The sequence below is a fragment of the Pedobacter zeaxanthinifaciens genome, assembly GCF_003313335.1.
Classification (GTDB): domain Bacteria; phylum Bacteroidota; class Bacteroidia; order Sphingobacteriales; family Sphingobacteriaceae; genus Pedobacter; species Pedobacter zeaxanthinifaciens.
Window position 1 is genome coordinate 1 of record NZ_QMHP01000010.1, and the last position, 56,275, is coordinate 56,275.

At 40.2% G+C, this 56,275-nt stretch carries 65 protein-coding genes (1 of these 65 cut by a window edge); 20 read left to right on the forward strand and 45 right to left on the reverse strand.

Going from position 1 to position 56,275, the window contains the following annotated elements:
* On the forward strand, positions 1-774 hold a 774-nt coding region (locus tag DUT68_RS14435), incomplete at its 5' end, for an IS110 family RNA-guided transposase (RefSeq protein ID WP_113638925.1).
* A gap of 212 nt (positions 775-986) precedes the next feature.
* On the opposite strand, the gene DUT68_RS14440 is transcribed toward DUT68_RS14435, so the two are convergent.
* The 3 genes from DUT68_RS14440 to DUT68_RS14450 all read right to left on the reverse strand — a co-directional run bounded on the left by DUT68_RS14440 (position 987) and on the right by DUT68_RS14450 (position 3,519).
* Positions 987-1,490: a hypothetical protein gene (locus DUT68_RS14440; protein WP_113638926.1), complete on the reverse strand. Its 504-nt coding sequence runs from the start codon at positions 1,488-1,490 to the stop codon at positions 987-989.
* On the reverse strand, positions 1,490-1,990 hold the full coding sequence (locus tag DUT68_RS14445) for a hypothetical protein (protein ID WP_113638927.1): 501 nt from the start codon (positions 1,988-1,990) through the stop codon (positions 1,490-1,492). Before DUT68_RS14445 ends, DUT68_RS14440 begins: the two co-directional genes overlap by 1 nt.
* 113 nt (positions 1,991-2,103) lie before the next feature.
* Positions 2,104-3,519 (reverse strand): dicarboxylate/amino acid:cation symporter, encoded by a 1,416-nt coding sequence (locus DUT68_RS14450; protein WP_113638928.1) that lies wholly within the window; start codon positions 3,517-3,519, stop codon positions 2,104-2,106.
* Between the two features lie 206 nt (positions 3,520-3,725).
* Here DUT68_RS14450 and DUT68_RS14455 point away from each other — a divergent pair, with 206 nt between their 5' ends.
* From DUT68_RS14455 to DUT68_RS14465, 3 genes are read left to right on the forward strand one after another with little or no spacing between them, the layout of a single operon-like run.
* Positions 3,726-4,223, forward strand: a complete 498-nt coding sequence (locus tag DUT68_RS14455; protein ID WP_113638929.1) for an RNA polymerase sigma factor — start codon at positions 3,726-3,728, stop codon at positions 4,221-4,223.
* On the forward strand, positions 4,210-4,815 hold the full coding sequence (locus DUT68_RS14460; protein ID WP_113638930.1) for a hypothetical protein: 606 nt from the start codon (positions 4,210-4,212) through the stop codon (positions 4,813-4,815). Before DUT68_RS14455 ends, DUT68_RS14460 begins: the two co-directional genes overlap by 14 nt.
* 31 nt (positions 4,816-4,846) lie before the next feature.
* Complete coding sequence (locus DUT68_RS14465; protein ID WP_113638931.1) at positions 4,847-5,386, forward strand: DUF922 domain-containing protein; 540 nt, start codon at positions 4,847-4,849, stop codon at positions 5,384-5,386.
* Between the two features lie 9 nt (positions 5,387-5,395).
* Here DUT68_RS14465 and DUT68_RS14470 read toward each other — a convergent pair whose 3' ends face one another.
* The 6 genes from DUT68_RS14470 to DUT68_RS14495 form a co-directional block, all read right to left on the reverse strand.
* Positions 5,396-6,001, reverse strand: coding sequence for a hypothetical protein (locus tag DUT68_RS14470; protein WP_113638932.1), 606 nt, complete (start codon positions 5,999-6,001; stop codon positions 5,396-5,398).
* A 160-nt stretch (positions 6,002-6,161) separates the two neighbouring features.
* A complete protein-coding gene (locus DUT68_RS14475) occupies positions 6,162-8,078 on the reverse strand; it encodes a beta-N-acetylhexosaminidase (protein WP_113639094.1) in 1,917 nt (638 codons plus the stop codon).
* Between the two features lie 156 nt (positions 8,079-8,234).
* Positions 8,235-9,191 (reverse strand): thioredoxin-disulfide reductase, encoded by a 957-nt coding sequence (gene trxB, locus DUT68_RS14480; protein ID WP_113638933.1) that lies wholly within the window; start codon positions 9,189-9,191, stop codon positions 8,235-8,237.
* Positions 9,192-9,429: 238 nt separating this feature from the next.
* The gene (locus tag DUT68_RS14485; RefSeq protein WP_113638934.1) at positions 9,430-10,587 is read right to left on the reverse strand and encodes a dipeptidase; all 1,158 of its coding nucleotides are present in this window, start codon (positions 10,585-10,587) and stop codon (positions 9,430-9,432) included.
* A 24-nt stretch (positions 10,588-10,611) separates the two neighbouring features.
* Positions 10,612-11,250, reverse strand: coding sequence for a toxin-antitoxin system YwqK family antitoxin (locus DUT68_RS14490; RefSeq protein WP_113638935.1), 639 nt, complete (start codon positions 11,248-11,250; stop codon positions 10,612-10,614).
* A gap of 34 nt (positions 11,251-11,284) precedes the next feature.
* A complete protein-coding gene (locus DUT68_RS14495; RefSeq protein WP_113638936.1) occupies positions 11,285-12,913 on the reverse strand; it encodes an acyl-CoA carboxylase subunit beta in 1,629 nt (542 codons plus the stop codon).
* 175 nt (positions 12,914-13,088) lie between these two features.
* Here DUT68_RS14495 and DUT68_RS14500 point away from each other — a divergent pair, with 175 nt between their 5' ends.
* Positions 13,089-13,796 carry a hypothetical protein gene (locus DUT68_RS14500; RefSeq protein ID WP_113638937.1) on the forward strand — a complete coding sequence of 236 codons (708 nt, stop codon included), beginning with the start codon at positions 13,089-13,091 and terminating at the stop codon, positions 13,794-13,796.
* A 56-nt stretch (positions 13,797-13,852) separates the two neighbouring features.
* Here DUT68_RS14500 and DUT68_RS14505 read toward each other — a convergent pair whose 3' ends face one another.
* Positions 13,853-15,214: a pyridoxal-phosphate dependent enzyme gene (locus tag DUT68_RS14505; RefSeq protein ID WP_113638938.1), complete on the reverse strand. Its 1,362-nt coding sequence runs from the start codon at positions 15,212-15,214 to the stop codon at positions 13,853-13,855.
* 159 nt (positions 15,215-15,373) lie between these two features.
* Complete coding sequence (dprA, locus tag DUT68_RS14510) at positions 15,374-16,468, reverse strand: DNA-processing protein DprA (protein ID WP_113638939.1); 1,095 nt, start codon at positions 16,466-16,468, stop codon at positions 15,374-15,376.
* A gap of 141 nt (positions 16,469-16,609) precedes the next feature.
* Between dprA and DUT68_RS14515 the strand changes: the two genes are divergently transcribed.
* Together DUT68_RS14515 and DUT68_RS14520 are read left to right on the forward strand one after the other, a co-directional pair.
* A complete protein-coding gene (locus DUT68_RS14515; RefSeq protein WP_370738893.1) occupies positions 16,610-16,945 on the forward strand; it encodes a BlaI/MecI/CopY family transcriptional regulator in 336 nt (111 codons plus the stop codon).
* A complete protein-coding gene (locus tag DUT68_RS14520) occupies positions 16,945-18,897 on the forward strand; it encodes a T9SS type B sorting domain-containing protein (protein ID WP_113638941.1) in 1,953 nt (650 codons plus the stop codon). Before DUT68_RS14515 ends, DUT68_RS14520 begins: the two co-directional genes overlap by 1 nt.
* Here the strand turns inward: DUT68_RS14520 and rsmG are convergent, their stop codons facing one another.
* Complete coding sequence (gene rsmG, locus DUT68_RS14525; protein WP_113638942.1) at positions 18,898-19,527, reverse strand: 16S rRNA (guanine(527)-N(7))-methyltransferase RsmG; 630 nt, start codon at positions 19,525-19,527, stop codon at positions 18,898-18,900.
* A 99-nt stretch (positions 19,528-19,626) separates the two neighbouring features.
* A complete protein-coding gene (locus tag DUT68_RS14530) occupies positions 19,627-20,748 on the reverse strand; it encodes a glycosyltransferase (RefSeq protein WP_237088349.1) in 1,122 nt (373 codons plus the stop codon).
* Positions 20,749-21,190: 442 nt separating this feature from the next.
* On the opposite strand from DUT68_RS14530, the gene tgt reads away from it, so the two are divergent.
* The 5 genes from tgt (at position 21,191) to DUT68_RS14555 (ending at position 27,942) form a co-directional block, all read left to right on the forward strand.
* On the forward strand, positions 21,191-22,321 hold the full coding sequence (gene tgt, locus DUT68_RS14535) for a tRNA guanosine(34) transglycosylase Tgt (RefSeq protein ID WP_113638943.1): 1,131 nt from the start codon (positions 21,191-21,193) through the stop codon (positions 22,319-22,321).
* Complete coding sequence (locus DUT68_RS14540; protein ID WP_113638944.1) at positions 22,322-23,425, forward strand: LptF/LptG family permease; 1,104 nt, start codon at positions 22,322-22,324, stop codon at positions 23,423-23,425.
* 93 nt (positions 23,426-23,518) lie between these two features.
* Positions 23,519-24,010: an SRPBCC family protein gene (locus DUT68_RS14545; RefSeq protein ID WP_113638945.1), complete on the forward strand. Its 492-nt coding sequence runs from the start codon at positions 23,519-23,521 to the stop codon at positions 24,008-24,010.
* A gap of 859 nt (positions 24,011-24,869) precedes the next feature.
* A complete protein-coding gene (locus DUT68_RS14550) occupies positions 24,870-27,644 on the forward strand; it encodes a TolB family protein (RefSeq protein WP_237088350.1) in 2,775 nt (924 codons plus the stop codon).
* 16 nt (positions 27,645-27,660) lie between these two features.
* Complete coding sequence (locus DUT68_RS14555) at positions 27,661-27,942, forward strand: lipopolysaccharide assembly protein LapA domain-containing protein (RefSeq protein WP_113638947.1); 282 nt, start codon at positions 27,661-27,663, stop codon at positions 27,940-27,942.
* Between the two features lie 839 nt (positions 27,943-28,781).
* On the opposite strand, the gene DUT68_RS14560 is transcribed toward DUT68_RS14555, so the two are convergent.
* The 24 genes from DUT68_RS14560 to DUT68_RS14675 all read right to left on the reverse strand — a co-directional run bounded on the left by DUT68_RS14560 (position 28,782) and on the right by DUT68_RS14675 (position 46,566).
* On the reverse strand, positions 28,782-29,537 hold the full coding sequence (locus DUT68_RS14560; RefSeq protein ID WP_113638948.1) for a Mom family adenine methylcarbamoylation protein: 756 nt from the start codon (positions 29,535-29,537) through the stop codon (positions 28,782-28,784).
* 127 nt (positions 29,538-29,664) lie between these two features.
* Complete coding sequence (locus tag DUT68_RS14565; RefSeq protein ID WP_113638949.1) at positions 29,665-29,889, reverse strand: hypothetical protein; 225 nt, start codon at positions 29,887-29,889, stop codon at positions 29,665-29,667.
* A 3-nt stretch (positions 29,890-29,892) separates the two neighbouring features.
* Entirely contained in the window at positions 29,893-31,626 is a 1,734-nt protein-coding gene (locus tag DUT68_RS14570; protein ID WP_113638950.1) for a hypothetical protein, read from the reverse strand.
* Positions 31,627-31,629: 3 nt separating this feature from the next.
* Entirely contained in the window at positions 31,630-32,568 is a 939-nt protein-coding gene (locus tag DUT68_RS14575; RefSeq protein ID WP_113638951.1) for a hypothetical protein, read from the reverse strand.
* Between the two features lies 1 nt (position 32,569).
* A complete protein-coding gene (locus DUT68_RS14580) occupies positions 32,570-33,640 on the reverse strand; it encodes a hypothetical protein (protein WP_113638952.1) in 1,071 nt (356 codons plus the stop codon).
* A 3-nt stretch (positions 33,641-33,643) separates the two neighbouring features.
* Positions 33,644-34,432, reverse strand: a complete 789-nt coding sequence (locus DUT68_RS14585) for a hypothetical protein (protein WP_113638953.1) — start codon at positions 34,430-34,432, stop codon at positions 33,644-33,646.
* Positions 34,429-34,893, reverse strand: coding sequence for a hypothetical protein (locus DUT68_RS14590; RefSeq protein ID WP_198659604.1), 465 nt, complete (start codon positions 34,891-34,893; stop codon positions 34,429-34,431). The genes DUT68_RS14585 and DUT68_RS14590 overlap by 4 nt, the downstream gene beginning before the upstream one ends.
* Positions 34,886-35,713, reverse strand: a complete 828-nt coding sequence (locus DUT68_RS14595) for a nucleotidyltransferase (RefSeq protein WP_113638954.1) — start codon at positions 35,711-35,713, stop codon at positions 34,886-34,888. Before DUT68_RS14595 ends, DUT68_RS14590 begins: the two co-directional genes overlap by 8 nt.
* Position 35,714: 1 nt before the next feature.
* The gene (locus DUT68_RS14600) at positions 35,715-36,209 is read right to left on the reverse strand and encodes a hypothetical protein (RefSeq protein WP_113638955.1); all 495 of its coding nucleotides are present in this window, start codon (positions 36,207-36,209) and stop codon (positions 35,715-35,717) included.
* Complete coding sequence (locus tag DUT68_RS14605) at positions 36,202-36,486, reverse strand: oxidase (protein WP_113638956.1); 285 nt, start codon at positions 36,484-36,486, stop codon at positions 36,202-36,204. The genes DUT68_RS14600 and DUT68_RS14605 overlap by 8 nt, the downstream gene beginning before the upstream one ends.
* Positions 36,486-36,707 carry a hypothetical protein gene (locus tag DUT68_RS14610; RefSeq protein WP_113638957.1) on the reverse strand — a complete coding sequence of 74 codons (222 nt, stop codon included), beginning with the start codon at positions 36,705-36,707 and terminating at the stop codon, positions 36,486-36,488. Before DUT68_RS14610 ends, DUT68_RS14605 begins: the two co-directional genes overlap by 1 nt.
* A gap of 12 nt (positions 36,708-36,719) precedes the next feature.
* Positions 36,720-37,196 (reverse strand): hypothetical protein, encoded by a 477-nt coding sequence (locus tag DUT68_RS14615; RefSeq protein ID WP_113638958.1) that lies wholly within the window; start codon positions 37,194-37,196, stop codon positions 36,720-36,722.
* Positions 37,196-38,173 carry a hypothetical protein gene (locus DUT68_RS14620; protein ID WP_113638959.1) on the reverse strand — a complete coding sequence of 326 codons (978 nt, stop codon included), beginning with the start codon at positions 38,171-38,173 and terminating at the stop codon, positions 37,196-37,198. The genes DUT68_RS14615 and DUT68_RS14620 overlap by 1 nt, the downstream gene beginning before the upstream one ends.
* Positions 38,173-38,832, reverse strand: a complete 660-nt coding sequence (locus DUT68_RS14625; protein ID WP_113638960.1) for a DUF6046 domain-containing protein — start codon at positions 38,830-38,832, stop codon at positions 38,173-38,175. The genes DUT68_RS14620 and DUT68_RS14625 overlap by 1 nt, the downstream gene beginning before the upstream one ends.
* The gene (locus tag DUT68_RS14630) at positions 38,829-40,634 is read right to left on the reverse strand and encodes a tape measure protein (protein WP_113638961.1); all 1,806 of its coding nucleotides are present in this window, start codon (positions 40,632-40,634) and stop codon (positions 38,829-38,831) included. The genes DUT68_RS14625 and DUT68_RS14630 overlap by 4 nt, the downstream gene beginning before the upstream one ends.
* A gap of 166 nt (positions 40,635-40,800) precedes the next feature.
* Positions 40,801-41,100, reverse strand: coding sequence for a hypothetical protein (locus DUT68_RS14635; protein WP_113638962.1), 300 nt, complete (start codon positions 41,098-41,100; stop codon positions 40,801-40,803).
* A gap of 1 nt (position 41,101) precedes the next feature.
* Positions 41,102-41,530, reverse strand: a complete 429-nt coding sequence (locus DUT68_RS14640) for a hypothetical protein (RefSeq protein ID WP_113638963.1) — start codon at positions 41,528-41,530, stop codon at positions 41,102-41,104.
* 11 nt (positions 41,531-41,541) lie between these two features.
* Positions 41,542-42,687, reverse strand: coding sequence for a DUF2586 family protein (locus DUT68_RS14645; RefSeq protein WP_113638964.1), 1,146 nt, complete (start codon positions 42,685-42,687; stop codon positions 41,542-41,544).
* Positions 42,688-42,754: 67 nt separating this feature from the next.
* The gene (locus DUT68_RS14650; RefSeq protein WP_113638965.1) at positions 42,755-43,060 is read right to left on the reverse strand and encodes a hypothetical protein; all 306 of its coding nucleotides are present in this window, start codon (positions 43,058-43,060) and stop codon (positions 42,755-42,757) included.
* Positions 43,035-43,544: a hypothetical protein gene (locus DUT68_RS14655; protein WP_113638966.1), complete on the reverse strand. Its 510-nt coding sequence runs from the start codon at positions 43,542-43,544 to the stop codon at positions 43,035-43,037. Before DUT68_RS14655 ends, DUT68_RS14650 begins: the two co-directional genes overlap by 26 nt.
* A complete protein-coding gene (locus DUT68_RS14660) occupies positions 43,541-43,981 on the reverse strand; it encodes an N-acetylmuramoyl-L-alanine amidase (RefSeq protein WP_113638967.1) in 441 nt (146 codons plus the stop codon). The genes DUT68_RS14655 and DUT68_RS14660 overlap by 4 nt, the downstream gene beginning before the upstream one ends.
* Positions 43,968-44,255: a cell wall anchor protein gene (locus tag DUT68_RS14665; protein WP_113638968.1), complete on the reverse strand. Its 288-nt coding sequence runs from the start codon at positions 44,253-44,255 to the stop codon at positions 43,968-43,970. Before DUT68_RS14665 ends, DUT68_RS14660 begins: the two co-directional genes overlap by 14 nt.
* A 59-nt stretch (positions 44,256-44,314) precedes the next feature.
* A complete protein-coding gene (locus DUT68_RS14670; RefSeq protein ID WP_113638969.1) occupies positions 44,315-45,403 on the reverse strand; it encodes a phage capsid protein in 1,089 nt (362 codons plus the stop codon).
* 59 nt (positions 45,404-45,462) lie between these two features.
* Positions 45,463-46,566, reverse strand: coding sequence for a hypothetical protein (locus DUT68_RS14675; protein WP_113638970.1), 1,104 nt, complete (start codon positions 46,564-46,566; stop codon positions 45,463-45,465).
* 165 nt (positions 46,567-46,731) lie between these two features.
* Between DUT68_RS14675 and DUT68_RS14680 the strand changes: the two genes are divergently transcribed.
* The 7 genes from DUT68_RS14680 (at position 46,732) to DUT68_RS14710 (ending at position 52,933) form a co-directional block, all read left to right on the forward strand.
* A complete protein-coding gene (locus DUT68_RS14680; protein WP_113638971.1) occupies positions 46,732-47,205 on the forward strand; it encodes a transcriptional regulator in 474 nt (157 codons plus the stop codon).
* Between the two features lies 1 nt (position 47,206).
* Positions 47,207-48,724, forward strand: a complete 1,518-nt coding sequence (locus DUT68_RS14685; protein ID WP_113638972.1) for a hypothetical protein — start codon at positions 47,207-47,209, stop codon at positions 48,722-48,724.
* Between the two features lie 3 nt (positions 48,725-48,727).
* Positions 48,728-49,207 carry a hypothetical protein gene (locus DUT68_RS14690; RefSeq protein WP_113638973.1) on the forward strand — a complete coding sequence of 160 codons (480 nt, stop codon included), beginning with the start codon at positions 48,728-48,730 and terminating at the stop codon, positions 49,205-49,207.
* A gap of 2 nt (positions 49,208-49,209) precedes the next feature.
* Positions 49,210-50,541 carry a phage portal protein family protein gene (locus DUT68_RS14695; protein WP_113638974.1) on the forward strand — a complete coding sequence of 444 codons (1,332 nt, stop codon included), beginning with the start codon at positions 49,210-49,212 and terminating at the stop codon, positions 50,539-50,541.
* A 221-nt stretch (positions 50,542-50,762) separates the two neighbouring features.
* On the forward strand, positions 50,763-51,812 hold the full coding sequence (locus DUT68_RS14700) for a phage minor head protein (protein ID WP_113638975.1): 1,050 nt from the start codon (positions 50,763-50,765) through the stop codon (positions 51,810-51,812).
* A 75-nt stretch (positions 51,813-51,887) separates the two neighbouring features.
* The gene (locus DUT68_RS18475) at positions 51,888-52,433 is read left to right on the forward strand and encodes a hypothetical protein (protein WP_198659605.1); all 546 of its coding nucleotides are present in this window, start codon (positions 51,888-51,890) and stop codon (positions 52,431-52,433) included.
* Positions 52,430-52,933: a hypothetical protein gene (locus tag DUT68_RS14710; protein WP_113638976.1), complete on the forward strand. Its 504-nt coding sequence runs from the start codon at positions 52,430-52,432 to the stop codon at positions 52,931-52,933. Before DUT68_RS18475 ends, DUT68_RS14710 begins: the two co-directional genes overlap by 4 nt.
* 37 nt (positions 52,934-52,970) lie before the next feature.
* Here the strand turns inward: DUT68_RS14710 and DUT68_RS14715 are convergent, their stop codons facing one another.
* The gene (locus tag DUT68_RS14715; RefSeq protein WP_157960876.1) at positions 52,971-53,312 is read right to left on the reverse strand and encodes a hypothetical protein; all 342 of its coding nucleotides are present in this window, start codon (positions 53,310-53,312) and stop codon (positions 52,971-52,973) included.
* 59 nt (positions 53,313-53,371) lie between these two features.
* Here DUT68_RS14715 and DUT68_RS14720 point away from each other — a divergent pair, with 59 nt between their 5' ends.
* A complete protein-coding gene (locus DUT68_RS14720; protein ID WP_113638978.1) occupies positions 53,372-53,581 on the forward strand; it encodes a hypothetical protein in 210 nt (69 codons plus the stop codon).
* A gap of 52 nt (positions 53,582-53,633) precedes the next feature.
* Here DUT68_RS14720 and DUT68_RS14725 read toward each other — a convergent pair whose 3' ends face one another.
* The 7 genes from DUT68_RS14725 to DUT68_RS14755 form a co-directional block, all read right to left on the reverse strand.
* Positions 53,634-54,164, reverse strand: a complete 531-nt coding sequence (locus DUT68_RS14725) for a hypothetical protein (RefSeq protein WP_113638979.1) — start codon at positions 54,162-54,164, stop codon at positions 53,634-53,636.
* A gap of 9 nt (positions 54,165-54,173) precedes the next feature.
* A complete protein-coding gene (locus DUT68_RS14730; RefSeq protein ID WP_113638980.1) occupies positions 54,174-54,587 on the reverse strand; it encodes a hypothetical protein in 414 nt (137 codons plus the stop codon).
* A complete protein-coding gene (locus tag DUT68_RS14735; RefSeq protein WP_113638981.1) occupies positions 54,575-54,955 on the reverse strand; it encodes a hypothetical protein in 381 nt (126 codons plus the stop codon). Before DUT68_RS14735 ends, DUT68_RS14730 begins: the two co-directional genes overlap by 13 nt.
* 1 nt (position 54,956) lies before the next feature.
* Positions 54,957-55,571, reverse strand: a complete 615-nt coding sequence (locus DUT68_RS14740; RefSeq protein WP_113638982.1) for a hypothetical protein — start codon at positions 55,569-55,571, stop codon at positions 54,957-54,959.
* A 53-nt stretch (positions 55,572-55,624) separates the two neighbouring features.
* On the reverse strand, positions 55,625-55,903 hold the full coding sequence (locus DUT68_RS14745; protein ID WP_113638983.1) for a hypothetical protein: 279 nt from the start codon (positions 55,901-55,903) through the stop codon (positions 55,625-55,627).
* 27 nt (positions 55,904-55,930) lie between these two features.
* Positions 55,931-56,116, reverse strand: coding sequence for a hypothetical protein (locus DUT68_RS14750; protein WP_113638984.1), 186 nt, complete (start codon positions 56,114-56,116; stop codon positions 55,931-55,933).
* Positions 56,117-56,270: 154 nt separating this feature from the next.
* Positions 56,271-56,275: the end of a hypothetical protein gene (locus DUT68_RS14755; protein WP_157960878.1), read on the reverse strand. 424 nt of this gene lie beyond the right edge of the window; 5 of the gene's 429 nt are visible here — the last part of the coding sequence; its start codon lies beyond the right edge, outside the window — the gene reads right to left on this strand; the stop codon is at positions 56,271-56,273.

Below are 56,275 nucleotides of genomic sequence, written 5' to 3' on the forward strand. Positions count from 1 at the left end.
CTGGCAAGATTTGTGCATGGTTCAGGCATAAGGGTCTCGGTAGTAAACCCCCTGGCTGTACGCAGGTTTGCACAGATGCGGATGTCCCGGACAAAAACGGATAGGAAGGATGCCCTGGTTATAGCAGAGTTTGCACAGATGACCAGTCCCAGGCCGTGGGAGCCGCCAAAGGAGGCAATCCAGCGCATCCGAAACCTGGAAACCTACCTTGGGGGACTAAAACAGCGCAGGCAGATGCTGTCCAACCAGTTGCATGCATTTGAGGCTGCGGGCACAATGGACAAGCTGCTCAACGATGAAATAAGGGGGGAACTGGAAGGCCATGATAAAAGAATTAGGGATATGGAGCTTCAGATAGAAGAACTGATAAAGCAGGACTATGCGGAAATGGCTACCAATATCAGGAGCATACCGGGCATAGGGCCAAGGAGTGTCTCTATGCTCATCACCGCTACAGATGGCTTTAGCATGTTCGAAAACCATAGGCAGGTCATATCCTATTTCGGACTGGCACCAAGGATATATGAATCGGGGGCAAGCGTGAAAGGTAGGGGGCATATCTGCAAAATGGGAATGGGGCAGATAAGAAAAGTTCTATACATGGCCGCTACCTCGGCCATACGCTGCAACAAATCCTGCAAAGATCTTTACGAAAGATTAAGGAGCAGGGGGAAATCATATCGGGTGGCACTGATAGCAGCGGTCAATAAACTTATTAAGCAGGTATTTGCCATAGCTAAATCAGGTGAAGCCTATAAAGCAGAACTTGCCTAATGCTAAATCAAACAGAATATTATTTTAGCAAATTTTAATTTTTATTTGGATTTAAACACAGTTCATGTCGAGGTTACGAGACATCTAATAAATATTAATCGATTCTTCGCTGCGCTCAGAATGACAAAGCGCCAATAGGGAAAGATCCCATAAAGCTATCGATTAGGGTTGCGTCTTACGTTTGAATGACCACAATGCCTAAAAATCCCGCACTACCGTTTAGCAAATCGCTCTTCCGCCTCGGAAACAACTTGCTGCACTACTTTTTGCAACGCACTTGCTTTTGTAGCAACCAACGGATCTTGGTCGTAATTTGTTAAATAGATGATATTTTTGGTAGTGTCATCGTAAACAAACCTAAATTCATAGCGCAATACTTTCGGATCTTTCAAATTTGCTCCCTTATTGGCTATTGTATCCGGAATATTCAACAAATCTTCTTGGTTAATTTTGCTATGGAGAAAAATAACGTTATTAGTCCTTAACTTGAAGTTTTCTTTAATTACACGATCGCTTTGGTCGAGAAAAACAAATGCCCCCGATTTAGAATCGTAGCTATTTTGCAAAGTATCGCCCATGCCCCATTGGTAATTTAAGCTAACAAAAGCAGCCGCACGTTTACCTCCGCTACGTAGCTTAGAAACATAGTAACCTCCAACTATAACAATAAATGCTACTGCCGCTAATTTTAGATACAACTTCTGCTTGCTCGTCATTACTTTGCTTCGTCCTCCTTATCAATCAATGTAAGTTCTATCTCCTTTTGCATTTTACTGGCGGCGCCCTTCATTTTCTCATTGCCATTAAAACTTGGAAAATAAGTTACTTCTTTAGATTTTTTTTGATAGTTGAACTTAATAACGTAGCGCAGCTGATTTGCATTTTTCAAATCATCTTCGCTATTGGCTATCACACTAGGCAAATTCCAAAAACCCTGCACATCAGCAATGCTATCTAGATATTTGATATCACGATCATTTAGCTTGATATTCTTGTTTACTAGCGAATCATTTTTATCTAAGTATTTAAATTCACCAGTAGCAGAATTATAGCTGTTCTCAAGCTTTGCACCACCCCACTTGTATTCTAGCGATACAAAATATTTTTCCTGAAATGGCGCATTTCTGATTATTGGCGCATAATAAACTGCACTATAAATCACAAAAGGAACCACAACACTAAGTATTAAAAATATTTTTTTTGCTCTCGAACTCATTTTTCGGTTATCGTTTTCAGTTGGCAGAATTGTTTAGGCTGCCGATTGTATTCAAAGTTACATCACTCAGTTGTTGCAACCTTAATTAATTACTAGGCAACAAAACTAAACAACTAAAAATCATCAGCAGTCGCATTTTCGTCAAATTCACCTTCCCATTTGGCTATAACTACGGTAGCCAAGCAGTTTCCAATTACATTTACCGATGTACGAGCCATATCCATTAGCTCATCAATTCCTAAAATAGCAGCAATGATGAAAACAGGTAAGCCAAACTGCTCGGCAGTGGCAATTAGCACAATTAATGAGGCTCTTGGAACCGCAGCTACACCTTTAGAAGTAATCATCAACGTAAATGCAATGGCCAATTGCTGGCCAATACTCAAATCCATTCCAGCTGCCTGAGCCACAAAAATAGAAGCTAACGAAAGGTATAAAGAAGTGCCATCTAAATTAAAACTGTAACCAGTTGGAATAACAAACGATACGATTTTACGGGGAACACCAAATTTCTCCATGTTACTCATCGCCTTTGGCAAAGCAGCATCAGAACTTGTGGTAGCAAACGCAATGGACACCGGTTCTTTTACCGCTTGTATAAATTTTTTAACTGGAATTTTTAGGAAAAGCATGATAGGCACAAACACCAACATGATGAAAACAATTAGTGCAATGTATAATGAACCCAATAACATAAACAGGTTCTTTAAAATATCTACCCCTAAATGGCCTACCGTAAAAGCCATGGCAGCTCCAACGCCAATAGGTGCAAAATACATGATTAGGTTAGTGAATTTAAACATCACTTCCGACAATCCTTCGGCAAAATCAACTATCGGCTTACGCTTTTTCTCCTCTACCATAGCAAGGCCAATACCAAACAATACGGAGAAAACCACAATTTGCAGTACCTTATTCTCATACATTGATTTCACGATATTTTCTGGAAACAAATCGTAGAAGAAACTGGTAAACTTGTATACGCCATGCACATTAGCAGGTAATCTTTCTAGCTCCGTGTCTGCTGCCTTAGCCGCCGGAAGCTGCTCCTGAGGCATGTGCTGTACATCTACACCTACACCCGCATGTGTAATATTGATTACCGCTAAGCCGATGAAAATAGCACAAGAAGTAGCACAGAAAAAATACAACATCGACTTCCATGCCATCCTACCCACTTGTTTTAAGTCAGAATGGCCGGCAATACCGTAAACCAAAGTACCAAAAAGTATAGGACCAACAATAGTTTTTACCAACTTGATGAAACCTTTACTTAAAGGATGTAACGCAGCTGCAAAATTCGGAAAATCGACTCCCACAAAAACACCCAGCAGCATACATACCAAAATCCAAGTGGTTAAACTCTTTTTAGACAATGCAAAACAAACTAATACAATAGCTACAATCCATCTCGCCGACATCATCACCATATCAGAGATTTGCACCACATCAAATTCTTTCAATAAAGTAATAATGAGCGCAATAGTGACAGCGATAAGGGTAATTAAACCTATTTTACTTTTTTTCATTTAGTTTGTTTTTGTGTTTTGCCCCGAAGGACATATTTGGTTATTTATATCGCCTAATGCTAGCTAACAAATAGACAATATTGTTATTAGTTGAACAACAAAATTAAATATTTGCGCTTAGCCACCAAACATTTATTATTTTAGCCGATGTTTATGGTGTAACAATTTAATGTTATGCTGTTCTAATAGACATACGATAACGCTAAATGGACCGAGGAGATCAGTTATTTAAGGAAATTTTCGATAAAAACTCAAAGAAGATATTCAACCTGTGTTATGGCTACACGGGCGATGCTGATTCGGCCAATGATTTGTTGCAAGAAACATTTTTGAAGGTTTGGCAAAACCTAGATAAGTTCAGAAACAAGTCGCTAATTTCTACTTGGATTTACCGAATTGCCGTAAATACCTGCCTAACTTACCTGCGTTCGGAAAAAAGACAGGCAAAAGATGAGCTTACCGATAACATTATTGAAAACCGGATAGAGGAATATTCAGAAAAAAACGAACAAATCGCACTGCTCTACAAATCGATCTCTAAACTAGAAGAAAACGACAGGCTAATTATCACCATGGTACTCGACGAGCTTCCTTACAATGAAATCGCCGAAATTTCGGGCATTAGTGAAGGAAATTTGAGGGTTAAAATTCATCGTATCAAACAAAAACTAACTGAAATCTACAATCAACATGCAAGAATTTGATCACATAGAGGCATTATGGGCTAAAGCTAAGCATACGGTTGATGTGAAGATATCTGCCGATGAAATGTTAAGGCAAGCTAAAAAAGATGTAAGTGCCATTCGTACCAAGTCGTTACTAAATATATTGGGCATGGTTTCATCAATTTTTGCTGTGGCAGCAGTTTGGATATTTTTAGATTTCAATTCTATTTTTACCCATCTTGGCATCAGCATTATTGTATTATCTATCGCAGTTTTTACTATCATTTTATACAACAATCACAGGGTAATTTCTCGAACAGATTTTACGGAAAATCCCCACACCTTCTTATTAAATTTAAAACTCTATCAAATACAAAGACATCAGTTATACAACAGGCTATATTGGTTTTATGCTGTGTCGCTTTCCATGGGCATGGCGCTGTATTTTGTGGAGATTTTGACTAATCTTACCCCTTGGCTTCAAGGCTTGATTTTAGGACTTAGCTTCGGCTGGATTGTGCTGTGCTCTACCATTATCAGAAAAGCGGTAATGAAAAGAGATAAGGAACGAATTGCTTTGCTAATTGAAAAATTTGAACGCGTAAGCAAACAGTTTAAAGACACAGAATAATTTGGCATAAATTTCGTTCTTGTATCGTTAAATGATACGTTTAAAGAACATAATTTTAGCTTCACTAGTAGTGCTACTTTGTGCTTTTGCGCCGCACGAACGTATTTTTCCTGAACAATTAGATTGGAATACGCATTTTAGGGCTCAGGCAGATGCAGGTTCGCCATATGCCGCAGTTACCAGCACTATTTGGCAATATGGCTACAACTCAACCATACGTGGCAATAACTTAAAAATCGATTTTAGCTTTTTAGGCGGTGTTGATTCCAATAAATCATGGGTTAAACGAGAGAAAATTAGAGACCGTGCCACCAGCAAAGCCTTGCTCAACCACGAACAAGGACATGTTTACATCAATTTTCTACTATTAAAAAATGGTGAAATCGTTTTACGCAACCAACCTTATACCGTACAAAATTACAAACGCTTAGTGGAACGCAAAGCAAAGGAAATAAGTAATTTTTACAACGATATGCAGGAGCGTTACGATGCGGAAACCAAACACGGCTCAGACTTAGAAGCGCAAAAAAAATGGGATGCCTTCTTTGAAAATGAGCTAAGTAAATTTTGATGCTCCTAACTACTCACTAGGTTTCACTTCCGAAGAAGAAAAGCTATTGCCTGATAAACGATATTTCAAGGTTTTGACTAAGGTGGTAGTTTTGCCGCTGTCGGTTTGTACGATTGGCACAGACCTAAACAGATCTCCATTTTTCACGAAAAACTTATCATCGCCTTTATAGCCTTTCATACTGCTAATGCCCGGAAAGCTAATTTTATTGAAATCACCTCCAAATTCGTACACATTTAAATCTGCTACGTTTTTGCGCACCAAAGTTTGTACGTAAATTTCTGGGTTGCCATCGTTATCCAAATCCATATTCCACGCATCAGTGATGATACCAGTACGCTCAACAGCAACTGACCTGTAATTATTCCTAAGTGAGTCGGACATTAAAATCAAAAAGCCACCGATGCTATCAACGCCCTTGCCCCAACTTACTACCTCAAAATAGTAGCCGGGTTTTATCTCGATACTTTTGTAGAAAGGAAAAGGGTTAGGCTGTTTCACTTCCGTTGGTTTCTGTACCGTTTGAGTAGGTTTTTCAGTATCACCGCAGGCAGTTAAAAACAAACAAATTGCCGCTATGGCAAAGCCAGATTTCAATATGTCTTTCAAAATCATTTGTTATAAGTTTATGGTGACGCCAATTTATGTGTTTTGAACTTTTTATCCAAGAAGTGTGAGCTGTATTAAATTAATAAATAGACCGTATCAGCTACGGCTAGCACAAAGTGAATATGGAACTTTTGCGTTATTGCAAGGCACTTAGCAATGCTAAATCTTATTTCACATCGGCTGCGCCGTTACTAAAAATACTTTGGCTAACTATACTTCGCTTGCCGCTAGGCGTTATCACAATGGTTTTTAAAACTTTTTTCTGACCAGCAGGCACATTGATTTTAATTGGAGCAGTGTATTCCGCCGCATTTTCTGAAGGGCGGTAACCGTCTAAAGTGTAATAGATTTTGGCGCCATTTACAGGTACTTTTAAGTCTACGACGTAGTTTTCACCATTTACAGTGGCATCAGGCTGGCCAAAAGGCACCGGCACCCAAAAGTTGGTAGCGGTTTGATCCAGTTTTGCTAAATGTAGTGGTAAGCGCTCTTCGCTGAAATTTTTAAAATCCTTTTTTTCCAGTGGAGTCCAAGCAATTTCAGCAAGGGCATACACTCGTGGAAATATCATGTATTCCGCTTTTGATGGAGTTTCAATATACTCGGTCCACAAATTGGCTTGTACTCCTTTAATATATTTTTTCTGCTCATCAGTTAACACGGCAGGAACTGGATCGTAGTTATACACTTTACTGTAGTGGGCAAATCCCTTTCCATTTCTGCCAATGGTGAGCGGCTCATCTTCAGCTATCGATTGTTTATGATCGAAATACAAACCGTTAGTGCTAGGTGTCATCAGTACATCGTGGTTTTGCTGTGCCGCCTCAATGCCGCCCTTCTCTCCTCTCCAACTCATTACCGTTGCATTTGGCGCTAATCCACCTTCCAAAATTTCGTCCCAGCCTATAATTGACCTGCCTTTACCATTCAAATATTTTTCAATACGTTGGATAAAATAACTCTGCAACTCGTGTTCATCTTTTAATCCTTTTTCTTTAATTAATTGTTGGCAAAAAGCCGATTCTTTCCAATATTTCTTTGGTGCTTCATCGCCACCAATGTGGATATATTTAGATGGAAAAATAGCTAACACTTCGTCAAGTACATTCTGCAAAAAATTAAAGGTATTTTCAGATGGCACAAAAATATCATCGAAAACGCCCCAAGTTTGCTGCACCTGCTTTCCAGTACGTGAACCCGACCAAGGCGCATTGGCGGCAACGTACGTATCTCTATCAGGAAAGCAACTTAATTCTGGATAAGCTGCAATAGCTGCCGAACTATGCCCTGGAAGTTCAATTTCAGGTATTACGTTAATATACCTTGCAGCGGCATAAGCGACAATTTCTTTGGCTTCCTCTTGCGTGTAGTAGCCTTTGTACACCTCATTATCTGTACCGCCGCTGCCCGGATAGTTACCTATAATAGTTCCGTTTCTACTTCCTCCAACTTCCGTTAGCTTAGGATATTTTTTAATTTCTAATCTCCAACCTTGATCTTCGGTTAAATGCCAGTGGAAGTTATTCAATTTGTAAGATGCCATTACATCAAGGTATTTTTTGATGAACGAAAGCGGAAAGAAATGACGTCCAACATCTAAATGCAAACCACGGTAACTAAAACGTGGATAATCATTAATTTCGACATTTGGAATGCTGTAAGCTGCATTTGTTTTACTTACAGGAAACATTTGCATAAATGATTGCAGGGCATAAAACAAGCCTGCATTTCTACCATCCAAAATAATCCTGTTTGCTTTAATAGAAATTTGATAGCCTTCATTCGGCAACTTTTGGTTTGCATCGTTACGTAAAACGATGGCCTTTTGATTAGCCGTTAATGGCGTTTTAGCCGAAACCAATTTTGCAGTTACGCCTTTTGTAGCCAAAAACTGTTTTAAAGTTGATGCAACTGCTTGACCACTAGGCGTTGCTAAAATAAGCACATTGTTGCCCAAAGTAAAATTACCCGCTGTTTTTGTAATGGAAACCGGAGCCGGAATAATGCCCATGTTTACATCAGTTTGTGCGCTTGCTTTTGAAATTAAAATGGTAGCTAAAAAGGAAAAAAGTAACTTTCTCATTAAAACAAATGGTTGTTGGTTTGATAGTGAAATAAAATCATTTAGTTGCTGTACCAAGATAGCTATTTTTAAGCGGACAAACGAAAATTTTTAAAGCATAAAAAAACCTTTCCAAACATTTTTGGAAAGGTTTTAAAACTTCGTTGTTACCTATGCCTATTTTTCGTCGGCCTTTGCAGCCAAATATCTTTCGGCATCAAGCGCTGCCATACATCCTGACCCAGCGGCTGTAATCGCTTGTCTGTAATAGCTATCCTGAACATCACCACAAGCAAAAACGCCCTCTATATTAGTTTTTGAAGTACCTGGAATAGTTTGTAGGTAACCAGTATCATCCATATCTAACCAACCTTTAAACATATCCGTATTTGGTTTATGTCCAATAGCAACGAAAAAGCCATCAATATCTAATGTAGTTGCTTCCTCAGTTTGGTGATTAAATACTTGCACACCAGTTACATTTTTGCCGTTTCCTAGTATTTCGGTGGTTTGTGTATTGTACAACACTTCAATATTATCTGTATTTAAAACGCGGTGAACCATTGCTTTTGAGGCACGGAATTCATCTCTGCGAACTAGCATATAAACTTTTTTGCAAAGTTTAGCTAAGTAAGTAGCTTCCTCGGCCGCTGTATCTCCAGCACCTACTATGGCTACAGTTTGCCCTTTAAAGAAGAAACCATCACAAACGGCGCAAGCAGATACGCCAAAGCCATTGTACTGCTGTTCGCTAGGTAAGCCCAACCATTTTGCCTTTGCACCGGTAGCAATAATTACCGAATCTGCTAAAATTGTCTTGCTTTCATCTACTGTAACTTTATGAGGTAGCGATGAAAAATCTACTGAACTCACATAACCGAAACGGATTTGTGTACCAAAGCGCTCCGCCTGTTTTTTGAAATCTTCCATCATTTCAGGCCCCATAATTCCATTTGGATAGCCTGGAAAATTATCTACATCTGTAGTTTGGGTAAGCTGGCCGCCCATTTCCATACCGGTATATAAAACAGGTTTCAAATCAGCTCTGGCGGCATAAATAGCGGCTGTATATCCTGCTGGCCCCGATCCAATTATGAGGCACTCTACGTGTTCTAATTCTTCTTGTTGCGACATTGTGTGTAATTTGTGTTGCAAATTTAATCTTTACTGGATAAAGCACAATACTTGTGGAGAAAGATGAAATTGTGGAGATAATTTGTTTTAGGGGTTAGGGGGTCAGGGGTTAGTTGCTAGGAGTTAGGCATTAGAGGTTAGGGATTAGGGGTTAGTTGCAAGCACAATCTTACAGCTAACAATTAAACAGTTAACCAATCCAAACAATTAACCAACCGTACGCTTTCCTACTTCCCAACTAAAGCCCTTTATTTTCTCGAAGCAGCCTCACAAAATTGCCGCCCATAATTTTCTGCACATCAGCGTCGCTGTAACCTCGTTTCAATAGTGCTGCTGTAATTTTCGGGTAGTCAGCCACGCTATCCATACCTTGCGGAAAAGATTCGGCTCCGTCAAAATCAGCACCGATACCCACATGATCCACACCTATTAACTTAACCACATAATCAATATGATCGATGATACGCTCAATTTTAGGCCTACTTTCATCGGCTTCTTCTTTGTGTAAAGCAATCAACGTATCAATCGCTTTTGATCTTCCATATTTATCAGTCAGCTCTTTTAGCTCAGGTTTATGTTTAATTAAGAAATTTTGCTGTTTTGCTGAAAAAGTAGGATCTAAAAAACCACTGTAAAAATTGATAGAAATAACACCGCCGTTTTTACCAACCGCCTTAATCTGAGCATCTTTTAAATTTCTGGGTACGGGATTAATGCCATAAACGCAGCTATGAGAAACCAACACAGGTTTGCTAGAAAGTTGGATGGCATCGTAAAAAGTTTGTTCGCCTACGTGAGATAAATCAACCAGAACACCCAACTCATTTAGTTTACGCACTACCGATTTTCCAAAATCGCTCAAACCGGGCATGGCAACTTCACCTTTGCTTTCCTGCGCTGCCGAACTTGCCCAAGGCGTACTATTGTTCCAAGTGAGTGTGAGGTAAATCATGCCTCTTTTAGCCAGTGCCTCTAACTTACCTAAATCATTTTCTATCATATGACCACCCTCTACGCCAATTAGCGCCGCTAATTTTTGTTGCTTAACGGCATTAGTCAATTGCGAAGCGTTAGTTACCAATTGAATGCGGTCGGGATATCTGTTAATTAAACTATAAAGTGAATCTATTTGACGGTTAGCCATGTTGAAACCGCCTTTTTCATCACACCAAATTGAAAACACCTGCACATCTAAACCACCTTTTTTTGCTCTTGGCAAATCGAAATTACCGGTGGCTTGCAACTTTCCAATATCAATACCCGATTGAATTTGGTTATACAATATATCGCCGTGAGTATCAACCACAATTGACTTAAAGTGGATTTTTTCAGCATCCTGAGCCAATAAGTTTGTGCCAAGCAATGATAAAATAATTAGTGTGAAGGAGATTTTCATCGTATTATTTAGGTAAGGGATAGTTTATTCTATATCTGCAATTTCTGCTTTGGTAAGTTTAGCAGTGCTTACCAGCTGATCATTATTAAAAACCTCTTTCACTTTTCTCTTCAAATCATACCAAGTGCCAGTTTTTAAACCGTCTTTATAATGTCCAAGTAGTAGTCGCCTGCCTCGGTAATTGAAAAACTCTACCTTTCCCTCCAATTTGCCCTTTTCATAAGTTCTGTAGCCCATTACCGTTCCATCAGGAAAATAATCTGTCCACTGACCTTCTTCCATACCATCAACGTACTCACCCTGCTGGGTAATGTACCTATCAGTTTTGGGATTTTTAAAATTGCTAAAGTTTTGGTAATTATAATCAGCGATGCTGCCATAAAATATGAACTTACCGTGTGGTTTTGATAACTGTTCATCCTTGTAGCTACCCGAGAGCATTAAATTATCATACAAATCGTATCGCTTTAACACCCATAAATCCTGACCAGACAGTTTACCGTAAACACCGTAAGAAGTTGCTCTTTCTGCATTGGTGGTGATTCTGTTTCCATCAAAATAAATTGATTTTGGCTGCGCAAATGTTTTAAGGCAAGGCGAGCAAAGCAGTATTACCACTATTATGGGCAAGAATTTAAATGGAGTGCTAATGTTAATTTTCATTTGTGTGTGTTTTAATTGTGCTTGCTGTTAAACCCTAAGTTTGGATTACTCCTACATTAAAGGGCTTTTGTATTGGGTTTTGATTTGCAGCTGCTATTCCCATTGAAATCACTTTTCTTGTTTCAAGTGGGTCGATAACGCCATCTACCCATAAACGCGAAGCGGCATAGTATGGTGTAGTTTGTGCATTATATTTAGCAGTGATATCATCTAACAACTTATTCTTCTTGTCTTCATCTAACGTTTCGCCTTTACCTTTAAGTGCGCCTTCCTGTATTTGTAACAGCACTTTTGCCGCTTGAGGCCCGCCCATTACTGCAATTTTAGCGCTTGGCCAAGCATAAATCAAGCGAGGATCGTATGCTTTGCCGCACATGGCATAATTGCCTGCACCGTAGGAGTTGCCCACAACAATGGTGAATTTTGGCACCACCGAATTAGAAACAGCATTTACCATTTTCGCACCATCTTTAATGATACCGCCATGTTCTGATCTGCTTCCCACCATGAACCCAGTAACATCTTGCAAAAACACCAAAGGAATTTTCTTCTGGTTACAATTCATGATAAACCTCGTAGCCTTATCAGCACTATCAGAATAAATTACTCCGCCAAACTGCATTTCGCCTTTTTTTGACTTCACCACCTTACGCTGGTTTGCCACGATACCAACCGCCCAACCATCAATGCGCCCCAAGCCACAGATAATGCTTTGTCCGTAAAGTTCCTTGTACTCTTCAAATTCCGAATCATCTAGCAAGCGCAAAATAATCTCTCTCATGTCAAACTGCTTTTCGCGGTTATCAGGCAAAATACCGTAAATATCCTGCTCATTTAATTTAGGCAAAGCCGATTTTACCCGATTAAAACCAGCATTTTGTGGAGCGCCCATTTTACTGATGATATTTCTGATACTATCTAAACAAGCTTCATCATTAGGATGTTTGTAATCTGTAACACCTGATATTTCGCAGTGCGTTGTAGCTCCACCCAAAGTTTCGTTGTCAATATCTTCGCCTATGGCTGATTTTACCAAATAAGAGCCGGCCAAAAAAACAGATCCTGTTCCATCAACAATCATGGCCTCGTCGCTCATAATAGGTAAATATGCACCACCAGCTACACATGATCCCATAATTGCCGCAATTTGAACAATGCCTTCCGACGACATGATGGCGTTATTCCTAAAAATCCGACCAAAGTGCTCTTTATCGGGGAAAATTTCATCTTGCATTGGCAAATAAACACCGGCACTATCCACCAAGTAAATAATAGGCAACCTATTTTCCATGGCAATTTCCTGCGCTCTCAAGTTCTTTTTAGCCGTCATAGGAAACCAGGCTCCTGCTTTAACCGTTGCGTCATTAGCAACAACCACACATTGTCGGCCAGCTACATAACCAATTTTCACCACCACACCTGCGCTAGGGCAGCCACCTTCAGCCTCATACATACCATCAGCGGCAAAAGCACCCACTTCAATTTCGGGGCTGTCTTTATCAAGCAAGTAAGCAATTCGTTCCCTAGCTAACAACTTCCCTTTTTCTTTCTGTTTAGCTGCACTTTTCTCCCCTCCCCCTTGGTATATTTTTTTTAATCTTACTTTAAGGTCATAAACCTGTTGCTTATTAAAATCTTCGTTTTTATTAAATGTTAAGTCCATATAGGCTATTTATATTTTGGTTTTTAGCACTTCACTTTCATCATCGTCACCCTGAATTTATTTCAGGGTCGGCTTATTAGCAACAATTAAAAACAGATTCTGAAATAAATTCAGAGACGTAATATTTAGGTTCAACGCAATTATGCTAAAATAGTATTTTAACCGTTGTAGTAGCATGAGATGGCTGATATTTTTTCTGTTACTTTCAGTGTCAAGCACCAGTTTTGCGCAAAAATTTATCTTTCCAAGGCTTACTCAACAGGCAAAATCTGTTGAGCAGCTCATTCCAAAAAATTGGAAACTGATTGATTCGGCCAAGGGCGATTTAAACCAAGACAATAAGGATGATATTGTGCTCGTTTTGGAATTTAATACTGCAGTGGATGAAGATAGAGCTTACGGAAATTATGAAATTGAGCTTATCACCGAAACCCAAAAACCGAGAATGCTGGCCGTTTATTTTAAAAAAGATGAATTGTATCGCCTAGCCATTCAAAACAACGATTTTGTGCTACGCTCTGAAGAAGGCGGTAAAATGGGTGATCCTTTTAAAGGCTTAAGAATAGATAGCAACAAATTTATACTTTCATTTGAAGGCGGCAACGACTGGCGTTGGAAACTGAACTACGAATTTGAATATCAGCAAAAGGAATGGGCCTTAGTTGCTGCAAACAATGTGTATTACCATAAAGACAGCGGCGAGATGGTTGATAAGCAATATGATTTTGTGGATCGTACCATTAAAACAGTAGTTGGCAGTATTTTCAATAGAAATATACTGAACTACAAAGAGGAAGACATTTTATTTTTCGGCTCGAGGCGTACACTTAAGGATTTTAAGAAACCTTGGACTTGGGAAATCACCAAAGATAACTACCTATAAACGCAGAAAGATTGGCAATAAACCAATCTTTTTGCTTTAGACTTTTAACTTAAAAACTATCCTTTTATCGCATTAATGATATCGTATTGGGTAATGATATCAAACTTACCATCTTCCAACTCCACTAACACGGCACTGTTATCTTTATTAATTAATGATGATAACCTATCGATGGAAGTATTCAAATCTACAAACGGGAAAGTTCCGCCCATAATGCTTTCCACTTTAGCTGATTTTACACTTGGATTTTCAAGTAATGCTGCAAGAATATCACTTTCTTCTAATTTACCTACCAACATTCCTTTTTGTGTAACTGGAATTTGAGAGATATTTAAGGTACTCATAGTATTAAATGCTTCTGAAACCGTCTTTTCACAATCAATAGTTACAATTTCAGCAGTATCTTTTTTAGAAAGGATGCTTCTAGCGGTTAACTTTTCATCTTTAAGGAAACCACGTTCACGCAACCAATCTTCGTTGTACATTTTACCCATGTACCTACTACCATGATCATGGAAAATTACCACAACTACATCTTCTGGTTTCAATTGATCTTTCAGCTGCAAAAGGCCAGCCACCGCTGAACCAGCAGAGTTACCTACAAAAATACCTTCCTGACGACAAATCTCTCTAGTCATCAAAGCAGCATCTTTATCGGTTACTTTCTCAAATAAATCAATAATATCGAAGTTAACGTTGGCAGGTAAAAAATCTTCACCAATTCCTTCGGTGATGTATGGATAAATTTCGTTTTTATCAAAAATTCCAGTTTCCTTATACTTTTTGAATACCGATCCGTAAGTATCAATACCCCAAATTTTAATGTTAGGATTCTTCTCTTTTAAATACTTACCTGTTCCAGAAATAGTACCACCTGTACCTACGCCAACTACTAAATGTGTTATTTTACCTTCAGTTTGTTCCCAAATTTCCGGACCGGTTTGCTCATAATGTGCTTGCGAATTACTTAAGTTATCATACTGGTTAGGTTTCCAAGAGTTAGGCACCTCTTTTTCCAAACGGGAAGAAACAGAATAATAAGAACGCGGATCTTCTGGATCAACGTTGGTGGGACAAACAATTACCTCAGCGCCAAAAGCACGCAAAGCATCTACCTTTTCTTTAGATTGTTTATCGGTTGTGGTGAAAATACATTTGTAACCTTTAATGATAGCCGCCATTGCCAAGCCCATACCCGTATTGCCCGATGTTCCCTCAATAATGGTACCTCCAGGTTTCAATTTTCCGCTTTTCTCGGCATCCTCAATCATTTTTAAGGCCATACGGTCTTTAATAGAGTTACCTGGATTAGTTGTTTCAATTTTTGCTAAAACAGTTGCCGGAATATCTTTTACGATGTTGTTCAATTTTACCAATGGCGTGTTACCAATGGTTTCTAATATATTGTTATACCACATGTCACAAAAATACAGAACAACAATAAGTATTTCACACCTTAATATTTATTCAAAACTAAATTTCGATAAAGATGTATAAAAAAAATTTAGTTTCATAAACTACCAAAACAGTATACTAATTATGGTGAAAATTTGGTAAAAGGCAAACCTAGCTATGTGTTAAGCTATTCTAAAAGATTTGCCTGGCAGTGCTACAATCAATCCCTTCATTTCTAAGGTCAACAAAATCATCGCTAACTTGCTTTGTGGCAAGTTCGTTTTTAGAGATAAATCATCAATGCTAAACGTTTGTACTTGCAGCGCTTCGGCCACTATTCGCTCTTCTTTAGTTAAATTTAAAGGCAGCTCAGCCTGTATAGGTTTAATTTGATCAGCAATATTTTTATCCCACCCGAGGTAATAAATCAAATCCTGCGGATGATTAATAAGCCCTGCCCTATTTGTTTTGATGAGAAAATTACAGCCTTCAGAAAACTCATCGTTGATTCTTCCCGGGAAAGCATAAACATCCCTGTTATAAGAATTGGCAATTTCAGCAGTAATTAAAGCTCCACCTTTAATAGATGCCTCTACAACTATCGTAGCATCGGCCATGCCAGCAATAACGCGGTTCCTTTTTGGAAAATTCTCTCGATCAGGATTGGTGCCGGGCAAAAACTCGGTAAGCAGCCCCCCGTTTTTAATCATTTTAGCGGCCAACTCACGATGCGCCGCAGGGTAAATTCTATCTAAGCCATGCCCCATTACGCCAACTGTTGGAATATTCAATGCCAAACATTCTCGGTGCGCAGCGGCATCAATACCATGCGCCAAACCACTGGAAATTAGTACATCATACGGTTTAAGCAATTCTGCAAGTTGCTTACAAAGCATTTTTCCGTAGCTGGTTGCATTTCTTGTACCTACAATACTAATAATCCGCGACTGGTTTAAATTTGCCGTTCCTTTATAGTACAACAATAATGGTGCATCGTAGCAGTTGCGCAAACGTTTAGGGTAGTTCTCATCATCTTGAAACAACACCTGAATATCGTGCTTTTCAATGAATGCTAGCTCCTGCTCTGCCAATACCAATGCATGGGTATTTAAAATAGCTTCAGCGGTTTTTTTTCCGATTCCTTCAAGTTGTGTCAATTGTTTGAAATTGGCACCAAACACTGCTTCAGCACTTCCAAAATGGTGCAATAATTTTTTGGCTATTAACGGACCAACGCCATCAATTAGCGTTAAGGCAATTTGATATTGTTTATTCATAGATAAAATAAAACACTGTAATACAATGCTTTAATAATTTAACTATAAAAATAGTTTGAAAACTATTTTTATAGTTTTAACTTTAGGTAAAACACAAGATAATTTATTATGAGGGAATTAACAAAAGCAGAAGAACAGGTAATGCTAATACTTTGGGAATTAAAAGAAGCAGTAGTGAAGGAGGTAATTGATCAAATGGAACCTCCAAAGCCTGCCTACAATACGGTTTCTACAGTAATTAGAGTACTGGAAGGCAAAGGTTTTATTAACCACAAAGCCATAGGGAACACGCATGTTTATTTTCCAACTATCACCGAAGCGCAGTATAGGCATTTTGCTTTTGATAAAGTAATGAACAACTATTTCGAAAACAGCTACGAAAGTTTGGTGTCATTTCTTGTGAAGGAGAAAAAATTAGACATCTCCCAACTGGATGAAATTATAGCAATTGCAGAACAACTTAAAAACAAAAAGTGATGAATTGGCTCTATTATCTTTTAGAAGCGAACCTTTACTTGGCCGCCTTCTATTTTATGTACAAGTTATTGTTGCAACGCTCCACCTTTTATAGCAACAACAGATACTTTTTGATATGGAGCATTATAGTCGCCTTTGCGATACCTTTGGTACAACTAAATTTCCTGAAACCCCAACTTGTATTGGAAATAGAGGCTGTCCCTTACGAAATTTCATTAGAAGCAACTAAAAACGTTACGGTTGCGCAAACTACTTCATTCACACTACAAGACTATTTATTTTACGCATACATCGCCATTGCCATATTGCTTGGCTTTAAACTCGTCATTTCCATTTCCAAGATCATTGGTATTTTCCGTAATGGCAACAAAATCAAGCTCGATAAGTACACCTTAGTAGAATTAACTTCGGAACACACCGCTTTCTCGTTTTTCAACATTTTATTTATCCACCCGGAGATGGCAAAAAATAATGCCGTGTTAAGACACGAAATGATCCATATCAACCAGAAACATAGCTGGGATATCGTCTTATTGGAAACCTTGAAAATTTGTTGCTGGTTTAATCCGCTGGTGTATTTGATGAAAAAAGATTTAACGCTACTTCACGAATATATCGCCGACGAACAAACAACTGCTAAAAATATCTCCAAACATGAATATGCAATGTTCCTAATCGAAAATTCGATGGCTGCTTATTCATCCTCACTTGTCAATCAATTATTCAATCAATCAATATTAAAAAGTAGAATTAACATGTTAAACAAAGAAAAAACAGCAAATTGGGCAAGGCTCAAGTATTTGCTGGCAGTTCCGCTAGGACTAGGCTTGCTCTGTGCATCAACACTTGGCTTTAGTAAGAGCTATGGGTATTTAGAGATTGGCAAGCAGAAGACAGTGCAAAAAACTGTCCAAAAAAATAAGCAAGAAAAGCCGATGTACTATCCAGAGCATCGTTATGACAACAAAAACAACTTCATTTCTTTAGAGAAGCGAGCAATTATCATTAACGGAAAATTAGTAACTGATAAAAACAAATTCTATGGCATAGTTGACGCCGAAGAAGTTAAGTATCTTAATAGCGCAGAAGCAACAAAAATATACGGCAGTAAAATCGGAAAAAATGGTGCAGTAGTTATTAATGGAAAAGATATAGCAGCTACCCCTCCACCCCCAATGAGTCCTTCGCCCACGCCAAAAAGTGCGCCTGAAATCAAAAAAGACCAGGTTAAATTCCCTCCTCCTCGTATTCAATCTAATAACAAGGATCAGGTAAAATTTCCACCGCCAGTAGTAAAACCTCGAAATCAAAAATCATTTTATCCTGCAAACACTTATTACAATAAAAAAGCAATTAAAGTTGATTCAAGATTAATTGTGATAAATGGAGAGGTAATTACGGACAATAGCACTTTTTACGGTGTAACAAATACGGAAAGCGTTGTCTTTGTAAATCCTAAGCATGCCGAAGAAAAATACGGCACAAAAGCACGGTATGGGGCGGTGGAAATTACTGGCAGAAATTTAAACAGACTGCCGTTGGTAGAGCCGCCACCAATTGAACCGCCTCCAGCCGATAAAAAGGTCAAAAGACCACCAACGCCGCCGTTAAATCCTCAAAAACCCTCAGGCGATGGAGTAAAACTTAGATCATCTGAACAGGGGGAATCTTTAGCAAGCGCACCTTCCGAAAAGCAGGCTACTAGATTAGACAGAAGCAAGAAACAATATTTTTCTGTTGTAGGTGGCGCTAAGGAAATAAAAACGTTAAAAGTTTACGATAGATGGGGAAGGGAGGTTTATGTTAACGAGAACTACAATAATGACTGGGATGGCCATGAAGGCAATACCAATGATTTTAAGTCAAGAGAACTTCCAACAGGAACCTATTTCTACTTAACTAATTCCAAAAATGACAACGTTGCTAAGCAGGGCTGGGTTTATATAAAATAACTACTGCGGCACGTAAACCACATACTTGGTTTCAAAAAACTCTTCTTCAAAATAAACTGAAAGCGGATACAATTCTGCTTTCAGTTTACTTTCTTTAATCTCTTCGGTTAAATCGCCACCTTTCAAATAAAGAATACCATTTCTAATGGCATTGATGTTTTCTTTAGCAAATTTACCACGCACCCATGGATAGAACTCGCCCAAACGAGTTACCGCTCTTGAAACCACAAAATTATATTTATCGGTAATCTGCTCTGCCCTACTGTGCGATGCCTGTACATTCGTTAAGCCCAAAGCAGCCGCTACTTCGCTAACCACCTTAATTTTCTTACCGATAGAATCCGCCAAGTGAAAATCAGTTTCTGGAAACATAATAGCTAATGGAATGCCCGGAAAACCTCCGCCTGTACCAACATCCAAAACTTTTTCGCCTGGTTTAAATGTACAAAACTTGGCTATGCCCAACGAATGCAGGATATGCCTTTCATAAAGCTCCTCGATATCTTTTCTGGAGATGACATTAATTTGTGCATTCCAAAAGCTATACAAATCAAAAAGTTTTTCGAATTGCGCTACTTGGGTATCGCTTAAATCCTTAAAGTACTTGAAAACAATATCAGGTTTTGCCATGGGCGCAAAGTTAAAGGTTTTTGAGTTTTAAGTGTTAAGTATGCGTGATAAGTTTTTTATAGTGAGCTGATAATTCGTAACCATTAAACCGTAAACTAATTACTTCCACTGCACTTTTTTAACAAATACAGCTAACACAGCGTTGATTACCAAAAACAGCATCAAGATGATATCCAAAATAGGGAACCACCATTTCAGCTCCTTATAATTTAATCTGTGCAGCAATTTAGGGTACACAAAACACCTAACAATAATACTTAATAAAAACACCGATACGGCAGCAATGTGCGTATGCGGAAAACAAGCTAAAGTAATGGCCAACGCATAAAACAAAAACTGCACAATAATTTGAGCACTCAAAATAAATTTGTGCTTTGCTTTGTAAAGCTTTCCAGCCCCAACATGACGTTTTTTTTGCCTTAAGTAACTTAAAAAGGTAGTTTTTGGTTCGCTCCAAACATGAGTTTCGGGGTTAATTTGTATAACCGTATTGCCAGCAGTAGCATTGGCGTTCACAAATAAATCATCATCTCCTGATGGAACATGCATATGGGCCGCAAAGCCCTTCGTTTTAAAAAACAACTGCTTTTGGTAGGCCAAGTTTCTACCTACGCCCATGTAAGGCATACCTTTCAAAGCAAAGGATAAATAGTTAACCGCTGTAAAAAAAGTTTCGAAACGAATCAACGCGTTGAGCAAACTTCTTTTTTTAAAGTAAGGCGAATAGCCCAAAACTATCTGCGTTGCGGAGATGTCGGGCTGCTGCATTCCTTTTAACCAACTTTTAGAAGCAGGTAGGCAGTCGGCATCAGTAAATACCAACCAATCGTAACTAGCCGCTTTAATGCCCATTGTCACCGCAAACTTCTTGCCTGCAATAAACTTCTCGCCTTCGGGCACATGCACCACCTTTAAGTTAGCGTAGCGCTTTCCCATTTCCTCCAACAAATCAGTTGTGCCATCCCATGATCTGTCGTTCACTACAATTACCTCAAATTTGCTGTAATCCTGCTCAAATACTGCAGGCAAATATTTAGCTAAATTCTCAGCTTCATTACGGGCGCAAATAATTACACTAATGGGTTCACCAGCTGCACCTGGCAGCTCTTTAATTTGATAAGTAGCCAGTTTTAAATGTACCCCTAAAACGTAATAGAGTTGTACAAAAAAACAAAGGAGAAGCGCAGCAAGTAAGCAGATTTCGAGTATGTTAAATTCCACGATGGTATTTTAAGCCAGCAAAGGTAATTAATTTGCTTGGTTGCCCACCCAGTTTTTGATTTTTTGATATGGAAAGCAATTGCAATACTAGTAGGTTAATGTAGTCCCGCTGTTTGCTGTAGTCCCTCCCTTCGGTCGGGAGCTGCCGCGTCCATCGGGTTTAAAAACTCAAAACAGTGCTTAAAAACTCAAAGATTTGTCGCATTAAAACCACAACAAAGTATGTAAAAGCAAGCATTAACATCAACGAAAAAAACTTGCAGCAGCTTTTGCAACTAACTCGATCCCGAATTTTTCATCTGTTGAAATGTATAGCTAGCCGAACGCTAATGAAAGTTTCTACGCTGATTTCCAAATCACATGTATAAAATTAAACTGCGCAAACCCAAACAACAAACAATTAATTGTATTTTTGCAGGATTTTTGACAGAGATTTACACAAATGAAATTCGATTTACAGGCAAAAGATCCTAACTCAAAAGCTAGGGCAGGTGTTATTAGCACTGCTCACGGCAATATACAAACCCCAATTTTTATGCCTGTAGGTACCGCCGGCACAGTAAAAGCGGTGCACCAAAAAGAATTAAAAGAAGACATTAAAGCGCAAATCATTCTAGGAAATACCTATCATTTGTATTTGCGCCCCGGACTGGATATTTTAGAGCCAGCTGGTGGTTTGCATAAATTTATTGGTTGGGACAAGCCTATTTTAACGGATAGCGGTGGCTACCAAGTGTATTCGCTAAGCAAAGTGCGTAAAATCAAGGAAGAGGGTGTAACTTTCCGCTCTCATATTGACGGATCAAAACATCTCTTCACGCCTGAATATGCCATGGATATTCAGCGTACCATTGGTGCGGACATTATCATGGCATTTGATGAGTGCACACCTTATCCTTGCGATTATCGCTATGCGGCAAACTCTTTGAACATGACACATAGGTGGTTAAAAAGATGTTGCGAACGCTTTGATAACACCCCCGCAAAATATGGCTACGAACAAACCTTATTCCCTATTGTGCAAGGTTCTGTTTACAAAGATTTGAGGATGAAATCTGCAGAGTTTATTGCTTCCATGGAGCGTGAAGGCAATGCAATCGGTGGTTTATCCGTTGGAGAACCTGCCGAGGAAATGTATGCCATGACGGAGGTAGTTTGTGACATTTTACCTTACGAAAAACCTCGTTATCTAATGGGCGTAGGCACACCTATCAATATTTTGGAAAATATAGCGTTAGGTGTAGATATGTTTGATTGTGTAATGCCTACCAGAAACGCCCGCAACGGGATGCTTTTCACCAGAAATGGCATCATCAACATTGGAAATAAGAAATGGGCGAGTGATTTTTCACCTATCGATGCTGAAAGTGATTTACTTGCTGATCAAGTGTACTCAAAGGCTTATTTACGTCACCTAATGCACAGCAAAGAAATTTTAGGTTCACAAATTGCCACTTTGCATAACCTACATTTTTATCTTTGGTTAGTAAACGAGGCCCGTGAAAAAATTATTGCCGGCGAATTTTATGATTGGAAAAACAAAATGGTTGGTATTTTAGGCACAAAACTATAGATGAAATTCATTAGGCAAAGATCAAAAATCATCGACAATTACATTATCGGCAAGTATTTAGGCACTTTCGTGTACACTCTTGCTGTTTTTGTGGTGGTTATTATCATTTTTGACCTTTCCGAAAAACTAGACGATTTCCTGGAGAACGATATGACGGTATGGCAAATTATTACGCAATACTATGCAGGTTCCATACCATTTTACGTGAACATGCTTTCGCCCTTGATGAATTTCATTGCCGTGATTTTTTTCACCGCTAAAATGGCCGATCAAACTGAAATTGTACCAATATTGAGCGGTGGCGTTAGTTTTAACCGATTTTTAAGGCCTTATTTTATTTCTGCATTTATCATCTTTTCGGCAAGTTTAGTTTCTAATCTGTTCATATTACCTTACACCAATAAAATCAAAAATAGCTTTGAAAATGAGGTAATTAAAAAAGATGACCCTTACACAAAGTCGAACATACATATGAAAATAGATGAAAATACCTACATCTATATCGATAATTTCGACAACAGGAGTAATATAGGCTATCGCTTTTCTTTGGACCGTTTTAAAGGCGATACACTTGAAAAAAAATTAGTAGCTGAGCAAATTAGTTACGATTCTGTAAAACATGTTTGGAAGCTATCTAATTACTCTACAAGAAATATCAATGGTTTAAAAGAAACCATGACTTATGCAAACACCAAAACAAAAGATACGGTTTTGGACATGAAACCGGATGATTTTTCGGTTTATGACAACGTAGTAGAAAGCATGACAAGCAAAGAGCTTGCTGATAAAATTGAAAAGGAAAAAATTAGAGGCTCAGGGGTGATGAATGATTTACTTTTTGAGCAGTATAAACGATATATACAGCCGTTATCTGCCTTCGTACTCACCCTAATTGGGGTAGCGCTATCATCACGCAAGGTACGCGGCGGCGTAGGGCTTCCGTTGGGAATTGGTATTGTATTGAGCTTCTTATTTATCGTGTTCAATCAATTCGCTAAAATGTTTTCTACCAAAGGCGGATTACCTCCCCTAATAGCCAATTTGCTACCCGTACTGTTATTTGCCATTTTAGGGCTTTATTTATTGCGTAGAGCGCCTAAATAAACTACTTCAGCTGATAAATTTCTGGCTCATTTAATTACGGCTAAGCTAAAAACAGTTACATTCGTAAAGTTGAATCTATCACGCTGATTTACGATGCCTACAATTGTTTTACGTACTGAAATTGCAGCTCCTATTGAGATTTGCTTCGATTTATCCAGAAGCATTGACCTACATCAAATTTCTACCGATCACACCAAGGAAAGCGCCGTTGAAGGTATCACTACCGGATTGATTGGCATGAATGAGCAGGTAACTTGGCAGGCCACACATTATGGTATTACGCAACGTTTAACATCAAAAATTACCGCTTATAAACGACCATTCTACTTTGTAGATGAGCAACAAAAAGGCGCCTTCAAATCCATTTTTCACGAGCATAAATTTGAAGAAAAGCAAGGAAAAACGCTGATGGTTGACCGCTTTCAATTTGAATCTCCCTACGGCATTTTGGGTAAAATTTTCAATTTTATAACGCTCAAAAATCATTTGAAAGCACTACTGTTAAAACGAAATGAAGTAATCAAATTTTATGCTGAATCGGGAAAATGGAAGTTAATTTTGGATGAAAAAAACTACATTAAATAAGTTCAAAAACCTATCACAAACACGACTCCAATTGAGCTATTTTCAGCCTCAAAAACCCTTAGAAATTGACCTCAAAACCTCACCGAAATAGGTGATAAAAAACCAATATCAGGCCCTCTAAATCGCACCCAAAAATGGGGCACCTGCTTGAGTTAAAAACTCCCTAATCCACTTATCAAAGGTTACTGTAAAAACCAACCTAAACCAAGTATTGATGACACACATCAATTAAAATTGCTTACCAAAAACACACAGATACCTCATCGTGAAAAAAGCTTCAAAGCCTTTTATCAGTACCTGAGTAAAGCACAAATATACTGATCAAAAAATCACACTATCCTCCCAAAACAACAACACAAAACCAAAAAATACAGATTAAAAAAATACACTAAGCTTCGCTAAAAACTCATCATAAAAAACTTCACTTAAAAGTAAATAGCAAGCTATGCTTGGTGCTTGTAGCAACGCAAAATCAATCAATCCTCAACAAAAATCCAGACGATAAACGAAGTAATTTTACGGCGTGAAAATCTAAAACTTGTTAAATTTCGTATACATCTTCTAAAAAACATGATTTTTCAATCGAAAAAAAAACATGAAAATAGTGTACATTTTTTACCAAAAAAATACCTTATCTTAGACGGTAGAAATCCGTCCAAATAAAGCCAAAAAGCAACTATTAAATAGCTAAAAACACTTTAAAATAGTTCAATTTAATTTAAATATAAAGTATTATAAATCATATAATTATAAATTTTAACAAAATTAATACTTTACAAAAAAATACACCCAACCAAACCTAAAAAACTAATATTTTTAGCAAACATAAACAAGCAAAGTTGATATAAAACAAAATACATTGAAAATCAAATTATTAACTACAACTATTTTAAGTTTTACTTTTTTAAGTGGTTTTGCACAATTTTTTGACGAAAGCCAAACGCCGCTTAGTGTAAAATGGCGCCAAATTGAGCATGGCGGTTTTAAAATCATTTATCCAGCAGCAATTGAGAAAGACGCTCAACGAATGGCTAATACTTTTGCCCGCATCTACCCTACCGTGGGGAGAAGTCTCACACAGCAAAAAACACTCATTCCAGTAGTGCTACAGAACCAAGGCACCACCTCAAACGGCTTCGTTCAGCTTGCACCTAAAAAATCACAATTCTACACTATCTCTCCGCAGCAATTCGATAGTCAGGACTGGCTAAACAACCTTGCAGTACACGAACTAAGGCACGTTGCACAGTTCAACAAAATTACTGGCACCACCGGTTTTCCATTCCCCGAAGAGGTGTACTTTGGCTACTTAGGATTAAGCACCCCGATATGGTTTTTGGAAGGAGATGCCGTAAGCACCGAGACAGAATTAACCTATGCCGGAAGGGGTCGACAACCCAACTGGATCATGCCATTTAGAGCCTCACTTTTGGAGGGTAAAAACTTCTCCTATTCGAAGTCATACTTTGGCTCAGAAAAAGATGTGACAGCAGGGTATTATCAACTTGGATATTTGATCAACTCTCAACTACAAAAACAGTATGGACCAAGCATAGGAAACCAAATCCTTTCCGACATTAACCAAAGGCCCTTGAGGCTTTATCCATTCTCTCAGAGTTTAAAAAAAATAACAGGAAAAAACACCAACCAATATTACCTTCAAACTTTACAGCAGCTACGCAAAGATTGGCAACAACAAGACGAGCAAAACAAATCAATAAATTATCCAAGCTTAAACCAACGCAGCAGCTACGCAACCAGCTATCATTTGCCAACTGCACTTCCTAACGGTGATATCCTTTGCATTAAACAAAGTAAAAGCGAAACACCAAGGTTTGTCATCATCTCCCCTAACAAAAAAGAAAAGCTACTGCTAAAAATTGGCTACCAAGAGCAGCCTTGGTTCAGTTATGCTGAAAATACAATAGTTTGGGAAGAACAACGCGAAGACCCAAGGTACAAACAGCGCAGCTACAATGTAATTTGTACATACGACCTACAAACAGGAAAATTAAATCAACTTACGCATAAAACACGTTTGTTTGCTCCATCCATCTCAGCCAATGGAAAAAATTTGATTGCAGTAAACATCGATCTGAGCAACCACTACAATTTGGTTATGCTTGACCTCGTTACAGGAAAAATTACGGACAGCATCCCAAACCCGGCTAATGATCAATTACAAACACCTTCGCTAAATGCCGACGGAAGCGAAATTGCCTGGATTGCAGTAAATGAAAATGGAAAATCACTTTGGGTAAAAAACAATGGAAAAACTGCTGCATTAATCAGCAATACCCGACAGCAAATTAGCAGGCCGATTTTTTTTAACGGTAAAATCGCATTTAACGCCCACTACAGCGGTATCGACAATATTTATGAACTAGACCCAGCAAATAAAAAAATAAGCGCTCTAACGGCTTCAAAATACGGCGCCTTTAATCCTAGTTTTTCTGCCGACGGCAAAACAATGTTGTTTAACAACTATCAACTCATGGGATTTGAAATTGCAAAAACGGATATCAAACCTACTGACATTCCCGCTAGCGGTTTTGTTTATTACGGCATGCCTACCAAAAAAGAAGATTACGTTTTCGAAAGCATTCCCGATAGCACTTTCACTTCAACAAAGTACAGTCCGCTTAAACACGCTTTCAACTTTCATAGCATTAGTCCAACTTCCGATGATGCCGTAGAAAATGTTGGTTTGCAACTTAAATCAAACGATTTGTTGAACACCACCAGCTTTTACACCGGCATCACTTACCAAAGCAGTTTGCGAAGGGTAGAATACAGCGCTGGCTTGAGCTACAGAGCGCTTTATCCGGTGTTTAATTTCACTTACCGCAATCGTCCACGTTTGGCCAATTATCGTTTTCAAAACACCATTAACCAGGCGCAATGGCGTGAAGATTATTTTGGCCTAACGGCAAACTTGCCGCTGAGCTTTAACAGCTTTAATCATCGTTTTAGTTTTGTTGGAGAAACGGGAACCTACTACGTAAATAGACACTTTAACCCTGTTGACGCCAGCCGACTTGCCAATACCATCGCTTTTCCTATGACTTACCGCATTGGCTTTAACCACCAGCTACGCAGTGCCGAACGCGATATTGCACCTCGCTGGGCGCAGGTAATCGACCTAAAATTCCAAAATTTGCCTTTTGATAAAAACCTAACCGGAAAATTATTCGCCTTCGAAAGCTATTTCTATTTTCCGGGCTTTGCCAAAAACCACACTTTTTTAGCCAGCTTCAATTACCAGCAAAATTCCGGAACATTTGCAAGCGTTAATGACATTCCAACAGTTTACGGCTATAATCAAGTTGCAGCTAAAAGCTTGCTAAAAAACAGTTTATTGCTCAATTATCGCTTTCCCTTTCTATTCCCCGACTTAGAAATTGGCTCTTTGGCCTATATCCGAAACGTAAGAGCTGGCTTATTTAGTCACTACGAAAACATTGGCAGCGACACCAATTTGAGCCAACCTAAAACCTTTGGTCTGGAAATCAAAAGCGACATGAATCTATTGCGGTACCAACCAGTGGCCGACGTAGGTGCTCGTTTAATCTTCGTAAATAAAATCTATAACCAAAACCCTATATTCGAATTATTGTTTAACTATTACTTTTAAATCAATAAAGCAGAAAATGAAAGGCAAAACCATATTTATCGTTGTGTTAACCGCACTGTTAACTATTTTTTTGATGGTTAATAATGATGCCGTAGAGTTCAATTTCATCATCGGAAATCCTGTGGAAGTATCAAAATTAATTGTGATCGGTATTTGTATCCTTATCGGTTTTATAATTGGTTTTATTACCGGACGACCACGAAAAACCTACAGCAGCTACAATGATGAGGTAGAAAAAAACTACGCTGACGAACAAAAAAGCACGTTAAGCGACGAAGACAGAGATTACATCAGTTAATTTTTTGAAAAGCGGCTGTAGTAGTACTTCGCTTACGGTAGTCCTGCTTTTCGGCTTTAGTCTCCCGAATTGAAATCGGGAGCGCTGCCGCCTTCAATCAGGTTTATTTATGAAGTGCGCTGCAAAACAGAAAAAGTATTGGGGCAGTGCAGTTATTATCGTAAATGCTTATTTATTTTGAGTAAAATACAACATAAAGCATTTTTTCTGTTTAGTTGCAATCACAGCCTACATAGCGATGATGTCTTGTAAGCTACCTTCAACAAGATTTTTTCAACCGCAAAGTTTTGAAGATCGCCGAGATTTAGGAAGTAGTTAGATATCTACTTAGTTAAACGACTTAGCCGGCAGACAAACTTACAATCAAGCAATGCCTTTCCTAAGCATGCCAAATGGCCTTTTGGCATCGTGAAGCGCAAGCCGATTGGGGCGCAGCATTTGCCAAGGACTTGCACCAACAAGCAAAATGGAGAAGTGAAACGGCTCATTTTGTGCTAAAGAGCCATAATTGAGCTGGAGCAAAACGAGGCCAAGCAGCCTTGAACTTTTGGTTCTTTTGGTTCAAGCCAAAAGAACGTAAAAAAAACTTACCGAAGCAGTACCATTTCCGAGTACGCCAAAATACATGTAAGACAAACTTTAACAAGAGTTTTTTTAACCGCAAAGTATTGAAGATCTAAAATCGGAAAATCGAAACGGTACAAAAATAAAAATCCACTCGTAACAATTTCTAAAATATTTAACGCCTCTTAAAAATCTATTTAAAAGGCGTTTTTTGTTGCTTTTTCACTTGTTTTTCTCAAAGCTTTTTTGTATCTTTAAGTGGAAAACAGCCCGTTTTATTTCGTCAAAGATACTGGACTTGGCGCCACTTTTTCAAGCAGTCGCATAATATTGCATTTGATTTTTTCTTTATCTCTCTTCCAATCGGTTTCTTTCATCCCTTTATCATAGTCGGGATAAGGTAATTGCGACGACCTAAATTTAAAGCGTTTACACAAAGGATAAATATAACGATAGGTCTTTACTTCAAACGCCTTATAATCGCCCACTAGATAAGCTATATTAGCCCTTAAATACCCCGTTGCACTTGTGGTATTAGTTAATATCTGTTCGTGAGTTACTTCGCCACTTCTACTATTAACCAAAAACTTTGTGTAGTGGTAGCCGTAATATTGAAAGTTTGCAGCTTTGTAAATGGTACCACAGCCAAGACGGCCATCGGCAAAGCTTTGTATCGCAACCAAGTTGGGATCATGTTTTCTAATTATCTTAATCGACGCACCAATTAAGATTGTTTCGGCATTCTTGCCCAAACTGTCATCAATCCACATGCGGTTTAACTCACACATCCAAGCGTTGGGATTTGGATGCTCAAACATTTTGGCGTTAAGGTTTTTTACATAACCATACACAGCCACACCCAAACATTTATTTGGTTCATCAGCCTTAAAGACGCCAACGTTATACACGCCAAATCCGCCATCGTTCCATTTGTGGCTGTAATGATTTTTAACAATCATTTCTTTAGCCAATTTCTTTTCTACGGGCTTAATAATTAATTCGCCCAACTTCGTACTCTTTTTAATCTCCATAATCCTATATTTGTAATCTCACCAAAACAAAATGCACAATCTACACCCTAAGGCTTACGCCTCGGTTATGTACGTTGTGCATTTTCTTTTTTGTTTTGGTGAGACTTAACAGGAAGAGCCGAGGCGTTTATAATCTTCTAGTTATGATTTGAAAAGCATAAATTGGGTAATCCACAAATTCAATAGAGAACCCTTTAATTGTTGTATTGTCGTTAAAGACAATATCCTTACCCTGTTGCACAAATTCAACCCCAAAGCCTTTTAATACGGTACTTTCGGGAAATCTAGGCAGGTCATTGCTATCATTTACCAATTCAATGCCTGCACCTTTTAACTCGGTTACATCAGGCATGGCTTATGGAGTTAAATTGTTTACCTGAATAGTGTAGCGCAACTGGATAAACTTTTTGCTAATGGGAAACACATTTGCTGCTGTCCTATCAAAGTCTTTATCACCGTTACCACGCACAATTGCACCAGTACGGCTATTTCCCACATTGTTAGATGTTGGCTTTTGGTTAATCTCGAAATAGAAATAAGCATCGGCATCACTAAAAACCTTTCTCAATAAGCCTGTACCTGTAAATGAAGTGATACCAGTTAGCACTTTGATAAATGTACCAACAGCATAGCTATTACCGTTGTAGGTTGCAGCGTTTCCCTCTACGAAGTACCAAGCCAATTCCTCTAAAGTTGCTGTATTGTCAACTGTTGTTAAAGCACCATCACTAAAGCGAGCTTCTACGTTTTCCCGTGCAGGAGCCTCCAATATTTCACGCAATACACCACCAGTAGCAGTAGTAAACGTGCCGGGGCTTGATGACTTAGATGTAAACCTTTGTCCTGCGTTGTAAACATTGCCATCGTATGTGATCGTGCCAACCTCAACCAAATAAGGTGTAGATGTCGCTAGGTTAGTACCTGCACTTATTGTAGTATTTGCTAAATCAACAGTGCTATCTACATATTCACCATTTCTATCTGCATTAATGCCAAATGTTAACAGCCTTTGCAACTCCCTGCCTGCCGTGTTATCAATAGGCTTTGTAACGATACTTGCAACACTGTCAACATCAATAAGCGTGAGGCTATTATCAGCAATGGTTAAGTTTATAGCACTCGAATTATCAAACGCTGATAGACTTGCAGTAGCTTTTACCGCTAAAGCCTTGGTTATAGAGTAAGCGCCAATATAAGTGCCAAAATAACTCATATTTCGTGCAGGACTGGATAGCGATAAAGAGTAATCTTTGATGTCGATATTGTTAAAAGCTGGATTTACAATTGTACAACCACTAAAAGACTGGCTAACCCCTACATAGGCGTTGTAAGCTGTCATCAAAGCGGAAATAGTAGTAAAATTTGTATAACCTGCTGGAACTGTTGGATAGATACCGCCACCGCTGCCCGTTCCGTTTGTCATTTTAAAATTGCACTCATAATACAAAGTATTTATAGCATTCAGTGAAGTAACGTTTACAGCCGACAAATTACACCTGTAGAATATGCAGGCATCTGTGGAGTTTGCGATCACTATACTATTGCAGTTTACGAAAGTGCAGTTAAATGATTTATTGGGCTGATATGAACCTAAACTCAGTGTTGCAGTTATATTTGAGAACGTACAGTTTACAATACCTGATAAGCTAAAACCTCCGCTACTAGTGGGTATAGCGCCATCAAACCAACAGTCAACTAATCTAAAGTTTGTATTACCATTATTAAGAACCGAGGCGCCAGAACCTACAATCTTGATGTTTAGATAACTACAGTCTGTACCAGTCTTGAAAACACCTAAATATGAAATATCTAGTATAACATTTCCATCACCTACTAAGGTTACGTTATTGGTACTCGTAGACAAACTTTCTCTATAAGTCCCACTAGCAAGTATTACAGTGGTTGATGCAACATTAGCTTTATTGATTGTTTTATAAGGTTTCAACCTACTGCCATTTCCTGTAATGTCATTACCCCAATGTGCCACATAAACAGCATTTGACGGTTTAACATCATCTGCTGATGATGCTATGGTAATTCCGTATTTATTTGCTACACTAGGTTTGTAGCTCCAATTAAAAGTAGCCATATCTTAACTGTCCTTTCCTTTCATTCTCAACCAACCCCTTTGCTCGGTTGGTGAAGTGTAATCCCATTTTAAATAAATCTCTGCACCTGCTGAATAGCTAACAGGTGTGCTAAAGGTCGTATAAGTACCTGCTGCGCCTATCTTGTATTGCAGATTGCTCATTGCTGTTGAACATGATAAAGCGGTAAATTGCCCTGCCAACTCCATAGGGAAAATTATTTCCATTACCGAAAGCACATAGCATTCTTTGATGTAATTCTTTTTCTCGGTATTAACAGCACTTGCAACCCTTTCGGACGTGTAATACAAATTTGTTGAACCTTCGGGTAGTTGGTCGGTATTTGTAGCTCCCGAACCAACACCTCCAATTATCCACTCTTCATCGTCTGCGTCCCAATTATAATTTTTGACAGGAGAGCCACTACCCACATCAACTTGAGCATAATCGCCAGCTCGAAGCGCTGGGCTGAAAACATTAGTTTGCAATGAAATCAATGAAGTAAAACGACCTCTAAAATGTTGATTATAGTCCGCTGTATTCAATTTACCGTCTACAACTAATGTCAAGGCGTCAACATCAGCTTGCGCCCCGTCGGCCTTGTCTTCAATCCTAGTTAAATCAGCACCCAAAGCCTCATTATCAGAAGGAGCACCCTCTAATTCTGAAAAAGAAGAGGCACCACCGCCCGCACCCGTCACAACTTTGCTCCAACTTGCCAAAAGGTTAACCGCTGCAATATTCTTTAGTCTATAATCGGCGTCGTCGCTTTCCACATAGACTTTAGTTACACCCTCAATCAATTTACTTTCCAAGCCCACAAAGTCCGTTAGCAACGTCGCTAAGTCGGCGGTTTTTAGCGCACCTCCTTTAACGTTGCTAGAGCGTACGATTGGCTCGTTTGGGTTGGCGTGTTCGTATTCGTCGGGTCTTTTAATTGACATACTAGTTAAATGCTAAAGTGTTATTGATAAATGCTTGAGTGGCGTTGCTTCGGTAAATGCGATAAGTTACAGAGCCGCCAAATTCATCGGCACCCGTTAAGTCGCCAACTTTCGTAAAAGCTCCAAGTATCGGCGCCGAGCCATCCATTACCACACCTGACAAATCGCCGTCGCTTGCTCGATACGCAAACCAAGTGTATTGGCCAGCGCCAGCGGTAACGTTTGAAACCGTACGAGCTTTGCCCGAAAGTGCGCTATTGCCAAGAGCGACAATTGCCGCTACATCGGCGGGAGCTGACGAAGCGTAACCCAAAAACGAACGGTAAACAAAATTTGCTTGCTTGGTATTGTTGACAATCAGCCCCTCGCTGTCTTCTATCGTTAAACGATAGTAAATAGTTGAGTTGTTAACCGCACCGCCGTTAATATCAGTATCGACAAACGGCGAAGCTGGCGGGGTTGCCGAGTTAATTAATTCAGTCCAAGCGACACCATCACGGGAACGCTCCAACTTGAGATTAACCAGCGAAGCGCCTAAAGAATTAATGGCATAGCTATAATTTACATTTAAGTCAACATCACTCTTTTTATTGTAAGTAATAGCGCTGGCGCTTAAAGATAAGTTAGCCGTTGGGGCAATAGCTTCTTGAGCGCCGATTAACATCAGCTCAACGGCAGATTTTCCCTCCGCTGGTACCACTTGGCCATTAGCCCATTTGAAAAAGAATTTACCACCCGAAAGAGACACCGTAAAATTGCTCTCGAAAACATCGGGATTTAAACCACCAGCCGAACCGATTAAACTTTTAAGCTCATTAATGGCGGCAACTATCGAAGTCTTATCGCTCGTTTGTAAATCTTCCAGAGCACCCAAAGCACTTAATATTGTTGCAATTTGGGTTGTGCTTGCCTTGCTTGCTAAAACAGCAGCCAAGCCGCTAACATTCGCAATTGTAACCGTGTCTTCGCTTTTATGAAAAAAGGTGTCGATTAGGTTTGCAAATTGCGCTTGAGTTGGTTTTTTTCCTGTCTCAAAATACTGCTTTAAAATATTTCTTGCTGTTATCGGCATGGCTTAACCTCCCACATATTCTATAAATACAACCACTCTATAAGGGTTTAAAACGTTAATTGGCTCGGGGTCTGCTGAACCCGCCGAGGTTGTGTTTTTGTTATTCGCTCCTGGTACTGCAACATCTCTATCGTTAGCGTTATCACTTCGCCCATTTACAAAGCCAACGGCCACGTTGTGAACGTGTGCAATTAAGTTTGCCAGCATCATTTTAACACCTTTGGCACCGCCCGTTTTACCTACTAAATTGAACTCGGTTTGGGCTGGGTCGTAACCCATAGGCAAACGACCTCGCCAATCTACAACTTCCGCCCATCCGTCGGGTATTTCGTTGGCTGGTCTATTCCAAAGCACCATACCACCTTTACCAGCAATAGTAAAAGGCGCTGCCACTTTTTCCAATCTATCCAAACGGGCAAGAACACCCTCGGATTTATTTCTTTTAAAATCTGTCCATTGGTAATTTGTAATACCATCGTCGCCAAAGCGGGCAACTCGCATCTTTTTGGCGGGTTGTACCGTTCCGTCTTCGTACGGTAAGTCAATTACCGTCTCAACGATTATTACTTTAGCGTCGATTGCGCCAGCTTCAAACGGCATAATTTCGCCACCTATAACAACCACACCCGCCGACACGTTAGAACCTGCAACCTCGCAACCGCTTAGAATTGCCAAATTGCCAGCGTAAGCAGCCGCACCACTAGCAGCCGAAAAGATGCTACTTTGCAAAAACTCAAGTATGCCTTGATGGAATTTAAAGCCGTTAGGAAACGTAAAGTCTAATTGGTTCATATCGTGTAAATTTTATAGCGCTTTGCTGCTAGTTTGTAAAAATCAACTTGCCCCTTAATGTCAATTTTGGTTTGGTTGTTGTTTAGTTCGGCGGGTATCCATACAATGAAATCAACCCCCGTGTCGGCGTAGTCCTCTTCGTTATATAGTATCATTTCGCCTAAAATCTTTGGTTTATCTTCTATCTCTAAATAGATGTAAATAGGGTCTTTAGTGTAGCCGTCAGTTATGTATATCCGTCGGCTTGCGCTGTCAAACAAATCGTTTAACATCTTTTCCATGCTATACACTTGGCTATTGTGGTTAAGCTTGAAAATATTGTTATCTCGGTTAGCCAAGAAAACGCCGTAAGCTTCGGTTATTGGCCAGCAATAAGAACGCAGTAAAGCCAAAGCTTTAGGCTTGCGCAAAAACGCAGGTACCAACCATAATACAAGCTTGCTAAAGTCTACGTTAAACATCTTGGCGATAATTAATAATTAAGTCCTCGTCGTTAATTCTTAAATAGCCCGCATCGGGAATATATTTCTCGTCAATGGCGCTAAAAGGATAAAGACCGTATTTAGCCTGTGCGAGCTTTACCACGGGCAATTCTACACCGTCAACAACTTGCAGCCTATCCACTAGGCGAGTGTTGGCGTATTCGCCGTTAAATGGCAAATTCTTTAAATACTCTTTTAGTGCATCTTTTACGGGCTGGTTGTTGGTGCCGTCGATACGCTGGCCAGCAGCATTTAAAACCAATGGGTTGTAAAACACATCCAACACTAGTTTTAATTGGTCGGCAACATTGCTCTCGCATTGCACTTTAACGCCAGCGTCTTTAATTCGCTTAACGTAATTTGTAAAGCTGGCCAGCTCGGGAGCTGATAAGGCAACCAAGTCGTCGGCGTTATTTTTGGCGGCTTTAATTCTCAAGCGACCGTCTATTTCCGTAACACTCGAAACCGCTATAATTTTTTGCGCTGCTATTTGGCTAGGCGTTAAACCTACATTGTCGTAACCGCCCGTTAGTTCGTTAATATCTTGCCCGTATTGAAAAGCAAGAGCTTGCTCTCGGTACCATCTTGGCGAATGCGGTTTTTGCAAAAGTATATTTGCGTTAACCTCACTTTTATGCAAATCAAAAAGGTTTTCTAAAGCCACAATACAAACGGCAACCACATAAGCAAAAAGGTTATAAATTGCCGTACGGCTAGTTGAATTTAAGCCCGCTAATTCGGCTTGATTATTCTTGTAAGTAATGATACTTTGATAAACTTGCTCTATCGTTCTTGCCATGTTATTGTACTTTAAAATCTACCTCAATTGCCCAATAATCTACACCCTCTAAATTTGGCAATGGCGGTTGCCCCGCGGGTGCCGATGTTGTTGCGCTCGCTGGCTTCCAACTGTTATTTCTAAAGGTTTGTGCTACCTTTTTGTTAAATGGATTGATATTGAAATCAATCTTTTGCGAAGTGGTCAATTCTGCCGTTGGCGGTAAGCTGTTTAATAAGCCTAAGCCAAAAACAGCCTCTAAGCTTCCTAACTCTTGCACCGCTAAGTCTAAAAGCGTTTGGCCAGCCATAACACTAACTTGCGCTTTGTCGGGATCAGCAATAGGCGCCATTACCGACGGCTTAAATTTCAATCCCGAGCTTTGCAAAGTTTCGCCAACAACAAGCTCGTCGGTTATACTTTTACCATTGGCAAAGGCAACCCCAAAAACAGCCTCTAAGCTTCCATCTTGCAAAGCGGCGTCAAGCATTGTAGTATGTGGCAAAACTTTAATCATAACTAGCGTCAATCTTTAATTTACCGTTATCCATTCCCAAACTTTTTACTTTCATTCCATCGGTCGAAAATTCGAGCCTAACCTCACGAAGTAAAGCCGCTGGGCTATCGTCTTTTAAAAAATTGGTCAATCCAACGCCCATCGTTGGAAACTGTTTAAAGCTTCCCTTTTCAGCCAATAGCAAACAAGCTTGATGTTGGTTATCGCTCAAGCCAACTACTAAATCGCCATTGGCAATTTGTAAGTCGTAATCTTGATCAAGCAAAAAATCATTCATTACTCAAGCCCTCCGTTAAATGTTCCCGTAACCGCACCGTTAGGCGCCATCAAACCACTATTGTATTTTACCGTAGCGCTTTTTACATACGCTTCAATAGCGTTTGCCAACTCCTGTATAAACTTGGTTTTCGCTTCCGCTGGCGAAAGCTCGCCATTGTCTAAAGTCGCATCGTAAAGCGCTGTTAAATCGGTAATAAGCTTAGGTTTGTTTAACGCCATTTTAACACTTGTTTAATTGCTATTAAATAGCTGGTTAATGCGTGGTGTAATTGCTGTAATACCCGCCACATCTTTAGGAGCGTATATTTTTAGCATTTGCGCCACAATTTCTTTCAATATGCTGTCGAGGCTTTCGTTGCCCCGTTTAATTTCAAATCCTTGATTGGTAATTGTTAGCGAAGCATCGCCCACGCTAACTTTGTATTTTTCAATTTCCGAGCAAGCAACAATTAAATACTCCTCTTCCACGATTTTAACAAGCACCACCTCGGCGCCAAGTTTTGGCAAAACCTCGATGCTTTTTACAGCACCAGCAACCGCCTTTAAGCGAACGTCGAACAAATCGCCGCCCTGGTTATCAAGTTTTACATCGGCAACAAAGTCAACATCATCAACCGAAGTAACAACCCCCTCAAAAACTTGGTCGCCAACTTCCATTTTGATATATTTTGCAAGAGCTTCAAGTATTTTATCTTCAAATTGAGCCATTACAAAGACCTCCCAATTTCAATTTTGCGGCGGGCGCCATTCATGCCGTAACTTACCTCTGTACTCATTACCATGTAACTACCGCCTCGGTTATATTTCTTATCAATAATTTTGGCAACGCAGCTCGGCTCAACAAATGGTTGTAAAAAGCAAGTAATTGAACCCTCATAACCTGTAAATTTTGCTTTTGCCAAAGCGTCCTCGGCGGTGCGTTGTAACCAAGCTTGGTCGGTTATATTCGGAATCGTAATCTCTCTCAAAACCCCGTCCTTATCGCCAACCTCGTAAAGCAATCTTTTATTCTTTACACCCTTGCCCGTTACCAAGCGAACCAAAACCCGAGTATCATCCGCAAGCCTATATTTTAGCTGGTCGTCTCTTAAAACGTTCCAACCTAAACGGAGCGAAACGGTTTCTTTTAACACGCCTTGCTGTAAGCCAACGTACAACTCGTTAAAGTTGAAATAGGCAGTTAAAAGCATTTTCTTTTTGAAGTAATCCAACACCTCTAAACCGTTTACATTTCGCAAAGCGAAGTTGGTCAGCTTAACCGTGGGTATAAATCCCGAAAGCTTCACATCGGTATCTTTTACGAGGTGCTGCAACACTTCTAACAAAGTGGTGCTTTTCCAACTTATCAAAAAACGTTTTCGGCGCAATTGCCACCCGAACCCCTCACACTCTAAGACTACGGGAATAGCTGGCGACACCCGCCTAATAAACCCGTCAAACTCCCGCACCAGCTCTCCGTTGTAGCCTAAGTGTATAACCACTCTATCGCCCTCTTTAAATTGTTTTGCACTTTCTACCGAACTTTGCGGCAAAGCGTCGTTTTGCAACACTCGCCCCAAAGCTGGTATTTTGATCGTGGCGGTGTCTAAGTAGCTGTTAACACTTCGTTTAACTACTATCTCGTTTACACCACCTTTTAAGGAGTAGTCCCCAAGCTGTATTTTACTATTTAACTTAAAAGCCATTAGTCTACCGCATAAAGGTCAAACACTCCGTCTTGCACCAGCTCAAATGTGTAATCACGAACGCCAATAACTTTCGCTTTCTCGGGTATCTCCAAATTGCGCATCACAACACGGTCGTCCTTTTCCAAAAACAAATCTGTTAGCGCACTTTTCATCACAATTGGCTCGTTAGTTTCGTACAACTCTTTTAGCTTGTTCAATTGCTCGTCGGGAAATTGGTTGTTTGGGTCTATTAAAAAACCCTTAACAGAAAAATCATAACCCGAACACGCAATTTCTTCTATTACGGCACCGTTACGCTCAACCATCGGCGTTTCAACAATTATCTTGCGGCTACGCACTCCAATTACACAAAACGGAAATTCGTAATCTATACCACCAGCACTAAGGGTTAGCGGGCAAAACACCTCACGTCCCAACATATCTTGCTGTCCATAAATCGGCGTCCCTTTTATGGTTGTGGTTTTCTTTACTTGGCCAGCTGGTACCACAAATTCGTTGGTATTGCTTGCCTCGGGAATAGCGCCGATGTGCATCGGTCTATATCCGTAAAGCGTATTCATGATATTGGCTATATCGTAAACAACAGGTGTACCAGCTACATTTGTAACTCGTTCAACTGCTTTTAAGCCTCGGTCTTCTATAATCTGCTTTATCATTCCGTTGCCGCTGAAACTCCCGAGTTAACCACTCTTAAAAACACTTCTTTAATTTTTTGCTCCATATCGTCAATGCCATTTGAGACGCTTGCCGCATGGATATTTAACTCGTCGAAAAACTTATTGACGGTTATAGTTAGATTTTTTACGCCGCCGCCACTAATTCCATTGTTAGACGAAGCCATCGAGCTGGGAGCGCCACTAGCAGCACCAGCCAAACCACCAGCTAAACCGCCGATACCATCAGCCGAGGCCGTTCCGCTATCTTTCTTTTTGGTAAGCTTAATTAGCTTACTGTTTTTACTGATAGAGTTAAGATTATCGGCAAACTCCTTTAAATTGGATTGGCGTTGTTGCTGCCTTGATTTTTCAAGCGTTTCAATTTCTGCCGTCGCTTTGGTTTTAATCTCGGCGAATAAAGCTTGCTTGGCCTCGGCAAATTTGAACGATAGCGCAAGCCTCATGGCGTTCATTAAATTGGCAATTGCACCACCAACCCATTGAAACGTTTGTTTGATTTTTAACCAAAATAATTCGGCTCTAAAACCAATCTCTTGAAACATATTTTTAAAGGCTATCCACGCCAGCATACAAAAAGACTTGATAACAGCCCATAAAGCTTTCATAGCAGCACCCCAGCCCTCGTATTTGGAAACTAGCGCCACAATTAGACCGATGATAGCAGCTATTAAAAATACTGGCCACATTACGGCAATATTTAAAGCCCATTGCGTTATTGCCGCCCATTTGGTAACTACCTGCCAAACACCTATACCAACCGTTAAAGCTGCTATTGCACTTGCCAAACCATTTAACAAAGCAGGGCTATCAATTAGCCATTGGCCGAAATCCATTAACGGCACCATTGCCTCTAAGGTGGAAGCGCCTACACGAGCCATTAAGCCCTCAAACGCACCTTGTAAACCCAAGAGTTTGCCCGGTGCGGTTTCCGCTAAAGTGTTGGTCATGTTGTAAAAACGACCGCCCTCGCTAGTTGCCGACATGATGGCTTGCTGAACCATAGAAAAGGAAATTTTGCCCTTTTCCATATCTTCTTTGAGCTGCGCCATTGTGCGCCCCGTGGTTCGCTGCAATTCCTGTAAAGGATTAAAACCAGCGTTGATAAATTGGAGGTTGTCTTGCCCCATCAATTTACCTTGAGCCGCAACTTGGGAATAAACCAAACCTAAGCTTTTGAACTTTTCGGCATTACCAATGGCGATGTCGCCAAGCCTTTGAACGGCTGGCATTACGTTTTTGGCTTCGATGCCAAAGCCAAGCATCGTTTTACCTATATCCGTAACCTCATTGCCGTAAATGGTGTCCTGTGCATACTTGGTCAAATTGCCCGCCAATGCTTGGCCTTGCTGCTTACCTGCTAAAACTTCGTAAGACGTGTTAGTCATGGTTTTTTCCATACCCATGTTAACAACACCACCGAAGCCAGCAACGCCAGCCATAGCCAAAGCACCAGCAACCAAACCACCCATACCGAAGCTGCCACCGCCGCCAGAGCGTCCCAAGTTTTCCAACCTATCACGACGACGCTCCAATTGTTCCATTTCACGATTAACACGCCTAATTTGGCGGCTATCAACCGAAATCTCACGAGTGCGTTTTAAATCGTCTAACTTCCTATTTATGGTGCCAATAGAACCGCCAAGCCTTTGAAAACTGTTATCCGTTCTATTAAGACCATTTCGCAGCCTAGCAAAAGAACTTTCGCCAGCGCTCGCAAGTCTTCCTAGCGTGGCGCTGCCTAAGTCCTTAATTTTTACTACAAACTCTACTAGATTGCTCATTAGATTGATTTTCTTTTGTCCTCTTCTTGTCTGATATGCTCAAGTTGCTTGTACATTTCCGCCCAACGCTGATCACTGTATTTTGCTGGGTCAACACCCAAATGATACATTAGCAGGGTATCTATATACCCAATCCAATTTTTATTTGGGTGTCCGTTGGCTTCGTCTACAACTTTTTTAGCTCGGCACTCTTAATCTGAATTAGATTTTGGAGTTGTTGAGCCGCACCGTAGAAATAGTCATCATCGGTTTTAATTTCTTCGTCGCCAGCAACGAAGCAATCGTTTAAGATTTGTTCCGACATTCCCAACGGGTCGGTTGTGGCCATCCCGATAACGCTTCGCATCTCTTCACGGGTAGGCTTGCGCACGTAGGCCACTTTGTCTTCAACTGTAAGCTCCCACAAGCCTTGCGGGTACTTATTTTTTAACTCTTCAATTTGTTCGGGCGATAGTGTTTTTTTCATGTTATTTATCACTTAATGAAAGGTATAAGAATGGTATTTCTACCTCTTTAAATTTGTCGTTTTGGCTCATGCCTTTATCGTACTTGCTAAACTTAACGCCTCGCAAAACATCGGTTTGTAAAGGTCTACCGAAGCCCTCACGGTACGTTACGGTAATTACGATAACTTGGTACGGCACTTCTAAAATATCTGCGTAACCTGCCGCTTTTGCAGCAGCATTCAGCTTTTGAAGTTCGCCGTTTAACACTTTTAAATTGCCCGAATATTTGACGTTACCGTCTTGTATTCCGATGGGCTGATTGCCAGCTGCGTAAAGCGCTTCGGTTTCGGTTTCCTTTTCGTAACCAAGACCACGGAGCTTTGCTAAAGTGCTGTCAAAAATGCGTACCGACATATCGGCGTACGCTACCTCTTGGCTATCAAATTGCATCTTTTAACCTCCTATGATTGTACACCAAACCCAAGGTCAACCTCAATTTCTTTAAGGTAGCCTCTTGGCGTAATTCTTAACTTGATTTTTAATTTGCTGCCCGAAGCCAAATTTTGGGTCGGGTCAATTACGGCAGCAACCGAGCTGATGCTTTCCGCCATTGAAAGGTTAATATTGTTTTCAATATTCGCCTCCAAGTGCTTAATTACGATAGGCGCCAGCGTTCCGTTTGCTTGCAACTGTACATCGTCTTTTAACTCTTCTACAAAAGTTTGATAAGCGATAATCGAAGCTTTATCAATGGTGCGACCATGCGCCAAAAACTTAATATCGTCGGTTGCAGCTGTAGACATTGGGTCGTCGCTAATGAAATAGCCAGCTTTTTGCGGGTAAGATGTAAACGTGATAAATCCGTTGTCGATTAACGAATTTAAGCCCGCAAACTCTTCTACCTTTTTATTGCCGATGTAGGCTTGCGCAATAGGTAAAGCACCATCTTTTACACGTCCGATATTTCTATGAACGGGCGAAGCTGCGATTTTACCAAGCACCAAACCCATTGAGGCATTGCCCGTACTTTCGGCACCACCAACCACAAAACCCACGTTGTTTGCGTCTTTTGTGTTAGGCACCCAAGCGGGAACTTCCGCATTGTCATGCACTCGGCAATCCAATAAAACACGAACGGGATTAACTGCCGCAAATTGAGCCGCCGCCAAAGCTTTGGCATTTGCAAGCGCACCCGTAACGTCGGGATCAAAGAAAGCCGTCGGGTCGGGGTCATATTCAACAGCTGGGGTACGGGACACACCCAACACTCTAATTTTACCAGCGGCAAAATCCAAAAGTTTTTTCGCACCGCTTGCGTTATCTTTATCAACCGTATTGGTTACAGTTGCAGTATTAGCAAGCATTAAAATATATAAAGGCAAATTTGCTGTACCGTCTACCGAGTAGAACTCTTTTACAAAACGGTGCGCAACGGGGTTTGCGGCCAACGTGATACCTTTTGAAATAGCATCAGCCAACGAGTAAACAACCATTGACGTACCTAAATTTGTGGTACCCGTACAAACCAACCCAACAACGCCGTCATTGGTCTGCGTTGCGCCGCCAATGTTTCCGTTACTTAAACTAACCGTTACTTTAGGTATCATTTGTTTATAATTATTGTTAAACACTATTAAAAGCCGTTAAACAAGCGTTAACGGCTTTTATAATTAATTACTCTTGAGTTGGGGTTTCCGCCTCTTTTTCTTGAACGGCTTTCAACAATTTTTCGTTACCGATATTGTTAGCTGCCTTTTTACCGTACAAAGTTTCGAAAGCTGTTAAAAGCTCTTCTCTAGTTCTTGTGTCGGCGCTATCTTCCGCATAGTCTTTACGCTCGTAGGTTTCAACCTCCTTATCTTTTAAGGTTTTGGCGTGTGCATCAGCGTGATGCTTTTCGATAAAAAATTGACCGTCGGAGGTCTTGTGAAAGGCACCCACACTAGGGTGCGTTTTAAATAATTCCTTTAAATTTTCCACTTAGTTTAATGATTATGTAAACAATAATTAAAATACCAACCGCCCAAGAAGCGGCTTTTAAAAATTCGGTTAATTGCTCTATAAATGATTGCTGCTTGAAGTTGGAAGCCGTTTCTTGCTTCACTTCCTTAACCGTGTTTTTGGTTTCGGTTTCGGCCTGCAATGTTGAGCGAGCCGTTGGCTTGGCTTCCGCTTTGAAACTAAAGCCGTCAACGCCATTTATTACACTTGGCACAAACCAAAGCTTTAGGCCAGCGCTGGTATAGAAGACGGTGTCTTTTTTTATGGTAGCTTCTTTGTTCAAGTTAAATGCTGGGACAAATCCGCTAAACTCGTCCCCGAATTGCTCAACAATTAAATTGCTCTTAGTTGTTGCCGTACTATCTCGGCTTACCTCTGCTAATGTGGCTACCTGCTTTTTAGCAGCGCAACCGCACAAAAACAAAACGGAACAAATTCCAATAGTTACTAAATCTTTTCTCATAGACCAATTTCTTTAAGCCAAGTTGACACCTCAAAAGCGGGGCAAAACTTGATATACTCGCTCGGGTCAATTTTCCCGTTATTATTTTTGTCGGGACTAAAATCCCGATGGCCGCAAAACTTAGCACTTGGAAACATGAGCTTGTACTTTTTCGCTAATCGTGATAGGGCTGCTTTTTGTGCTGGCGTTCGGGTATCTTGCCAATTATCACCACCTATATAGCAAATATGTATTGAGCTTGAATTATAGCCCGCTACACCGTTTGTCGTCTCAAAAATTGGCGCTAAATCGTGTACCGTTCCATCGGCCTCTATTAGATGATGATAGCCCACTTTCGACCAGCCTTTTACACGCTTCCAATAGTCAATAATAACATCAACCTTTTGCGTAGCGGGAGCGCCAGTACAATGAAAAACTACATACTTAATTTGCCTCATTTGATGATTTACTTTGACGTTTCCACTTTTTCAACTCGTCTAACAGCTTTGCGTTTTCGGTTCGCAAGGCGTGTACCTCGTTGCGTAATTCTTCTACTTGCTTGCCCAAGTCCTCGGCCATTCGGCGCCAAATAGTAATCGCCTTTTCTACTACGTCCAACTCACTAGCTGCGACATCTGCCTTTTGCTTTCTTCGGGTTAGGAACCAAGCGCCAAGACCCGACGCAAAGCTGAATATCGCTGGCCATAGCACTACATCTAAAAATGATTGCATGGTGCGTTAGTTTAAATGAAGCGGGTCGCACGAAGCGTCCCCGCTATAATTGCGGATCACTAAGACCCTGCCGCTTGAATTAATAATGCTACCGAGTTGGTGTTTTTAACACGTCCACCACTTCTTAAAGCGGTCGACATTACGTCTCCGTAGTAAGTTGGGTCGTCGGTGTTGTCAAACACTTTCACTTCGCCCATTGCGAATGCCAATCCATTTTTATGGTAGAACAAAGCAACTTCATTGTCGGCAGCAGCTCCAACAGCTCCCAAAGCTTTAATGGCGTTAGTAGTAACGGTTGCAACCGCTACGCTTGAGCGCTCAATGATTTTAAAGCCGTACAACTCGCCAACAATACCCTTTGTTTCGTCAACAGCTCTCGAAAAATCTCTTGATTGGGTTTCGCTCAAGCTATCAACTAATTGTTGGTACATATCAGAACTCAACAATGCGTAACGCTCCGATTTTGGCACATTCAATTTGTTGAACTTCTTTTGCATCTTAGAAAAGTCCTTTGTTGTTACGGCTTTTCTATTTCCAGTTGCTGACGGCGCCGAAGCTTCAATATCAGCACCCGTAGTATAAGCAATCATGTTGCTCGCAACGGTACCACAAACTTTAATCAACAAATCGTCGGCGCTGGTTTCGTTTACCGCTGCAACGTGTTCGCCGTATTCGTCGTCCATCTTATCATAACTCAACTCAATTTTATCAAGGTTATGAATATGCGTAGGGTCGGTTGAATACTCGTCTAACGTGTAGGTAATATCAGTATCGGTACGTCTTACTGCCGTTGCTGGAAATGTAGACCTATTTTTTACGGTTGTCGGTTTTGCTCCAGGAGTGGGAATGTGAACGACCCTGCCAGCTAAAACACTTTTCACATCACTAAACCAAGTTTTCAAGAAAGCATTATCTTTCCAAAAGCGCTTAATGATATAATCAACCCAAGCCTCTTTTTGAATACCAGCAACATGCACTCCTTGAACGCCACTACCCGAAAACGCAGCTATGGCAACTAAAGCCACTAAGCCGATACCGTTCGCCACCGCTGGGCTAATTTCTGCCTTATCAGCCAACGCCGATGTGGCGGGCGATAATAAAAAGGCCATAGTAAACAGCCCAACAATTACACTTTTTAAATTTTTCATACTTATTTTAACCTAAATTCTTACTCTGTTAATTTGCTTGTAAATCAGTAGCGCTAAGGCTATTTTTTAGCGTTGGGAAATTTTTCTGCGTACTTTCTTTCAGCATCGGGAGCGCTCAAAGTTTGAAGCTCCGTAAACCAGCCTTTTTCAAAAAGCTCGTCGTAAGATAATTTTACAAGCTCGGCCAAACGGTCTTTTTGGTTTTGCTCCAAACTAGCCGAAAGCTTCGTCTCAATGGTTTCGCTTGGTTTACGTTCGTCTAAGATTGCCTTTACAGCTTCCAAGCCTTTTTCTACACCCTCGCCATGAGCCAACGCAATTGCGCTAAATGAATTTTTTTCTTTTTCGGTAATTACACGGGCTTCTACTTTGGCACTTAGGTAGGTGTTAACCGCCTCTTCTTTGGCTGCTTTTTCAGCCGCCGCAAGCCTTGTTTCAGCTTGTTTCGCTTTATCTTCCGCCGCTTCTTTATCACGGGTCAAGGTTTCAATTTGCGTTTTTTGGCTGGCCGCTAATTGCACTACTTCATCAATTTTCGCCTCGTATGCTTCGGGCGTGTCGGTTTCTTTCAAACCGAGGATTTGGGACGCCCTAGCGGCGCTTAATTCGATTTTTTTCATTTCGTTATCAATTAAAGGTTGTGTTAACAATGGGATTTGAGCGTTGAGCGTTTCCGAGGATAATTGTATTAGCTCGTGGTCTTCGTTGTATAGCGCTATCGCCAAAGCGTTAGTGTCGGCGCCTATATCAACCATGCTAATTTCTTCAAGCACCGATTTGATTAAGGTAGGTCGGGTTTGACCAAGGATTAACAAGCCCTCTTCTTCGCTCCACTCAACGGGAATTAATCCAGCCGACGCCATGCGTAAGGTGCCGTTTTCAAACTTGTTATAAATTGACTTGGCAAAGTCGTCGGTATCATCAAAAACAGGTTGCCCCGTAATACATAAACCTACGCCCGCAATCTCTTCAACTTTAAGCTCAATAACGTTACCGATTGGCAACCAAGCCTTGCCCTTTTCGCCAAATGCTCGGTTGTGCATCCATAACATTAAAGGGTTAGTGTTGTAGTAGGATAAATCCACACCCAGCACTAAGGTTCTAAAGCCGTAGCGGTTTACTTTCTCACTTAATACAATTACTCTTTTGCTTGCTCTTAACATCCCAATTCTTTTGTCGAATGAGCAGCAAACGTACAGGCTAAAAACAAGCAAAAAAAATCAGCTTTTTATATCTAAAATCCTGCTTCACAGTATCTATAACGCTATTGCATAGATATAAAAACCCAATTTTTTACCCCTATATATAGTGTGCATTTTTGGTCAGTTATGGCAAAAGAACAGGCAAAAGAAAGGGCTTCAAAAGCCGAAATGGAACGCAAAAAAGAACATGCAAAAATTTTGTATGTAAAGGATGGCATCGGCACTCAAAAAGAGCTTGCCGACCGTGTGGGCGTTAGCGAAAAAACAATAGGGAAATGGATAGTTGACGGTGAATGGGAAAAGCTAAAGAAAAACGTCGTATTAACGCGTCAAGAGCAACTCTTACACCTCATGGACGAGCTGGCGGAATTAAACGCATCCATTAGACTAAAGCCCGAGGGTATTCGATTTGCCGATAGCAAGCTTGGCGACGTTCGTCGAAAGCTGATAAAAGATATTAAGGATATGGAAACAAAGGCTTCTATACCCGAGATTATCCACGCCTTAACCTTGCTTTTAGACTTTGTGCGCAAAGGAAACTTGGAGCAAGCAAAAGACCTCGCCAAAATAGTTGACGCTTTTATTAAATCCCTTTTATAGTATGGCAACAAAAGCAGAAATTAACAGCGCCGTAAAGTATTGGGACGACTACAAAAGAGGCTTAGAACGTAGTACCGTTATTGACCTTAACGAGAGCGACATTGAACGACTGGCACGTATTAGCAGACTTGAGAGCAACGACGAAGAGTGGTTCGCTTACTACTTTCCAAACTACTATTCGTCAAAACCTATGCTATTTCATACCCGAAGCTCAAAGCGGGTAATGAACAATCCCGAGTGGTACGAGGTTCGGGCTTGGAGCCGTGAGCTTGCCAAATCAGCCCGCACCATGATGGAAATTATAAAGCTGGCGCTTACCAAAAAAAAGCGTTCTGTTTTGTTCATATCCAACAGCGAAACAGCCGCAATACGTTTATTAAAGCCTTACAAAATCAACTTTGAAAGTAACCAGCGTATAATTAACGATTATGGCGTACAACAAACACTTGGTTCTTGGACGGAGGGCGAATTTACAATTAAGGCGGGCTGTAGCTTTTTGGCGGTTGGCGCTGGCCAAACACCCCGTGGCGCCCGTAATGAAGAGGTGCGTCCCGATGTGGTGCTAATGGACGACTACGACACCGACGAAGAGTGCCGAAACCCCGACACCATCAAAAAGAAATGGGATTGGTTCGAGCAAGCGGTGTACGCTACCCGTTCCATTTCAAACCCTATGTTGATTATTTTTTGCGGCAACATCATTGCCGAACATTGCTGTATCAAAAAGGCTATAGAGAAAGCCGACGCCTACGACATTATCAATATTCGGGATAAAAACGGGGTAAGCTCTTGGCCTACGAAAAACACCGAGGAAATGATTGACCGTGTGCTTTCAAAAATTAGCCACGCATCAGCTCAAAAAGAGTATTTCAATAATCCTTTAACTGAGGGCAAGGTATTTAAAGAGTTAAACTATAAGCGCATGCAGCCGCTTAGGGAATACAAAAAACTCTTAGCATATACCGACCCGAGTTACAAGAAAAGTGGCGACACTAAAGCAACTGCTTTGCTAGGAAAGTACAAAGACGAATACCACGTATTAAGAATGTTTTGCGGCAAAGTTTCCGTTAGCGAAATGTTAGAGTGGAACTATGAAATACACCGTTGGGTTGGTGGCAGGGTACCCGTTGAATATTGGATTGAATGGCCGTGGATTGACGAAATGTTTAAGCTTGAACTAGCAGCAGCAAACAAACGTCACGGGATCATAATTAACCCAAGACCAGACGACCGCAAAAAGCCTTTCAAATACGACCGTATAGAGCAAACGCTTGAGCCATTAAACCGAAACGAAAAAGGCATCCCGCCAAGGCTTTGGTTTAACGAGCAAGAAAAAGATAATCCGTACATGAAAACAGCGGAAGAGCAATTTTTACTAATCAGCCCCAACAGCCGAGCGCACGACGATGCGCCCGACGCCGTCGAGGGTGGTGTTTGGCGTATCAACCACATGCTAATTAATAATATGGCATCAGTACAAGCCATAAGTACACAAAGAAACGGAAGCAAAAGATTTTAAGCTATGGCATTTATTACAAAAAAAGAATTTGAAACACACGTGTTTCCCGAGATTATCAATGCAATATCTCGTAACGACCAAAGCAAACTAAAAATGGCAATTGAAGCCGCCATTACACAAGTAAGCGGGTATCTATCACGCTATAAAATTAATGAGATATTGGCGACACCGCCGCCCGTTTATACAGATGTAACCGACGAGGACGACGAAGAGATTGACGAAGAGCTTTCAATTATTTTAGACCCTTACGCAAGTTTAAGAACTTGGGTTAAGGACGTTACTAAATGGCACTTCATAAATCTAGTTAACCCCAACATTGATTTAGCCCTTAGCCGTTCCCGCTATGAGGACGCTATTAGCGAACTCCAAAAAATACAAGCGGGCAAAGTAGCGCCTAACGGCTGGCCACTGGCCGAGCAACCGCAAGGCGCAACGGGTCAATTTCATGTTATTTCAAGCACTAAACGTCAAAACCATTTTTAACAATGAAAAAGCAAGCGAACATCAAAAGAGAAAAAGAGCAAAAGCTCATTGTTAACACCATTGAGGTGCGACCGTTTAACAGGGAAAGCGCCGACTTAGGAAAATGGCGAAATGCTACCAAATCAGCCGAGGCAAGACACCCACGTCGTAGTTTATTGTATGACCTTTACCACGACATAAGCACAACCGACGCTCACATTATTAGTGTGTGGGGCAAACGTGTTGATGCTATTACTTTAGCTGATTGGACGTTTACCGACAAAGAGGGCAATACAGTTGACGAAGTTAACGAGCTAATCGACTGCATAGGCTTTGAAAAGCTGTTAAAGCACATCATTGATAGTAAAGCATGGGGTTACTCAATGGTAGAATGTACTTTCTTTGAAAATGCCAACGGGCAAAAGGAAGTAAAAAGCTACTTGGTACCTCGTAAGCACATGCGTCCCGAAATAGGCCATGTTGCTAATAACGAGTACGACGAAACGGGTACCGATATTCGAGAGGGTATTTACGCCAAAACAGTTTTGGAAGCTGGCGACGCTACCGACTTGGGGCTTTTCCTTTCAGCGGCTATGTATGCCATTTTAAAGCGTGGCAACGTTTCAGATTGGGCGGAATTTATCGAAATATTCGGGCGTGGAATTGTAGACGCTACTTGGGACGGTTTCGACGAAGACCAGCGCAACAAGTTATCAGAAGCCATAAAGCAAATGGGTGGCGGCGGCGTAATTATCAGACCCGAGGGAACCAACCTTGATATTAAAAACAATACAGGTAGTGCCAACGGTCAATTGCAAGGCAGTTTCCACGATACAATGAATAAGGAAATATCTAAAGCCTTATTAGGTAGTACCGAAACCACGGAAGCAAGCAAAAGCTCGGGTTATGCGCAAAGCGAAACCCACAAAGAGCAAGACGACGACAAAAAGGAAACCGACATTAATTTTGTACGCCGTACGTTAAACTCTTGTTTTATCCCAATTTTACAAGCTGCTGGCTTTAATACCAAAGGCGGCACGTTTGTACTGAAAAGCAAAAACCACCTTACCAAAAAAGAGCGTTTCGAGATAGCTAAAACAATGGTTAAGGAATTGAGCATTCCCGTAAGCGACGACTTTTTTTATGAAAATTTTGAAATAGAAAAGCCCGAAGACTACGAAAAGTTAAAAAACGAGCTTACAGAGGCTAAAAAGGCAACTTTAGAGCAAATGCAAGAAAACAAAAACGCAGATACCCCCCCAGCTTCGGACAAGAAAAACAAACAAAAGCTCCATTTCTTCACAGACGACGAAGACCTAAAGCTATGGGATAGGATTAAAAGTTTTTTCGCATAAGCCCCGAAATATCGGGGCATGATTTACTAAACCTTTACGACGGTTGTTGCACTCATGCCATTACTTTAGCGGCTAATGATAGTAATTACGATAAGATATTAGAAGACCTTTTAAAACGTATTTACGACGGTAAAATTGGCGCTAACGAAATAGATTATAATTACTACAATTACATTAGTGCGGTTTTATCAACGGCGCTCACTAAGGTAATAGGTACGGCAATGTACCCAACAACCGATTATCGTAATACGTTAAAAGCCTACTTTCAGCAAAACATTTATCAGTTTTCGGGCGCTAAGAGCTTGGCAACCTTAAAAACTTACAATAAGCTTTTGTTAGACGAAAACGGCGAGTTGAGAAGCTGGGAGCAATTCAAATCTAAGGTTGCGGATATTGACCCAATTTTAAACGTACACCATTTAAACGTTGAGCGTAACGACGCTATTGCCGCCGTACAAATGGCGGACAAGTGGCAAGGGCTTAAACAATTTGCCATGCTGGAATATAGCACCGTTGGCGACGATAGAGTTAGACCAAGCCACGCCGTTTTAGATAAGCTCATTATTAAAACCAACGACCCGCTTTTAGACAAAATCTACCCGCCTAAAGACCACGGTTGCCGATGTAACATGATACCAGCACCAAGCGGCGCAACTCCTACTGATAGAAGCTTAGTTAAAACCTATGCCGACGAATTGGAAACAAAACCATATTTCAAGGGCAACGTTGGTAAAAAAATGGTGGTTTACGACGAAGAGCATCCGTATTATAGCTACCTAAGCAAAAAATCGGAGTTACAGGCCGAGCGCAATTATGGCATGCGAAGCGTAAAACAAATTTACGATCTAAGCCACTTGCCCGACGCCGAACATTTCGACAACTTGGACGATGCGCACCAATGGTGGACTAATGCAGCGGGCGGCGATAAAAAAGGCGGGTTTGAGGTCTTGGGATTTAATGGCGTCAATATCAAATTTGACTACAACTTTAAAGTGCATGTATTTGAAGACAATAAAGACAACCGTTGGAGCTACATACACAATTTGGTTAAAGTGGTACAACAGCCCGACGAGATTTGGAGCATAAGAAACAGCAACAATGTAATCGAACACCGATACATTAAATATTTCGACGATTATCCGATGATTGTAGGCGCCAACGATTTGAGAGCTTTCTCTCTATTTCAGACTAAGACGGGTAATAGGATTAACGTTGAGGGCCTGAGAAAGAGTAGACAAGGGGTACTCCTATATAAAAACGAAAACCGCTAACCTTCTTTAAACAATAACTTACAAATAAGCTATTTTAAAGCTGTTAGCGGCTTTCTTTATACAAAGATAGTAAAAATGTTTAATAGAAACATACAAAGGCAATTAAGCACCTATTTAACAGACAGGGCGCAAGGTATGATTATCAATAAAACTTTGCGTTTTGTTGATGGCAACTTTAGGGCGCAAGGCTGGCAAGATAGCAGCTTTAAAAAGTGGCGAGGCATTGAACGCAAGGGCACTATCTTGGTTAAAACTGGCGCTTTGCGTAGAAGTTGGAATTATCAATATGCTACGGGCGGCGGCGTTAGGTTTTACAATAACGTGCCATACGCCAAAGCGCACAACGAGGGCTTTACAGGTACCGTACAAGTAAAGGCGCATACCCGTAATAAATACGGCAAATCTCAAGTGTTTAGCTTAACAGATTTTAACCGTAACGGCACCCGAAAAGTGCGCACCGTAACCAATAAAGTAGGCAGCAACCAAGTAAAGGCACACACCCGCCGAGTGCATATCGTACAAAGGCAATTTGCGCCTTATGCTGGCCACGAAAGCCAAACACTAAACAATAGTATCATTAGAGAGCTTAACCGAGAAATCAACATAATTTTAAGACAATGAACAGCATTTTAGCAAACATCTTTTTAACGGTTCAAAATCGGCTAAAAACAGAAGTGCCAGCACTTAAATGGATAGATGGCGACTACGGCCAATTAGAGTTTTACGAGAACCGACCAAACGTTGATTTTCCATGCGTTTTGATTGATATTGACGACGGTACGTTTAGCAACAACGGCGAGTTTTCACAGCTGGGCGAATGCGTGTTGATTATCCGTTTGGGCTTGCCGTCATATTCGCAAACCAACGCATTAACGCCGCAACCTGTTATCGAATTAGCTTTAGAGTATTACAACCTTGAGCATGCAGTTAATAAAGCCTTACACGGCTTTCAATCGCAGTACTTTAGTACGCTGTCAAGAGTTAAGGCAGATAAGGAAAAGCGAAACGATAATTTAAGGGTAAGGACAATGCGATATACTTTCACTTACGCCGACAATACGGCAATGCCTGTTTATACAGCTCCCGAAACGGGGATTGATGCCGAAATTACAACAGAATGAAAAAGGGGTGTTAAACACCCCTTAAACAAACCTAAAACTAACTAAACACAAAGTACGGAAACTTAGCCGCCAACTCTTTAACCGTCGGCTTTCGGCTAATTATATCTTTTAAAAGGGCGGTGTTTTGCTCAAGCCTTTGCATTACCACACCAGCCGTTAAATCGAATTCATTTTCTAGCGCAAGCAAACAATCGTCGTATCGGGTGCGCTTAATTTCTGCGTGGAAATAGTATCTATAACATAGTTTTTCATCCCTGCTATACATCAATACGTTTCTGCGGCCTTTATTGTTGGGATTGGCTTTGACAGAGGACGGAAATAAAGATGTATATAAGCTATATTGGCCACGCATTGATACAAATATCTCTAATCGCTTCAACACGCTAAAATTTAGTTTTAGGACAAGAATATATTAACTTGCGTAAAAATTAACGAAATATGACTAGACACAAAATCTTACAATCAAAAGACAGGCTAAAACTTCAAATTGCCTTAGATGCTTACAGCACCATTTCAACTTTCAAATTGGTTTCTTTTAACATTAGTCAGAAAGATAATAAGGAATGCTTTAATGCTTTAATATCTTTTGACGATAGCGACACTATGCACTTTCTAGGTCGTTCGGAACAACTTGGAGATTTGGATTAAAAACAAAGAAGCCCGCTAATGTTAGCGGGCTTCTTGCTTCAAAAATGCTATCTTATATTTTTAACACCTCAATAAAAGGCTCTTTTTGCGAATAATTAAACCTTACTATCTCGTCAACCACTTGCTTTTGAGCAATGGTGCCTTGCTTTAATTTGCTACTGTCTGCATAATCGGCGCTAGTAGGCCAGTAGTATAAAAACAGTTGCGCAAGGTCAGAAAACGAACCGTAAATTTTAGCGTTAGCCACACGGCTATTTTGCAAGTTTAACACTAGTTTAACGTCGGTAGGCTTAACGCTGCCAACGTAATTTTTAGCAAACAAATAAACCTCTTGATTTGCGGGAGCTTCTAAGCTTTGAGACGTAAACCCACGGTCTTGCATCCATAAGCTTAAACCATTTGCATAGTAAGGAGTAAAGCCCACTAAACGATATAAATTACGGTGTTTGCTTTTCTTGGCAAGCTCCATTTGCGCTTTATATTCGGTTTGGTTGCCATATACTTTTTGGTCGGTTGCGCTCCATTCTTGAGCGTAGGCACTAAAGGTAAGTGCGGTTAAAAGAATGAATAATACTTGTTTCATAATCTAAAGTTAAATACTTTTTATAATACTTTCGTGATACTTGCTAAACTGCGTTACCAAAGCGGGCAACTCGTCGGCTTTATAGCGGTCTAATGGCTTGTGCAAATAGCTGTATTTGTTCATCCAATTGTTAACTCGCTCCATATCAATTTTGTTTGATTTGTTGTGCCTTTGTTCGTCTAACTCCCAGCGCATTTCGTGTGCCATTGATAAGATTTTACGCACCATTATTTGTTTGGCGTTAAAACTTTCCTTTTCGCCTATTAAAGCCGTTAAAAGTTGCTTGGCTTCATCTTTGGTTAACTCGCTTACGTGGTTGGTGCGATTGTTAGAGTAAGAAAGCGCCATATCGGCGCTCTCTATTTTCTTGCGGCTGCAAGTGGCTTTAATAGCCTGTATTTGGGGTTTGGTTATTGGCTGCATGGGTTCATCATTTGGGCGCTTACAATTTCTGTTATAGTGGCTATATCTGAAACGGCTAAATCGTCCACACCTCGGCGCCCTAAAAGCTTTCCGTTTACTCTTACAGTATATTCCATAATCGCAAAAAACAAAACACTATTATTACCATTACATCGCTCTGTTGCTTTTCTCATTACGCTACCGTCAATTCTTAAAACCTCCGCTTCAATACCATTAGAAAGCGTAACTTTAGAAAACACAGAAAATACTTTTGGCTTAGTTCCGAATTGCTCACGAAACCTCAAAGGAACTACGGAACCTTTCAATTGTTCCCATTTATTTAGCCAAGCTTCAATTGTTTCAACTTGGGATTTTGTTAGTTTTTTCATCTTACACCTCTAAATAAAGTCCGTTTGTAACTTGGCGTTTGTAACTGCCGCCCTCTATATCTTCCATTAAAAGCCTGTCTTTATATTCTTTGTCGGTCATATCTGAATACGTAACAGGCTTAAGCTCGCCATCTTTATACAGCTTGCTAGCAACTACGTAACGAGAAAAGAAAGGCTCTTTTAACTCTTGTAATCGCTTTTTACGGGTCGAAGCTTTTCGCTTCCTTCTTATTTCGCCAGCACAAACAATTTTCCATTGTTCCGCCATGTGCTTTTTGAAATATTGGTAAGCGGTTTCAATAGTAACCCAATCTAAATAGGTAAGATGAAGCTCAACCTCTCTAACTTTCCAAACATCTTTTACAGCGTTATCCCAAGCTTTACCGTCAGTAAATACAAGAACAATTCGACCCAAAAGCCAAACATCTAGCTCCGTTTTATACTTAAATCGGTATTCGTTAACATTTAGATTTTCAAGGTCTATTCCCTGCAAATTGTATTTTTCAATCAACTTATCAAGTTGGTTTTTAGCCGCCGCTTGTTCGCCAGCCGTTGAGCCTCTTTTTACTAATTCGTAAATTTTGGCTAGTTTATTTTTTAAATCTGTGTTTTGCATTTTATCGGATATTTAGCCGATATTTTAAAATATCGGCTTTTTAGCTTTTTAAATTAATGGTTACGCTCAGTCATTAGTTTATGCAACCTTTGAGCAAACTTGCTTTTAGTCAAAGCTTTTTCTTTATCTAATTCATCATCAGAATTTAGGTCAATGCTTTCTTCTTTCCATTTTAAAGCAATTGCCGCTATCCAATAAATAGAATAAAGCGTTATAAATATCCCCCACCATATACCGCTAACTTGAAAGTGGTGCAATAAAAATGTATAAAGTATGGTGCTTTGAAATGGATACTTTACAGGCGTGTTAGAAATTACAAATCGTTTTTTCATCTTTTTTTATTTTAATAGTTGATATAATTAAACCGTTCTCAAATAAACCACCAACGTTTTAGCTTGCATATAGTCCGAAACTTTCTTGTGGTCTTGTTTTACCTTAACTAAACCGCCCGTTGGGTTCTCGGCTACTTGGTAAACTTTTCTATTTTTATCAGAGGCTTTATGAAATCTATCGCCAGCTCTCAACTCTTTTAATTGCTTTTGCATTATTTAATCTCTCTTATTTTGACAATTTTTGCAGTTGGATAAAATTTCTTGAAGTATTCTTTTGCCTTAGTAATACTTTCTTCGGAGATGGTTGTTGTAGCTTTTATAAAAGAAAATGCTCCCGTTCCACTATAATCTATTTCATAAGTTTTCATTATC

Bases quoted from the DNA above. Each gene is read 5' to 3' on its own strand.
- DUT68_RS14730 (WP_113638980.1), bottom strand. From the start codon at position 54,587: ATGCAGCCAATAACCAAACCCCAAATACAGGCTATTAAAGCCACTTGC.
- DUT68_RS14635 (WP_113638962.1), bottom strand. From the start codon at position 41,100: ATGAAAAAAACACTATCGCCCGAACAAATTGAAGAGTTAAAAAATAAG.
- DUT68_RS14615 (WP_113638958.1), bottom strand. From the start codon at position 37,196: ATGGCTCAATTTGAAGATAAAATACTTGAAGCTCTTGCAAAATATATC.
- DUT68_RS14450 (WP_113638928.1), bottom strand. From the start codon at position 3,519: ATGAAAAAAAGTAAAATAGGTTTAATTACCCTTATCGCTGTCACTATT.
- DUT68_RS14445 (WP_113638927.1), bottom strand. From the start codon at position 1,990: ATGAGTTCGAGAGCAAAAAAAATATTTTTAATACTTAGTGTTGTGGTT.
- DUT68_RS14690 (WP_113638973.1), top strand. From the start codon at position 48,728: ATGGCATTTATTACAAAAAAAGAATTTGAAACACACGTGTTTCCCGAG.
- DUT68_RS14665 (WP_113638968.1), bottom strand. From the start codon at position 44,255: ATGCAATCATTTTTAGATGTAGTGCTATGGCCAGCGATATTCAGCTTT.
- DUT68_RS14515 (WP_370738893.1), top strand. From the start codon at position 16,610: ATGCTAATACTTTGGGAATTAAAAGAAGCAGTAGTGAAGGAGGTAATT.
- DUT68_RS14505 (WP_113638938.1), bottom strand. From the start codon at position 15,214: ATGTGGTATAACAATATATTAGAAACCATTGGTAACACGCCATTGGTA.
- DUT68_RS14590 (WP_198659604.1), bottom strand. From the start codon at position 34,893: ATGTTTAACGTAGACTTTAGCAAGCTTGTATTATGGTTGGTACCTGCG.
- DUT68_RS14625 (WP_113638960.1), bottom strand. From the start codon at position 38,832: ATGATAAAGCAGATTATAGAAGACCGAGGCTTAAAAGCAGTTGAACGA.
- DUT68_RS14575 (WP_113638951.1), bottom strand. From the start codon at position 32,568: ATGTCAATTAAAAGACCCGACGAATACGAACACGCCAACCCAAACGAG.
- DUT68_RS14520 (WP_113638941.1), top strand. From the start codon at position 16,945: ATGAATTGGCTCTATTATCTTTTAGAAGCGAACCTTTACTTGGCCGCC.
- DUT68_RS14750 (WP_113638984.1), bottom strand. From the start codon at position 56,116: ATGCAAAAGCAATTAAAAGAGTTGAGAGCTGGCGATAGATTTCATAAA.
- DUT68_RS14685 (WP_113638972.1), top strand. From the start codon at position 47,207: ATGGCAACAAAAGCAGAAATTAACAGCGCCGTAAAGTATTGGGACGAC.
- DUT68_RS14455 (WP_113638929.1), top strand. From the start codon at position 3,726: ATGGACCGAGGAGATCAGTTATTTAAGGAAATTTTCGATAAAAACTCA.
- DUT68_RS14660 (WP_113638967.1), bottom strand. From the start codon at position 43,981: ATGAGGCAAATTAAGTATGTAGTTTTTCATTGTACTGGCGCTCCCGCT.
- DUT68_RS14640 (WP_113638963.1), bottom strand. From the start codon at position 41,530: ATGCAATTTGATAGCCAAGAGGTAGCGTACGCCGATATGTCGGTACGC.
- DUT68_RS14490 (WP_113638935.1), bottom strand. From the start codon at position 11,250: ATGAAAATTAACATTAGCACTCCATTTAAATTCTTGCCCATAATAGTG.
- DUT68_RS14485 (WP_113638934.1), bottom strand. From the start codon at position 10,587: ATGAAAATCTCCTTCACACTAATTATTTTATCATTGCTTGGCACAAAC.
- dprA (WP_113638939.1), bottom strand. From the start codon at position 16,468: ATGAATAAACAATATCAAATTGCCTTAACGCTAATTGATGGCGTTGGT.
- DUT68_RS14745 (WP_113638983.1), bottom strand. From the start codon at position 55,903: ATGAAAAAACGATTTGTAATTTCTAACACGCCTGTAAAGTATCCATTT.
- DUT68_RS14620 (WP_113638959.1), bottom strand. From the start codon at position 38,173: ATGGCTTTTAAGTTAAATAGTAAAATACAGCTTGGGGACTACTCCTTA.
- DUT68_RS14725 (WP_113638979.1), bottom strand. From the start codon at position 54,164: ATGAAACAAGTATTATTCATTCTTTTAACCGCACTTACCTTTAGTGCC.
- DUT68_RS14540 (WP_113638944.1), top strand. From the start codon at position 22,322: ATGAAATTCATTAGGCAAAGATCAAAAATCATCGACAATTACATTATC.
- DUT68_RS14585 (WP_113638953.1), bottom strand. From the start codon at position 34,432: ATGAACCAATTAGACTTTACGTTTCCTAACGGCTTTAAATTCCATCAA.
- DUT68_RS14695 (WP_113638974.1), top strand. From the start codon at position 49,210: ATGAAAAAGCAAGCGAACATCAAAAGAGAAAAAGAGCAAAAGCTCATT.
- DUT68_RS14440 (WP_113638926.1), bottom strand. From the start codon at position 1,490: ATGACGAGCAAGCAGAAGTTGTATCTAAAATTAGCGGCAGTAGCATTT.
- DUT68_RS18475 (WP_198659605.1), top strand. From the start codon at position 51,888: ATGTTTAATAGAAACATACAAAGGCAATTAAGCACCTATTTAACAGAC.
- DUT68_RS14475 (WP_113639094.1), bottom strand. From the start codon at position 8,078: ATGAGAAAGTTACTTTTTTCCTTTTTAGCTACCATTTTAATTTCAAAA.
- DUT68_RS14465 (WP_113638931.1), top strand. From the start codon at position 4,847: ATGATACGTTTAAAGAACATAATTTTAGCTTCACTAGTAGTGCTACTT.
- DUT68_RS14500 (WP_113638937.1), top strand. From the start codon at position 13,089: ATGAGATGGCTGATATTTTTTCTGTTACTTTCAGTGTCAAGCACCAGT.
- DUT68_RS14555 (WP_113638947.1), top strand. From the start codon at position 27,661: ATGAAAGGCAAAACCATATTTATCGTTGTGTTAACCGCACTGTTAACT.
- DUT68_RS14610 (WP_113638957.1), bottom strand. From the start codon at position 36,707: ATGGCGTTAAACAAACCTAAGCTTATTACCGATTTAACAGCGCTTTAC.
- DUT68_RS14470 (WP_113638932.1), bottom strand. From the start codon at position 6,001: ATGATTTTGAAAGACATATTGAAATCTGGCTTTGCCATAGCGGCAATT.
- DUT68_RS14720 (WP_113638978.1), top strand. From the start codon at position 53,372: ATGACTAGACACAAAATCTTACAATCAAAAGACAGGCTAAAACTTCAA.
- DUT68_RS14630 (WP_113638961.1), bottom strand. From the start codon at position 40,634: ATGAGCAATCTAGTAGAGTTTGTAGTAAAAATTAAGGACTTAGGCAGC.
- DUT68_RS14600 (WP_113638955.1), bottom strand. From the start codon at position 36,209: ATGATTAAAGTTTTGCCACATACTACAATGCTTGACGCCGCTTTGCAA.
- DUT68_RS14560 (WP_113638948.1), bottom strand. From the start codon at position 29,537: ATGGAGATTAAAAAGAGTACGAAGTTGGGCGAATTAATTATTAAGCCC.
- rsmG (WP_113638942.1), bottom strand. From the start codon at position 19,527: ATGGCAAAACCTGATATTGTTTTCAAGTACTTTAAGGATTTAAGCGAT.
- DUT68_RS14675 (WP_113638970.1), bottom strand. From the start codon at position 46,566: ATGTTAAGAGCAAGCAAAAGAGTAATTGTATTAAGTGAGAAAGTAAAC.
- DUT68_RS14710 (WP_113638976.1), top strand. From the start codon at position 52,430: ATGAACAGCATTTTAGCAAACATCTTTTTAACGGTTCAAAATCGGCTA.
- DUT68_RS14735 (WP_113638981.1), bottom strand. From the start codon at position 54,955: ATGAAAAAACTAACAAAATCCCAAGTTGAAACAATTGAAGCTTGGCTA.
- DUT68_RS14460 (WP_113638930.1), top strand. From the start codon at position 4,210: ATGCAAGAATTTGATCACATAGAGGCATTATGGGCTAAAGCTAAGCAT.
- DUT68_RS14740 (WP_113638982.1), bottom strand. From the start codon at position 55,571: ATGCAAAACACAGATTTAAAAAATAAACTAGCCAAAATTTACGAATTA.
- DUT68_RS14605 (WP_113638956.1), bottom strand. From the start codon at position 36,486: ATGAATGATTTTTTGCTTGATCAAGATTACGACTTACAAATTGCCAAT.
- DUT68_RS14655 (WP_113638966.1), bottom strand. From the start codon at position 43,544: ATGAGAAAAGATTTAGTAACTATTGGAATTTGTTCCGTTTTGTTTTTG.
- DUT68_RS14670 (WP_113638969.1), bottom strand. From the start codon at position 45,403: ATGAAAAATTTAAAAAGTGTAATTGTTGGGCTGTTTACTATGGCCTTT.
- DUT68_RS14570 (WP_113638950.1), bottom strand. From the start codon at position 31,626: ATGGCTACTTTTAATTGGAGCTACAAACCTAGTGTAGCAAATAAATAC.
- tgt (WP_113638943.1), top strand. From the start codon at position 21,191: ATGAAATTCGATTTACAGGCAAAAGATCCTAACTCAAAAGCTAGGGCA.
- DUT68_RS14565 (WP_113638949.1), bottom strand. From the start codon at position 29,889: ATGCCTGATGTAACCGAGTTAAAAGGTGCAGGCATTGAATTGGTAAAT.
- DUT68_RS14680 (WP_113638971.1), top strand. From the start codon at position 46,732: ATGGCAAAAGAACAGGCAAAAGAAAGGGCTTCAAAAGCCGAAATGGAA.
- DUT68_RS14580 (WP_113638952.1), bottom strand. From the start codon at position 33,640: ATGCCGATAACAGCAAGAAATATTTTAAAGCAGTATTTTGAGACAGGA.
- DUT68_RS14595 (WP_113638954.1), bottom strand. From the start codon at position 35,713: ATGGCAAGAACGATAGAGCAAGTTTATCAAAGTATCATTACTTACAAG.
- trxB (WP_113638933.1), bottom strand. From the start codon at position 9,191: ATGTCGCAACAAGAAGAATTAGAACACGTAGAGTGCCTCATAATTGGA.
- DUT68_RS14645 (WP_113638964.1), bottom strand. From the start codon at position 42,687: ATGATACCTAAAGTAACGGTTAGTTTAAGTAACGGAAACATTGGCGGC.
- DUT68_RS14495 (WP_113638936.1), bottom strand. From the start codon at position 12,913: ATGGACTTAACATTTAATAAAAACGAAGATTTTAATAAGCAACAGGTT.
- DUT68_RS14545 (WP_113638945.1), top strand. From the start codon at position 23,519: ATGCCTACAATTGTTTTACGTACTGAAATTGCAGCTCCTATTGAGATT.
- DUT68_RS14700 (WP_113638975.1), top strand. From the start codon at position 50,763: ATGTACCCAACAACCGATTATCGTAATACGTTAAAAGCCTACTTTCAG.